Origin of the sequence: Streptomyces sp. NPDC046805, assembly GCF_040645355.1 — a bacterium.
In the GTDB taxonomy this organism is placed as follows: Bacteria; Actinomycetota; Actinomycetes; order Streptomycetales; family Streptomycetaceae; genus Streptomyces.
The window spans coordinates 1-44,848 of record NZ_JBEYYC010000043.1 but is presented as its reverse complement, the minus strand read 5'-3'; the positions used below and the strand labels follow the sequence as shown (position 1 = coordinate 44,848).

Annotated in this window: 39 protein-coding genes and 12 pseudogenes; 33 read left to right on the top strand and 18 right to left on the bottom strand. The window is 68.5% G+C overall.

Translation table 11 applies throughout. The annotated features are described in order from the left end of the window. The 3 genes and pseudogenes from ABZ910_RS32990 to ABZ910_RS32980 all read right to left on the bottom strand — a co-directional run. Window positions 1-263 (bottom strand): annotated as a pseudogene (locus tag ABZ910_RS32990) (hypothetical protein); the annotation flags it as partial. Between the two features lie 265 nt (window positions 264-528). Beyond that, window positions 529-834 carry a hypothetical protein gene (locus tag ABZ910_RS32985; protein WP_361372513.1) on the bottom strand — a complete coding sequence of 102 codons (306 nt, stop codon included), beginning with the start codon at window positions 832-834 and terminating at the stop codon, window positions 529-531. Window positions 835-1,403: 569 nt separating this feature from the next. Then, on the bottom strand, window positions 1,404-1,664 hold the full coding sequence (locus ABZ910_RS32980; protein WP_361372511.1) for a hypothetical protein: 261 nt from the start codon (window positions 1,662-1,664) through the stop codon (window positions 1,404-1,406). Here ABZ910_RS32980 and ABZ910_RS32975 point away from each other — a divergent pair. Next, window positions 1,549-2,433: a hypothetical protein gene (locus ABZ910_RS32975; RefSeq protein ID WP_361372523.1), complete on the top strand. Its 885-nt coding sequence runs from the start codon at window positions 1,549-1,551 to the stop codon at window positions 2,431-2,433. The two genes, ABZ910_RS32980 and ABZ910_RS32975, sit on opposite strands and share 116 nt — an antisense overlap. Before the next feature lie 158 nt (window positions 2,434-2,591). Here the strand turns inward: ABZ910_RS32975 and ABZ910_RS32970 are convergent. Continuing rightward, a pseudogene (locus ABZ910_RS32970) lies at window positions 2,592-2,753 on the bottom strand (helix-turn-helix domain-containing protein); the annotation flags it as partial. Between the two features lie 225 nt (window positions 2,754-2,978). Here ABZ910_RS32970 and ABZ910_RS32965 point away from each other — a divergent pair. After that, window positions 2,979-4,340 carry an MFS transporter gene (locus ABZ910_RS32965; protein ID WP_361372509.1) on the top strand — a complete coding sequence of 454 codons (1,362 nt, stop codon included), beginning with the start codon at window positions 2,979-2,981 and terminating at the stop codon, window positions 4,338-4,340. Window positions 4,341-4,933: 593 nt separating this feature from the next. Here ABZ910_RS32965 and ABZ910_RS32960 read toward each other — a convergent pair. Continuing rightward, entirely contained in the window at window positions 4,934-5,122 is a 189-nt protein-coding gene (locus ABZ910_RS32960; RefSeq protein ID WP_361372507.1) for a hypothetical protein, read from the bottom strand. A gap of 505 nt (window positions 5,123-5,627) precedes the next feature. Between ABZ910_RS32960 and ABZ910_RS32955 the strand changes: the two genes are divergently transcribed. After that, window positions 5,628-5,984, top strand: coding sequence for a nuclear transport factor 2 family protein (locus ABZ910_RS32955; protein WP_361372505.1), 357 nt, complete (start codon window positions 5,628-5,630; stop codon window positions 5,982-5,984). An 81-nt stretch (window positions 5,985-6,065) separates the two neighbouring features. Here ABZ910_RS32955 and ABZ910_RS32950 read toward each other — a convergent pair whose 3' ends face one another. The 3 genes from ABZ910_RS32950 to ABZ910_RS32940 are packed head-to-tail and all read right to left on the bottom strand — an operon-like array spanning window position 6,066 to window position 6,607. Next, a complete protein-coding gene (locus ABZ910_RS32950; protein WP_361372503.1) occupies window positions 6,066-6,203 on the bottom strand; it encodes a hypothetical protein in 138 nt (45 codons plus the stop codon). A gap of 54 nt (window positions 6,204-6,257) precedes the next feature. Further along, on the bottom strand, window positions 6,258-6,410 hold the full coding sequence (locus ABZ910_RS32945; RefSeq protein WP_361372501.1) for a hypothetical protein: 153 nt from the start codon (window positions 6,408-6,410) through the stop codon (window positions 6,258-6,260). Between the two features lie 38 nt (window positions 6,411-6,448). Next, the gene (locus ABZ910_RS32940; protein WP_361372527.1) at window positions 6,449-6,607 is read right to left on the bottom strand and encodes a hypothetical protein; all 159 of its coding nucleotides are present in this window, start codon (window positions 6,605-6,607) and stop codon (window positions 6,449-6,451) included. Between the two features lie 173 nt (window positions 6,608-6,780). On the opposite strand from ABZ910_RS32940, the pseudogene ABZ910_RS32935 reads away from it, so the two are divergent. The 5 genes and pseudogenes from ABZ910_RS32935 to ABZ910_RS32915 form a co-directional block, all read left to right on the top strand. Further along, a pseudogene (locus ABZ910_RS32935) lies at window positions 6,781-7,131 on the top strand (transposase); the annotation flags it as partial. Between the two features lie 256 nt (window positions 7,132-7,387). Then, complete coding sequence (locus ABZ910_RS32930) at window positions 7,388-8,488, top strand: IS110 family transposase (RefSeq protein WP_361372499.1); 1,101 nt, start codon at window positions 7,388-7,390, stop codon at window positions 8,486-8,488. Between the two features lie 231 nt (window positions 8,489-8,719). Then, entirely contained in the window at window positions 8,720-10,045 is a 1,326-nt protein-coding gene (locus ABZ910_RS32925; RefSeq protein WP_361372497.1) for an IS110 family transposase, read from the top strand. Between the two features lie 238 nt (window positions 10,046-10,283). Then, window positions 10,284-10,625, top strand: a complete 342-nt coding sequence (locus ABZ910_RS32920) for an IS3 family transposase (RefSeq protein WP_361372521.1) — start codon at window positions 10,284-10,286, stop codon at window positions 10,623-10,625. Between the two features lie 140 nt (window positions 10,626-10,765). Then, on the top strand, window positions 10,766-11,011 hold the full coding sequence (locus tag ABZ910_RS32915; RefSeq protein WP_361372495.1) for an integrase core domain-containing protein: 246 nt from the start codon (window positions 10,766-10,768) through the stop codon (window positions 11,009-11,011). 156 nt (window positions 11,012-11,167) lie between these two features. Here ABZ910_RS32915 and ABZ910_RS32910 read toward each other — a convergent pair whose 3' ends face one another. Both ABZ910_RS32910 and ABZ910_RS32905 read right to left on the bottom strand, forming a co-directional pair. After that, complete coding sequence (locus tag ABZ910_RS32910; RefSeq protein ID WP_361372493.1) at window positions 11,168-12,097, bottom strand: phosphotransferase; 930 nt, start codon at window positions 12,095-12,097, stop codon at window positions 11,168-11,170. A 5-nt stretch (window positions 12,098-12,102) separates the two neighbouring features. Next, window positions 12,103-14,709: an ATP/GTP-binding protein gene (locus ABZ910_RS32905; protein ID WP_361372492.1), complete on the bottom strand. Its 2,607-nt coding sequence runs from the start codon at window positions 14,707-14,709 to the stop codon at window positions 12,103-12,105. 231 nt (window positions 14,710-14,940) lie between these two features. Between ABZ910_RS32905 and ABZ910_RS32900 the strand changes: the two are divergent. After that, a pseudogene (locus ABZ910_RS32900) lies at window positions 14,941-15,272 on the top strand (transposase); the annotation flags it as partial. A gap of 243 nt (window positions 15,273-15,515) precedes the next feature. Here the strand turns inward: ABZ910_RS32900 and ABZ910_RS32895 are convergent. Continuing rightward, window positions 15,516-16,178, bottom strand: a complete 663-nt coding sequence (locus ABZ910_RS32895) for a response regulator transcription factor (protein ID WP_361372490.1) — start codon at window positions 16,176-16,178, stop codon at window positions 15,516-15,518. After that, complete coding sequence (locus tag ABZ910_RS32890; RefSeq protein WP_361372488.1) at window positions 16,175-17,302, bottom strand: sensor histidine kinase; 1,128 nt, start codon at window positions 17,300-17,302, stop codon at window positions 16,175-16,177. Before ABZ910_RS32890 ends, ABZ910_RS32895 begins: the two co-directional genes overlap by 4 nt. Before the next feature lie 195 nt (window positions 17,303-17,497). On the opposite strand from ABZ910_RS32890, the gene ABZ910_RS32885 reads away from it, so the two are divergent. The 4 genes from ABZ910_RS32885 (at window position 17,498) to ABZ910_RS32870 (ending at window position 20,499) form a co-directional block, all read left to right on the top strand. Then, on the top strand, window positions 17,498-17,923 hold the full coding sequence (locus tag ABZ910_RS32885; RefSeq protein ID WP_361372486.1) for a DUF6223 family protein: 426 nt from the start codon (window positions 17,498-17,500) through the stop codon (window positions 17,921-17,923). Between the two features lie 921 nt (window positions 17,924-18,844). Further along, window positions 18,845-19,072: a hypothetical protein gene (locus ABZ910_RS32880; RefSeq protein ID WP_361372484.1), complete on the top strand. Its 228-nt coding sequence runs from the start codon at window positions 18,845-18,847 to the stop codon at window positions 19,070-19,072. 593 nt (window positions 19,073-19,665) lie between these two features. Next, window positions 19,666-19,869: a cold-shock protein gene (locus ABZ910_RS32875; RefSeq protein ID WP_361372482.1), complete on the top strand. Its 204-nt coding sequence runs from the start codon at window positions 19,666-19,668 to the stop codon at window positions 19,867-19,869. A 300-nt stretch (window positions 19,870-20,169) separates the two neighbouring features. Further along, window positions 20,170-20,499 (top strand): hypothetical protein, encoded by a 330-nt coding sequence (locus tag ABZ910_RS32870; RefSeq protein ID WP_361372480.1) that lies wholly within the window; start codon window positions 20,170-20,172, stop codon window positions 20,497-20,499. A gap of 76 nt (window positions 20,500-20,575) precedes the next feature. On the opposite strand, the pseudogene ABZ910_RS32865 reads toward ABZ910_RS32870, so the two are convergent. Next, window positions 20,576-20,889, bottom strand: a pseudogene (locus ABZ910_RS32865) (repressor LexA); the annotation flags it as partial. Window positions 20,890-20,893: 4 nt separating this feature from the next. Here ABZ910_RS32865 and ABZ910_RS32860 point away from each other — a divergent pair. After that, window positions 20,894-21,082 (top strand): annotated as a pseudogene (locus tag ABZ910_RS32860) (transcriptional regulator NrdR); the annotation flags it as partial. Here the strand turns inward: ABZ910_RS32860 and ABZ910_RS32855 are convergent. Then, entirely contained in the window at window positions 21,047-21,355 is a 309-nt protein-coding gene (locus ABZ910_RS32855) for a hypothetical protein (RefSeq protein WP_361372525.1), read from the bottom strand. The pseudogene ABZ910_RS32860 and the gene ABZ910_RS32855 overlap by 36 nt on opposite strands. Window positions 21,356-21,707: 352 nt before the next feature. Here ABZ910_RS32855 and ABZ910_RS32850 point away from each other — a divergent pair, with 352 nt between their 5' ends. From ABZ910_RS32850 to ABZ910_RS32840, 3 genes and pseudogenes are all read left to right on the top strand, one after another. Next, window positions 21,708-22,316, top strand: a complete 609-nt coding sequence (locus tag ABZ910_RS32850) for a hypothetical protein (protein ID WP_361372478.1) — start codon at window positions 21,708-21,710, stop codon at window positions 22,314-22,316. Between the two features lie 118 nt (window positions 22,317-22,434). After that, a pseudogene (locus ABZ910_RS32845) lies at window positions 22,435-22,821 on the top strand (SsgA family sporulation/cell division regulator); the annotation flags it as partial. Between the two features lie 103 nt (window positions 22,822-22,924). Next, window positions 22,925-23,098 (top strand): annotated as a pseudogene (locus tag ABZ910_RS32840) (IS481 family transposase); the annotation flags it as partial. Window positions 23,099-23,274: 176 nt separating this feature from the next. Here the strand turns inward: ABZ910_RS32840 and ABZ910_RS32835 are convergent. Further along, window positions 23,275-23,811: a hypothetical protein gene (locus ABZ910_RS32835; RefSeq protein WP_361372476.1), complete on the bottom strand. Its 537-nt coding sequence runs from the start codon at window positions 23,809-23,811 to the stop codon at window positions 23,275-23,277. 606 nt (window positions 23,812-24,417) lie between these two features. Here ABZ910_RS32835 and ABZ910_RS32830 point away from each other — a divergent pair. Continuing rightward, the gene (locus tag ABZ910_RS32830) at window positions 24,418-25,335 is read left to right on the top strand and encodes a DMT family transporter (protein WP_361372474.1); all 918 of its coding nucleotides are present in this window, start codon (window positions 24,418-24,420) and stop codon (window positions 25,333-25,335) included. A gap of 467 nt (window positions 25,336-25,802) precedes the next feature. Further along, window positions 25,803-25,970 (top strand): annotated as a pseudogene (locus tag ABZ910_RS32825) (transposase); the annotation flags it as partial. Here the strand turns inward: ABZ910_RS32825 and ABZ910_RS32820 are convergent. Then, window positions 25,939-26,448 carry a hypothetical protein gene (locus ABZ910_RS32820; protein WP_361372472.1) on the bottom strand — a complete coding sequence of 170 codons (510 nt, stop codon included), beginning with the start codon at window positions 26,446-26,448 and terminating at the stop codon, window positions 25,939-25,941. The pseudogene ABZ910_RS32825 and the gene ABZ910_RS32820 overlap by 32 nt on opposite strands. A gap of 1,144 nt (window positions 26,449-27,592) precedes the next feature. Between ABZ910_RS32820 and ABZ910_RS32815 the strand changes: the two genes are divergently transcribed. Further along, a complete protein-coding gene (locus tag ABZ910_RS32815; protein ID WP_361372470.1) occupies window positions 27,593-29,398 on the top strand; it encodes a DUF2637 domain-containing protein in 1,806 nt (601 codons plus the stop codon). Between the two features lie 555 nt (window positions 29,399-29,953). On the opposite strand, the gene ABZ910_RS32810 is transcribed toward ABZ910_RS32815, so the two are convergent. After that, window positions 29,954-30,928: a histone-like nucleoid-structuring protein Lsr2 gene (locus tag ABZ910_RS32810; protein WP_361372519.1), complete on the bottom strand. Its 975-nt coding sequence runs from the start codon at window positions 30,926-30,928 to the stop codon at window positions 29,954-29,956. A 163-nt stretch (window positions 30,929-31,091) separates the two neighbouring features. On the opposite strand from ABZ910_RS32810, the gene ABZ910_RS32805 reads away from it, so the two are divergent. The 6 genes and pseudogenes from ABZ910_RS32805 (at window position 31,092) to ABZ910_RS32780 (ending at window position 35,833) form a co-directional block, all read left to right on the top strand. Then, a complete protein-coding gene (locus ABZ910_RS32805) occupies window positions 31,092-31,532 on the top strand; it encodes a hypothetical protein (RefSeq protein WP_361372468.1) in 441 nt (146 codons plus the stop codon). After that, window positions 31,529-32,203, top strand: coding sequence for a nucleotidyl transferase AbiEii/AbiGii toxin family protein (locus ABZ910_RS32800; protein ID WP_361372466.1), 675 nt, complete (start codon window positions 31,529-31,531; stop codon window positions 32,201-32,203). Before ABZ910_RS32805 ends, ABZ910_RS32800 begins: the two co-directional genes overlap by 4 nt. A 91-nt stretch (window positions 32,204-32,294) precedes the next feature. Further along, window positions 32,295-33,146: a helix-turn-helix domain-containing protein gene (locus ABZ910_RS32795; protein ID WP_361372464.1), complete on the top strand. Its 852-nt coding sequence runs from the start codon at window positions 32,295-32,297 to the stop codon at window positions 33,144-33,146. Window positions 33,147-33,213: 67 nt separating this feature from the next. After that, a complete protein-coding gene (gene istA / locus ABZ910_RS32790) occupies window positions 33,214-34,626 on the top strand; it encodes an IS21 family transposase (RefSeq protein WP_361372462.1) in 1,413 nt (470 codons plus the stop codon). Beyond that, a pseudogene (gene istB / locus ABZ910_RS32785) lies at window positions 34,623-35,391 on the top strand (IS21-like element helper ATPase IstB). Before istA ends, istB begins: the two are co-directional and overlap by 4 nt. Further along, entirely contained in the window at window positions 35,288-35,833 is a 546-nt protein-coding gene (locus tag ABZ910_RS32780) for an IS30 family transposase (protein WP_361372517.1), read from the top strand. Before istB ends, ABZ910_RS32780 begins: the two are co-directional and overlap by 104 nt. A 138-nt stretch (window positions 35,834-35,971) precedes the next feature. Here the strand turns inward: ABZ910_RS32780 and ABZ910_RS32775 are convergent. Beyond that, window positions 35,972-37,145: pseudogene (locus tag ABZ910_RS32775) on the bottom strand (IS256 family transposase); the annotation flags it as partial. Window positions 37,146-37,798: 653 nt separating this feature from the next. On the opposite strand from ABZ910_RS32775, the gene ABZ910_RS32770 reads away from it, so the two are divergent. The 7 genes and pseudogenes from ABZ910_RS32770 to ABZ910_RS32740 form a co-directional block, all read left to right on the top strand. Next, entirely contained in the window at window positions 37,799-38,887 is a 1,089-nt protein-coding gene (locus ABZ910_RS32770) for a LacI family DNA-binding transcriptional regulator (protein WP_361372460.1), read from the top strand. Continuing rightward, complete coding sequence (locus tag ABZ910_RS32765) at window positions 38,884-40,410, top strand: sugar ABC transporter ATP-binding protein (protein WP_361372458.1); 1,527 nt, start codon at window positions 38,884-38,886, stop codon at window positions 40,408-40,410. The genes ABZ910_RS32770 and ABZ910_RS32765 overlap by 4 nt, the downstream gene beginning before the upstream one ends. Next, on the top strand, window positions 40,400-42,346 hold the full coding sequence (locus ABZ910_RS32760) for a substrate-binding domain-containing protein (protein WP_361372456.1): 1,947 nt from the start codon (window positions 40,400-40,402) through the stop codon (window positions 42,344-42,346). The genes ABZ910_RS32765 and ABZ910_RS32760 overlap by 11 nt, the downstream gene beginning before the upstream one ends. A gap of 114 nt (window positions 42,347-42,460) precedes the next feature. Then, window positions 42,461-43,360: a ribokinase gene (locus tag ABZ910_RS32755; RefSeq protein ID WP_361372454.1), complete on the top strand. Its 900-nt coding sequence runs from the start codon at window positions 42,461-42,463 to the stop codon at window positions 43,358-43,360. After that, window positions 43,357-43,746, top strand: coding sequence for a D-ribose pyranase (rbsD, locus tag ABZ910_RS32750; protein WP_361372452.1), 390 nt, complete (start codon window positions 43,357-43,359; stop codon window positions 43,744-43,746). The genes ABZ910_RS32755 and rbsD overlap by 4 nt, the downstream gene beginning before the upstream one ends. 203 nt (window positions 43,747-43,949) lie before the next feature. Beyond that, window positions 43,950-44,525, top strand: a complete 576-nt coding sequence (locus ABZ910_RS32745; protein ID WP_361372515.1) for an FAD-dependent oxidoreductase — start codon at window positions 43,950-43,952, stop codon at window positions 44,523-44,525. Beyond that, window positions 44,441-44,848: pseudogene (locus tag ABZ910_RS32740) on the top strand (hypothetical protein); the annotation flags it as partial. The gene ABZ910_RS32745 and the pseudogene ABZ910_RS32740, both read left to right, overlap by 85 nt.

Here is a 44,848-nt window from a genome sequence, read left to right as displayed (position 1 = left end):
TTGTTGACATAACCGAGGGCATGCGCCTCGACCGCGCGCCGCAGCGGGCCCGGCTTGTTCGCGGTGGCGAGCACCAGCAGCCGGCAGGGTCTGGGACCGGGCAGGTGCCGGCCGCCCTTCTCGGTCCGGGTCCCGTTCTCGTGTCCGTTCCTGTCGGCGCTCCTGTGTCCGCGGCCGCGGGGCCGTATCGGAAGCTCCCCCAGAGGAGTCATGTCGTACGGGTCGGAGCAGTTCAGATCAGCCACGCAGACGTCCGGACACACGCTTCGCGCACGGCCCGGCGCCGTGCCCCACGGGGTGTGAAAGACATCCAGATCCTCTTCTCGCGCCAACCGCTCCGCAAGGGCCGAGCGCAGCAGACGCTCGTCGTGCACCAGAAGTACCCAGATCACGTCCCACCTCTTCAGTAATTCCCGCTCCGCGTAGGTCACTTCGTCCAGTGGGGGGGGCCGATCTCGTGGACAGTTACCCACGACGTGGGGAGTAAATGTCGATATCTGTGAATCTGTTGCGTTGGCCGTGCCGTGATCAACCGAGTCGGAGCAGTTGCGTTGCGGCCCGGGCCGGAGCCTCGCCGCTGGTGCAGAGCGTCCACGCCGCGGCCATGCGGGTGCCGGGGCCGTCGAGCCAAGGGGCGGGGAAGCCGTGCCCGCCGGTGATCCGGGAGCGGCCCTTGCCGGCCATGCAGCGTCGCCGTAGGACGGCCAGTGACATCTCGCGTCGGGTGGAGGACAGGATGCAGGCCACCTCACGGCAGCGACCCAGTGCGGCGCGAACCGCGGCCAGGTACTGGTGGCCGGTGTAACGGGTGGGGCCTGCGTCCAGCGCGATCACGGCGTCAGGGTGGCCGGCGACGGCACCTGCCACGGCGTGCGCTCGGGCCGGTTCCCACTCGGCCCCGCCAGCGAGGCGGCCCCGGCGGCGATGCGCTCGTGGAGCTTGACAACATGTGCGTGCCGAATACCGCATCCACTCCGGTCACAGGTGTGATGCACAGTCACCGGAGGTGAGCGGCTACCTTGTCCGTGCGCTTGCGGGGATCGTCCGCACACCACCCCGGCCCGGCCGTCGCCCCCCCTGGTCGTCCCCGCACCCGCGGGGATCGTCCGGCCTGGAACTGATGGGGGACCGCGAGTGCATCGTCGCCCCCGCACCCGCGGGGATCGTCCGCGGCGCACGCTCGCGGTCGTCTCGGCGTTCACGTCGTCCCAGCGCCCGCGGGGATCGCCCCAACCTGCTGTGGACGTGCAGCAGTTACGAGTCACGACAGTCATCGGTGTCGCAGACGACAGCTACCCCTTGTAGGCGTCGGTCCCCTTCCTGAGCACGGCATACACCGGCACGCACGGCCAGGCCCGCTGGACCAGCGGTTGGAAGACCGCGTTGAACGCCTTCGGTATCACCTACGACGGCTGCCTCTCGCCCAGCGCACCTTCTTCACCTTTATCGCCGACTCGCGCGGCGGGTGTGGACTGGATCGACTGGCGTACCGAGGACCGGGGCCTGAGCTGCTTCCCCGGCCTGCACACCGCCGGCTTCGGCTGGTTCATGCACTCCTTCAACACCGGCGCCACCACCGTCATCATGCGCAGGTTCATCGCGGACGAGGCCACCCGGCTCATCGAGCGGCACGCGGTCACCCTCCTGTGGGCGGCCCCCGCCATGCTGCGGATGATGCTGGCCGAGCAGGGCACGACCCGGCAGAGCCGTCCGCGGCCACGCGGCGATCATCGACCAGATGGTTTACACGCACACCATCTACGACCCGCTGGGATACGTCTTCCGTTCCACCCACAACGCCGACGGGCACCACAACGTGGTCCGTTTCAAATGGGTGATGGTGGCGCAGGCCACCGGCGAGATGGAGATGAGCGGGCAGGACCTCCTCGTGCTCGGCACGGACGGGCGGATCCGGAGCGACTACCAGGTCCACGACCGTCTGCCCACGTCCTTCGTCTACAACGACGGGTACGAGGAGCACGGCGTGGCGGTCCGGCCGGCGCGCCCGCATCGGGTGGGCGGACAGCAGGTTTCCGACCGGCCGGAACCCTAAGGCCCGGGCCCCCAGCGGTCCCGGCAGGTCGTTCGTGCCCCAACGCCCCAACGCCCCAACGCCCCGCGGCGCCGGGGCGCCGCGGGGCGTTGTCGTGCGATCAGGCCGCGGCCGTCTCCACACCGCTCGGGCAGTACTGGCGGACGAGCAGTTCCGCGGTCTTCAGCGCCATCCGCGGCGGACCCCCGGCGCCCAGGACCTCGGCGTTGGAGAGCAGGCCGGCGATGACGAGCATCAGCGCGTCGGCCATGTCCTCGGCCTCGGCCGCCCCCGCGAGGGCGCCCAGGTCGCAAAGCCAGTCACGCAGCTTCCGCAGATGCCGTTCCGACTCTCTGCGGCCCGGGTGCGCGGGGTCCCGGAACTCGGAGGAGGTGTTGTAGTAGATGCAGCCGTGGAAGTCCGGTGACTGCACGCTCTTGTAGAAGAACTCCATCAGAGCCATGATCTGACGGGCGGGGTCGCCCTGGTGGGGCTCGGTGACCTCGCGTGCCGTGCGCCACCACTCCACGTCGCTCTCGCGGATCCAGGCGGCGACCAGCTCGTCCTTCCCGGCGAACTCGCGGTACATCAGGCTCTTGCCGACACCGCTCTCGTCGATCAGCTGCTGCATGCCCACGGCCCGGACACCTTGCTCACCGAAGAGCCTGGACGCGGTACTGAGGATCGTCCGTCTGGTGCCTGGCCTGGGTGTTCGCGCCATCTCTGGTTCTCCTTCCCGCTGCCCCCGCAGTCCGCCGCCCCAAGCATACGTTTGACAGGGGCCTTCCTGGGCGCTAGAAATGGACCGATCAGTCCGGGACTGATCGGTCCATAATTCGGCCACCGCTCCTGACGTTGAGTCCGATCGGAGTTTTTGATCATGACCGAGGCCTCTTCCACCTCCCCGCCCTCCGCGCGGGTTGTACCGGCAGCCACGGCCCCACCCGTGGTCAAGAGCCTTCCGCTGCTGCTGATCGTGGTGTGCGCGGTTCAGTTCCTCGACGCGATGGACATCGCGAGCATGGGTCCGGCGCTGCCCCTGGTCCAGAAGGACCTGGGGATGTCCGCCTCCGCGCTCCAGTGGGTGGTCTCCGCCTACGCGCTCGGCTTCGGCGGCTTCCTGCTGCTCGGCGGGCGCCTGGCCGACCTCTTCAACCGCAAGAAGCTGCTGATCGGCTGGCTGCTGGTGTTCGTGGTCGCCAGCTGCCTGGGCGGCTTAGCCGACAGCGGAGTGGTGCTGGTCGTCGCCCGTCTTCTGAAGGGGGTCAGCGCGGGCATCACCGCGCCGGCCGCCATGGCGATCCTGCTGAACGCCTTCCGGGACGAGCAGGCACGCAACCGTGCACTCGGCACCTTCCTCGCCGTCGCCTCCGCCGGATACTCCCTCGGCCTGCTGCTCGGCGGCGTGATGGCCGGCGTGTCCTGGCGGCTGATCCTGTTCCTGCCCGCCGTGGTCGGCCTGCTGGTCGCGCTCGTCGCCGCCTCCGTCGTGCCCGGGCAGCAGCAGGAGACCCGGCGGGGCAGCGTCGACGTGCTGGGCGCCCTCACGGTGACCGGCGGCGCGGTGTCGCTCGTCTACGGTCTGAGCCGCGCGGCCAGCCACGGCTGGGGCGACTCCGTCACCCTCGGTGCGCTCGTGGTCGCCGCCGTGCTCTTCCCGGTGTTCGCCATGGTGGAGCGCAGGCACTCCGCGCCGCTGGTGCCGCTGGCCATCTTCACCCGGCCGCAGCTGACCCGCGCCAACCTCTGCATGCTGTTCTTCGGCGCCTACGTCTCCTTCCAGTTCGTGCTGACCCTCTACTACCAGGACAGGCTCGACTGGTCGCCGCTCCAGGCCGGCCTCGCCTTCCTGCTCGGCGGTGTCCTCACCGCCGCTACCGCCCGCTACGGCGCGGCGCTGGTGACCAAGTACGGGGCTTGGCCGGCGGCCACGGTCGGCCTGGTCATGCTGAGCGTCGGCTACCTCGGCTGGGTGCTGCTGCTGGGGCACGTCGACCCGCTGGTCACCCTCTTCGCCCAGCAGCTGCTCGGCGGCCTCGGGTTCGCCGCCGTCTACCCTGCGCTGAACATCGCCGCGGTCGGCAGCGCCGGCGCCGATGAACAGGGCCTGGCCTCCGGCCTGTTCAACGCCGGTGCGCAGATCGGCAACGGCATCGTCATCGCGATCACCGCGACCGTCTTCTCCCTGACCTCCGGAGGCGGCCTGGTTCCCTACCGGGCCGGCCTGTGGACCGTCACGGCGATCACCGTGGCCGTGACCCTCGTCGCGCTGGCGGGTGCGGTGCGCCACCGGCAGCAAACGGCGTAATTCCGGCCGCGACCACGGTCGCGGCCCCCGGTACGGCCGTGTAACGCAGTGAGTGAGATTTTCGGTTCCCCCGCATCCGCCATTGCGTTACACGACCTTTCGCGCGAATGAACATTGCACCTGGTATTCGCATGCGGAAACGCCGGATTGCACGCCTTGATATGTGGAGGTTTTGTGGACCAGTGTCGTTGACGCGTGAAAATCGAACCCCTTAGGATGACGGACTGATCGGTCCGATGAGTTTCATGTACGAATCCGATCGACTTGTCTAACGGAAAACCAGCACGGCGGCAGGTAACTTTCCAACTTGGTGGGTAGTAAAGGGGTTCGCGGTGTTGCTGTTCTCGGTCCTGGGCTGCATCGAAATAAGAAAGAACCGCTCTGCGGTACGGCTCGGCGGCGCCATGCAGCAGACGCTGCTGGCCACACTCCTCGCGTCCGGCGGCGACCTCGTGACCACACGATGGTCGGCCCGCTCAGCGGCGCGAGGGCCCGCTCCAGCTCGGCCGGGATCTTGCGGCCCTTGTCGTCCACCGGCACGTTGTGGATCCGGCCGGAGCCGAACCCGAGATAGCGGGCGGCCAGATCAATGGTCATGTGATGCTGGGCGCCGGCCACGATGTGCACCTCGGGGCGCCGGTCAGCCCGTCGCGCTCGACATCCGAGCCGGCCTTCGCGAGCAGCTTGTGCCGCGCCGCGGCCAGCGACGTCAGATGCGCCACGGTGCAACCTGTGGGGAAGCCCACCGAGGCGCGCTCCGGCAGCCCCAGCAATTCCAGCATCCACTGCGCGGCGACGTGCTCCGCGACAGCGATGGCGGGGGAGAGGTTGTAGAGGCTGGCGGTCTGGTCCCAGGCGGAGACCAGCCGTCCGCGGCGATGGCCGCGGGCAGCGTGCCGCCGGTGACATAGCCGAAGTAACGCGGCCCGTTGGCGGTGGGTATACCGCCCTCGGTGGCGGCCCGCCCGAGCAGCTCGATGGTGTCCGAGGGGGAAACCGGCCCGGCGGGCAACGGGCCTCCGAACATTTTCAGCAAATGTTCCGTGCCCGCGGTCGCCCCCACCGGGCGTTCCGCGAGACCCGTCAGATATTCGATGGCCTGTTCGTAGGCCAATCCGAGTGGCGCGTTGTCCGCGTTGGTCATACATCGACCGTGGGTCGCGGCCACTGACTTTCCGCTGACTTCCTCGCCGGCCAGCTTGGACTACCACGCCGTCCAGCCGATGTGACTTTCCAAGGTGTCCCGTTCGGAACGGGACCGGAACGCAGAAATGAGGGTGCCCCGCCATGTCCGACGAGCAGACCCGCAAGGTTATCGAGCAGTTCAACCAGGCCTTCCAGACCCACGACCCCAGCCTGCTGAAAGACGTGATTGCCCCGGACTGTCGACTGGAGAACTCCGGCCCCGCTCCGGACGGCTCGCGCCACGCCGGTTACGACGAATGTCTGGCCTTCTGGACGGCGATCGCCGCCAACGAGGGGGCCGACTTCATCGTCGAGGAGATGTGGGTGGCCGGTGACCGCTCCGTCGTGCGCTGGACGCTGCGCTGGGGCGGCGCCCCGGGGGACTTCGTCCGCGGTGTCAACGTTCACCGGCTCTCCGGCGGGCAGATCGTGGAGAGCTTCGGCTACGTCAAGGGCTGAACGCCGGCTTCAGAACACGCGAGGGCGCGGGCCGAACGGCCTGCCCCCCAGGGCATCGACGTCCGCGCGCTCGCGGCTCGGTCAGTCCAGCTGCGAGACGATCATGACGCAGTCCTCCAGGGCCTTGGCGGCGTGCCCCTTGCCCTCGGTGTCCTCCACCAGCTGGGTGTTGCCGGGGGAGAACCGCCGCCAGGTGCCGTCGCTGACACCGCACTCCAACGAGCCGCTGACGAGCCATGATCTGGCGGCGCGGCGCCGGAGGCGTCCGGCAGCTCACGCGGAGGCGTTCAGCAGCTCGTCCAGCCGTGCCAGCCCGGCATCGGCCCGCTCCGCGGCCGCCAGATCGTCCGGTGCGGCCGCGCACGCCGTGAACAGCTCCACGACGCGCTGCCCCTGCGCCTCGATCTCCTGCGACAGCTCGTCCATCCTCCTCACCCCCTCCCGGTCGCCTCCACCCGCCCCGCTCAGACCGCGTTGCACGCCCGGAAGAAGTGCACCAGCGCCGGCAGGCTCGCACCGTGCTGGAAGGCGATGTATTCGGGGAGCACCGTGTCGGGCGCCCACTTCTGCTTGTAGTCCAGCTGCGTACGGGCCGGGTAGATGTGCGCCCCCTGCTCCCACATGCGTGTGCACATCGATACGACCCGCGTTCGGCACAGGTATCTCCCTCTCCGCCCCCGTTTGAAAGAAGCTTGTGGAACGTAGCCCGCCGCCGCCATGCCCGCTATTCGAGTGCCTCGGGATGACCTGAGCGGCCAACGGCCGCATTGGACATCGCTGTGAGTTCTTGGGTTCTATGGGCTTGATCCGCTTTGACGGACATCTGAGATCAGGGGCTCTGCCCCGAGAGGATGTCCATCATGGAGAGCATGGGGAAGAAGAGCCTCGGCCTCGCCGTTCGTTCACGCCGGAGTTCAAAGCCGAGGTCGTCGAGCTGTGCCGGCGCGGTGACCGCTCGGCGGGTCAAGTCGCCAGGAACTTCGACCTGACCGAGGCCGCGGTGAGGCTGTGGGTCAGCCAGGCCGAGGTCGACGCGGGCGAGCGCGACGGGCTGACCAGCAGCGAACGTGAGGAGCTGGCTGCGTTGCGGCGGGAGAACCGGCGGCTGCGGGAGGACGTGGAGATCCTCAAGCGGGCCACGGCTTTCTTCGCGTCAATGTCGGGCTGTTGGCGATCGGCGGGTGGACGCGGGCCGAAGTCGTCTTTGGTGGCTTGCCCTTGATGTGCCGTCTTCCGGTGGCAGGATCCTGCCGATCGGTGGGCTGGCTCGTTTCTTCGCTGCCCCCGCGAGGCGGTGGCTTGTCGGCGATGTGCCGCCCGCCGGTCGCAGGCCGTCCGGTGCGGTGTGGCTTGATAGGAGCGTGCCACTGGCCCGATTGAGGCGTGCCCCCGACGCCGGATGATTGCCCGAACGCCCGGCATCGTCGCAGGGAGGAACGTTGATCGTCGTCGGAGTAGACGGACACAAGAACAGCCACACGCTGGTGGCGGTCGATCCGCTCGGGAAGCGGCTGGCCGAGCTGACCGTGACCGCCCGGCCAGCCGGCCATCTCAAGGCGCTGGCCTGGCTGCGCGACTTCGGGCCGGTGCTGGTGGCGGTCGAAGACTGCCGACATCTGACCCGCCGGTTCGAGGCGGATCTGCTGAACAGCGGCCATGCGGTGGTGCGGGTCCACACCCGGCTGATGGCCGGGGCCCGTCGCTCGGCCCGCGAGCGTGGCAAGTCCGACCCGATCGACGCCGAGGCAGTTGCCCGCGTCGCGCTGCGTGAACCCGACCTGCCCAAGGCGTCGTTGGACGGTCCGAGCCGGGGCATCAAACTGCTGGTCGACCACCGGCGGACCCTGGTCGCTCAGCGCACCGCCATCGGCAATAAGCTGCGCTGGTTCCTGCACGAGCTCGACCCGGAACTCGCCGTCGCCTCGCGCGGCCTGCGTCGAGTGTGCCTCTTGGACCAGCTCGCTCAGGCCCTGACCGAGCACCGCGGCACGATAGCTGCCATCGCCGCTGAGCTGGTCGCGGACTGCCGCAGACTGTCCGAGCGCGTCGATGCACTGGAGGGCCAGATCCGTCGCCTGGTCGCTGTCCAGGTACCGCACCTGCTGGCCATCCCAGGCTGTGGAATCCTCGGCGCTGCAGTACTCATCGGAGAGACCGCCGATGCCACCCGGTTCACTTCCAAGGCCGCCTTCGCTCGGTTCAACGGCACCGCGCCGATCCCCGTCTGGTCAGGCAACAAGGTCCGCGTACGACTCAACCGGGGCGGCAACCGCACCGTGAACCACGCACTCCACATGATCGCGGTGACCCAGGTTCGAGGTGACGGCGAAGGAGCAGCTTACTTCGCCAAGCAACTCACCGTCGGCAAGACCAAGACAGAGGCCTTGCGTCTACTACGGCGCCGCATCTCAGACCGTGTCTACCGAGCCCTCCTGGCCGACCAAGCAGACCCCGTTCAGTCCCTTGACCCGGCACCAACGACACCCATGAAGCTGGCGGCTTGACATAGGAGTCGACCGTTCACCTGCGGTGACGCCCCGCGGGCGTGAAAATCGGTACAGGGGCTGTCCGCCGACGCGCTTGATGTTTGGGCTGTGAGCCCGCATAGGAGTCTGGTGAGGGAGCCGTCCGAGGGGGCCGCACACTGTCGCCTTGAGCACGCCGATCAGCTTCTCCGTTACCCCTCTGGCTTCCCGGGCAGCCCCTGCCTGCACCATCGCACCAGGGGGTACGTCATGGAGGAGTTGGGAGAAGACCACGACGACGGGACGGTCGCCAGGGTCGCGGCGATCGACATCGCGAAGGCGTCCGGGATGGTCTGCCTGCGCGTCCCGCACGACACCATCGAAAGCCGACGTGTTCAGAAGGTCTGGACGGTCGCCTCGACCACGAACACGATCCTCGAACTCGGTGACCGGCTCGTATGCCAGGGCATCGAGCGGGTGGTCATGGAAGCGACAGGCTCGTACTGGCGCCCGTTCTTCTATTTGCTGGAGGCCCGCGGCCTGGACTGCTGGCTCGTCAACGCCCGTGACGTGAAGAACGTCCCCGGGCGCCCGAAGACGGACGAGCTGGACGCGGTCTGGCTGGCCAAGCTCGCCGAACGCGGCATGGTCCGCGCCTCGTTCGTCCCGCCGAAGCCGGTGCGACAGCTGCGGGACTACACCCGCACCCGCATCGTGTTCGTCCAGGAACGCACCCGGCACAAGCACCGCGTCGACAAGGCCCTGCAGGACGCGCAGATCAAACTGTCCGGCGTCGTCTCGGACCTGTTCGGCATGTCCGGGCGGGCCATGCTCGACGCGCTGGTCGCCGGAGAACGTAACCCGCGCACCCTGGCCGACCTCGCCAAGGGCAACCTGGTCAAGGAGAAGCCGGCCCTCATCGAGGCCCTGACCGGGCAGTTCGAAGACCACCACGCCCGGCTGCTGCGGGTGCTGCTGTCCACCGTCGACCACCTCACCGCACAGATCGACGAACTCGACCGGCTGATCGCCCTGACGCTGGAGGAGATCACCACCCCACCAGGCAGCACATGCACCGGGGACGAGGCCGCCGCGGTCAGTGCGCGGACTCTGGCCGGGAAGCTGGACGCCGTCCCCGGGATCGGGCCGACGACCGCGCAGATCATCCTCGCCGAGATCGGCGCGGACATGAGCCGCTTCCCCACCCCTGAACACCTGGTGTCCTGGGCCAAGTTGTGCCCCCGCACCATCCAGTCCGGAGCGAAGAACACCTCGGGGCCGACCGGGCAGGGAAACCCCTGGCTCAAGGGCGCTCTCGGTGAGGCCGCCAACGCCGCCGCCCGCACCGACACCTTCCTCGGCGCCCGCTACCGGCGCATCGTCAAACGCCGCGGCCATGCCAAAGCCCTGGTCGCCGTCGCCCGCTCGATACTCGTCATCGCCTGGCACCTGATCAACGACCCGGACGCCTCCTACCAGGAGCTCGGTGCCGACTGGCACCGCCGTCACCTCGACCCCGCCCGCAAAACCCGCGACCTCGTCCGCCAGCTCCAGGCCCTCGGCCACCAAGTCGCGCTCAGCCCGGCATCAGCCTGACCGTCCCGTCTCACCGACATCCGGTCCGCAAGCGGCCCGGATGCTTCCGCCTGCCCTTCCGCACATCGATTTTCCGATCAGCATCAAGAGACCCGGTGACGGTGCACCCGTTCATCGAAGCGGAGAAGCGAGACGGTCACAACGTCAAGCGCGCGTGTGAACTGCTGCAGGTCTCCCGAGCCGCCTTCTATCCCGCCGCAGCGGCAGGCCCGGTCCGCGGGCGGTCCGCGACGCCGAGCTGACCGAGAAGATCACCGAAGTCCACGAGAACTCCCGCGGAACCTACGGGGTCCCACGCATCCACGCCGTCCTGCAACGACAGGGCGAGGACTGCGGACGGCGCCGCATCGCCAGACTGATGCGCAACGCCAGGCTGCAGGGGCGGCACCGCAGACGACGACAGCTGCCGACGATCCCCGACCCGCGGGCCGCCGCCCGGCCCGACCTCGTCGTCCGGGACTTCGCTCCCGACCCGGGCGGCCTCGACGCCCGCTTGTGCGGCGACATCACCTACGTTCCCACCGAAGAAGGCCGGCTCTATCTGGCCACCGTCATCGCCTCCCGCCGCGTGGTCGGCTGATCCACCGCCGACCACCTGCGGACCGAACTGGTCGCGGACGCTCTCCGGTCAGCCTGCCACCAGCGTCGCCCCACCCGGCCGGTGATCTTTCACTCGGATCGCGGTTGCCCAGGCAGTACACCAGTCAGCAATTCGCCGCCATGGCAACGGAGTTCGGGTTTCGTCTGCCCGTCGGTCACACCGGGCAGTGCTGGGACAACGCGCTCGCTGAGTCCTTCTTCGCCACCATCAAAAGGGAGTTGCTCGACACCGCCACCTGGCCAAGCCGGGCCGCCGCCCGCACCGCGATCTTCGACTTCATCGAGGGCTGGTACAACTTGCACCGGCTGCACATCAGCCTCGGCTACCGCAGTCCGGTCGAATACCAGACCGCACCCGCAGCCTGACCACCACACCGACGGTGTCCGTCAAAGCGGAACAAGTTCAATCCGAAGGACGGGGCTCCCTGAGATCGAGCCACAGCACCGAGACGTGCATGCCATCGCCAGCATCGCTCGGACCCCTCCCGGTGTAGCGGCAGATCCTCGGCGCGCCCTGCCGGTTCAGAGCAGGGCGGGGCCGTCGATCGAGTCCACGAAGTCGATCAAGGCGCGGTGGATGGTCCGCTTCTCCTGGTTGGGGAAGCGGACGTTGTGCCGGAAGTAGCGGTGGAAAGCGATGATCAAGGCGGCGTGCTCGATCTCCAGCGGCAGCGTGGCGACGTCCTCGCCGGCCAGGGGGACGACGGAGCGGTAGCCGTCGACCAGCGCTCGCACCCGCGAGGGAATGAGTGTGTTGTTCTCCTGGGCGAGGCCGACGGCGGACATGCCCAGGTCGAGAAGGGGGTCGTCGAGGGACACCGTCTCCCAATCCAGGATCGTGAGCCGAGATTTCTCGCCGACCACGAGGTTGTCGGCGAACAGGTCGCCGTGAACGATCCTGCGCTGCCGCTGGGTCCCGGCCTCGGCGGTACGGACGCGGTCCAGTCCAGTGGTCAGCCAGTCGGCGAAGGCGCGATCCTCGAACTGCGGGATGTGTTCGAGGTGGGCCGGGGAGAGGCGCCGGGTGCCGACTGGGACGTCTTCGAGGCCGGGCGAGGCGGGGTCAATGGCGTGGAGCTGCGCGAGGGCGCGGCCAGCGTCCGGAAGCAGTGCCAACGGCAGCGGTTCGATGACCTCACCGGCCACCCACCTCTTCAGGATTACCGTGGAGTCGCCCAGCGGGACGGTCAGCGAACCGTCGCGGGCGGGCACGACCTCGATGGTGGGGATGCCCAAACGGAACAGGGCCTGGGCGTGCACGGCCAGTCGCTGAGCGCTGTGGGCGTCGTGGTTGTCCAGGATCGTGAGGACGAACTCCCCGCTCGGGCTGGCGACGCGGAAGCTCGAGTTGGCGGCGCCGCCGGCCAGGGCTGTCAGCTTCGGCTGCTCGATGCCGTAGCGGCCGGCCAGCACGGGCACGTCGATCTGGTCGAGCGTGGTGTAGTTCGCCACCGGGGTCATTCTCCTCTGTTCGCTGAGACTTCCCGCCGACGGTCGGCGACGAGCGCCGCCCATCGTGCTTGAGTCTGCTGCACGCCGTCCAGCCACTGCGCGGCGGGCAGTTCCGTAGGCGGCTGGTCTCCTGCCATGAGGTAGGTGAGCTCCATCAGGTAGGCGAACTCCTCGCCCCTCACCGAGGTGCGCAGCCGATCCCGCGCCTCCTCCAACAGGGAGGGTGAGTCGAGGACGGTGGCGTGGAAGCAGCCAGCGAGGCGCGCGTAAGCGACGGACGAGGTCAGTCCGGCTTCCTGCGCCAAGGTGGCTACCCGCTCCGCGCGTTCCGGCAGATCCGATGCCAGGCCCGCATCCCGCACCAGGACGGCAATCTGCACCTGTATCTCTGCCCAGCGGATGGATGCCTGTCCCAACAACTCCTTTGCCCGAGCGATCTGTTCTGCGGCTCGGGGCCGGTCCTGAAAGGCAGAGGCAAAGGCCAGGCACGCCTGCGACAGCGCCGCCTCGCCCGGCTGTCCCGTACTCAGGGCCTCGTCGCGGCTGGCGGCGTAGGAGGAGCAGGCGAGGGCGATGGTGCCCTGGCTCCACCACAGGTCGCCCAGGACACGGTCGCGCCGGCCCTCGGTTCCCAGCGCCTCGGCGGCGGCGCGAACCTGCGGGAATCGCCCCACCCGGCGTGCGAGGTGGGCCTGCCCACGGGCGGCCGTCGCGGCCAATCGGCCTCCGACGTCGATGACCTGCTGCATGCCCGCCAGGGAGGCTTGGAAATTGCCCAGGTCCCGGTCACACTCGGCGAGGAAGTACTGCGGCAATTCGCGCAATGTCTCCGGCAGTTGCCCGGAGGCGAGGACCGCGCGCAGCGTCTCGGCGGTCAGGCTGCGGTGTCGGCTCTGCCGGTCCGCGATCGCGGCCAGCGTCACCGACAGCGCGTGAGCCGGGGTGGTGATCGAGGCCAGGTCGCTCACATCGGTTTCCGCCGTACCGAGGGGTTCCCAGAGGAAGTCCTCGACGTAGCGGAAGGCGGCCTCTTCCAGCCAGCCGAGGTCAAGGCGGTAGTCGTTCGCCAGCCGCAGCCCCTGGCGGAGGGAGGCCACCAGCCGGGTGCGGTCTCGGTCCGTCTCGCCGCCCAGAGCTTGGAAGGCGCGCAGGGCTGTCCGCTGCCAGTCAGCGTCGCTCCAGCGGTCCTCACTGGTGGAGTCTGCCTCCCGGACCGTCTCGCGGATCAGGTCATGAAGCTGGTAAGGCCAGGGCGCAGCCGGGTCGGCATCGACGAAGGGGCGCTCGACCAGGTCCATCGCAGGGGCGTCGTGATCCAGACTGGAGGCAGCTGTGGCCAGGCTGATCGAGAAAGCGTCGAGCAGACTCACCGAGCGCAGTACCCGTCGTGTCTCCGGCGGCAGGTCGCGGAAGGTCCGGGCGACCAAGGCGGGGAAATCGAGATTGAATTCGTGCACCTCGGGGGTGCGTCCGTTGCGGCGGTACAGGTCCAGGAACCGCATGACGGCGAGGTCGAGGTAGAGCGGAAGTCCGTAGGAGTTCCGGGTGATCAAGTAGCGCGTGCGGTCGTCCAGCAGCGGCTCCCCGCCGATGGTCAGCCGCTCGCAAAGGTAGATATCGCAGTCCTCGGCCGACAGATACCCGACCGTGTGCTGTCGAGGTTCCTCGCGGACACCACCGACGAGCTGCGGCCAGCACTCCGGACCCGCCCAGTCCAGCTGCCCCTCCAGAGTCGCGTCAGCCCACTGCAACCGGTTCCGGCCGGTGATAACGAACAGCGCATTCGGCATCAGCCACACGACGCGTTGGATCAGCTTCTCCAGGTCCCGATGTCCTCGGCGGCCGGCGTCCTCGAAGGTGTCCAACAGCACGACCGGCGTGACCCGGTGCCGCTCCGGGAGCTGCTCCAGATCCCAGGCGAGCAGGTGGGCGAAGTAGCTGAGCGTGTCCTGGCTGGGCTCGGCCTCCAGCAGGTCGGCCAACCGCCGACAACCGGCCAGCGTCCGCACCCAGTGACGTCGATCGCGCAGCGCACCCACCAGCGACCGCAGGCCGAGACCGACCAGGGCACCGGTGGTGCCAGGTAAGGCCAGAACCTGGGCGGCGTCGGAGAGCACCGACTGCATCTGTTGGGACAACACGTTGGAGCCAGGCAGCCGGCTGAACCACGTCCGGCGCCGCAGATATTCCTCAAGCGGCTCGCCCGGGTGTGTGCTCTGCCAGTAGCGCTGGAAGGCGATATCGAAGGCAGGCATCGCATGGCCCAGGTCCGCCACCGCCAGCCGTAGGGCTAGCATCAGAGACTCTACGTCCGCCCCCGTCTCGCGCGAGAGGTCAATGCGGACGGGCAGTACGCGACCCACGCTCGGATTCAGCGGCGGCCAGTCCTCCCGGCCAGTTGCCGCGTCTGCGAGACGGTCGGCCACACCACGGGATAGCGTCGACTTGCCTATGCCGCCAACACCGTAAAAAACCAGGACATTGCGGCGCGGGGCTTCCAGGTCCTCGACGTCGAACCCGGGAGCACGAACCCGTTCAGTATGACGAACCAGGCTCTCCGTGACGGACGCCCACTCGCCCTGCCGGTCGGCGAAGAAGTCGACGGCCTTCAACTCGCGGTCGTTGGACCGGAACAACGCACGTAGATCAGACCCGGACACCCAGCACCCCCGTCCCATGAAACTGACCCGTGCAGCGCAACAGTCGGCCTGATGCGACGTCAAGGAAAAATCTACACACGGTGCGAACCTGAGCCGCAAGAGCCAACCGTGGAGTCCGGGCCTTGACCCTTGATCCTGGACACACGAGACACTGGATCCTGAGGATCTGAGAACGGACATCTCGTGGTCATGAAGAACTATCCGCCGCAGTTCAAGGCGGACGCGGTCGCGTTGTACCAGTCGCGGCCCGAGGCGACGATCCGGCAGGTCGCCGCCGATCTGGGAATCAATCCCGAGACCTTGCGGAACCGGGTCCGGGCAGCCGGCGCGAGCCGGCCGCGGGGACGCCGGGCGGAGGTGCCGACCGAGCCACCGACGCCGTTGGAGGCGGAGAACGCGGCCCTGCGCAAGAAGGTCCGCGAGCTGGAGGAGGAACGCGAGATCCTGCGCAAGGCGGCGAAGTATTTCGCCGGGGAGACGCGCTGGTGAACCGCTTCCAGTTCGTTGCCGACCACCACCGCCGCGAGCGGTAGACACAGGAGGAGTTCGCGTAGGCAGTGCGCTGGAGTGCCTCACGGGCGGTGATGCTCGGCCCGTCGTGAAGGATGAGGACATCAAGTGCCGTGTAGCGGCGGGCAGTCGGTCGTGGTGAGAGCGGTTCACACGGAAACTGGGCGCCTTCTCGGTCGCGCTGGCCGGCGAGCGGCCCGCCAGATAGATACGGTCGAATGTGCAGGCCTGCACTCGGACCGTGGATGTCAGGAGTTGCGGGGGGCTACCAGGCCGGATTCGTAGGCGAGGACGACGAGTTGAGCGCGGTCGCGGGCGTGGACCTTGGCCATGGCCCGGTTGATGTGGGTTTTCGCGGTCAGTGGGCTGATCACCAAGCGGTCGGCGATCTCGTTGTTGGACAGGCCCTGCGCGACAAGTGTGACAGCCTCGCGTTCGCGGTTGGTCAGCTCTTCCAGTCCGGTTCCGGTATGAGTGTGGAGCGGCTGGGTGACGTACCGGTGGATCAGCTTTCGGGTGATGGACGGTGCGAGCAGGGCGTCGCCGCGGGCGGCGACGCGTACGGCGTGCAGGAGGTCTTCGGGGACGATGTCCTTGACGAGGAATCCGGCGGCGCCGGCGCGCAATGCGTTGAAGACGTATTCGTCCATGCCGTAGTTGGTCAAAATGACGACGTGCACCCGGGCCAGGGCCGGGTCGGCGGCGATGCGCCGGGTGGCCTCGATGCCGTCGATGATCGGCATCTGGATGTCGATGAGCACGATGTCGGGCAGGTGCTCCCTGGCCAGCACCAGGCCCTCCTGCCCGTCGGCGGCCTCGGCCACCACCTCGATGTCGTCTTCTAGGTCGAGGAGCGCGCGGAATCCGCTGCGAATGAGCGGCTGGTCGTCGACCAGCAGGACGCGGATCATGACATCTGCTCCACGGGGAGTTCGGCCTGGACGGTGAAGCCGCGCTCGCTGCGCGGTTCGGCGCGCAGCCGGCCGCCGAGGGCGGTGACACGTTCGCGCATGCCGAGCAGCCCGAAGCCGGGCGTCGGCGCGGTGTGCGGCGTGGCCTTGCCGTCGTCGTCGATGCGTATCGCGAGGGCGTCGGGCCGGCAGTCGATCCGGACCGACGCCGTGGCGGCGTCGGCGTGGCGGGCGATGTTGGTCAACGACTCCTGAACGATCCGGTAGGCGGTCCGGCCCACCGCGGCCGGCACATCGTGCCGCTGTCCTTCGATGGTCAGCGTCGCCTTCAGGCCGGTGTTGCCGGCCCGCTCCACCAGCTCCGGGATGTGGTCGAGCCCACGGGGCGGGGTGGCGTCGTCGTTGCGCAGAGCTTGCAGGGTCGCGCGCAGTTCGCGAGTCGCCTCACGTCCGGCCTCCTGGATCGCCAGCAGGGTCTCCGGCACCTGCTCGCCGCGCCGTCGGGCCAGGTGGACGGCGACTTCGGACTGCACCTTGATGATCGAGATCTGGTGGGTGAGCGAATCGTGCAGTTCCCGCGCTATGTGCAGCCGTTCCTCATCGGCGCGGCGCAGCGCGGTCTCCTCCCGGGTGCGCTCGGCTTCGTCCGCCCGTCGCTCGGCCTGCCGCACAGCCTCCCCCGCGGCAAAGGCCGCGATCAGCCAAGCCAGCTCCAGGGTGCCGCGGGCCTGCGCGAACGTCTCGCCCACGGGCCCGTCGTGGAAGACCAGGGCCGTGAGGTGCAGAGCGACCAGCATGGTCACGGACGTCGCCACCGTGATGGCACGGTGCCCGGCCCGCACTGCGGCGTACACCGCGACCAGGTACGAGACGGCGAGCACGTCGAAACCGGCCGCCAGATACCCCACCGCGCACAGCCCGGTGGCGGCCAGGACAACAAGCGGAGCCCGGCGGCGCGCGGCCAGCGCCAGGCCACCGGCCGCCAGCAGTATGTAGCCGAGCAGATCGGGCCCCGTGCCGGGGTGCTCCCTGGACCACCCGGTGCCCAGCAGCAGCGCCGCCACCCCGGCAGCGACCGCCCAGTCAGTGACACAAGCCGGGACACGGATCCGTCCTTTGTCCATGCGCGCAACCTAGCCGGATGTCGCTGAGGGCGAATCCCGCTCGCGGACGAGCGGCCGCCTACCGCACACGCAGTACCTGCGCGGCGCCTGCGACATCGGCGGCAGCCAAAGTGTCTGCGTCTGCCGGACGACCGGCGATGGGTCTGTCGGACATGCTCAGGCCGTAACCAGGCGCAGGAGGACAAGGAGGACCTCATGTCCGTCGGATTTATGCTTGCCGCACCGGCGGCCACGCACGCCTTGGCCCAGTCGGGCAACGTCGGTGCATACACCCTGACCGCCGCGCGATTCTGGGCCACCTCGGCCGCGCTGCTGGCGCTGGTCGGCGTGGTCATCGGTGGGCTGGCGCTGGCCCGCTCCAGGCGCCGTATCGGCAACGGCGGGAAAAAAGGGGCCATCGTGGCCGTGGTATCGGGACTGATCGCCGTGGTCGGCGGCGCGGTGAATCTGGCCGTCGCCGACGGTGGTCCCGGCACCGGCAACGGAGTAGTCGGTGGCGCCATAGCCCTGGTGCTGGGGCTGATCGCCATGGTCCTCGGCGGGCTAGCTCGGGCCCGCTCGCGCCGCACTGCCGCACCGGCTGACCGCAGCGAACACGAGCGCACGTTCGGGTCTGCCTGAAAATCCCCCCTCATCGTCAGCTCCTGGGCGAGTTCTACGACGCGCGAGAGCAGCCCGACGGCCTAGCGCGGTGGGGTCTGCTGCGCAGCGCCGGACGGCAGCCGGTCGACCTTGCACAGGAGCGGAAGCGCTACGACGCAAGCGACGAGATACAACCCGGCTGCCGTGCCGAGGCCAGCGCCCAGCCCTTCGGCCTACGCAGGCGCGGGCTTTGTCACGATCGACAACCATGCCTGAGGGACGACGAAGGCCGGTGCCGACCGCTGGACGGCACCGGCCTGACATCACGCTGCCGTCCATTCCAGCGCGAGTGCGGCCAGCGCAGCCAGTTTGTCGGCGGTCGGGGCGAACACATACTGCGCGGCGCACTACTGAACGATCGTGGGGCTTCCCGATCGCCGACGGGTGGGGGCCGGGGCCGGGCAGCCAGAGCCCGTGCGGGCCGCCGCCCAGCCTGAGGCGAACGAGCAGGAGCCGAGCGCGTGTGGTTGCCGACCGTGGGGCGGAGCGACAGCGCCGGGCAGCTGACCGTCGTCCTGCTGCTGCGCGCCAACCAGCGCAAGAGTTACGCGCTGGGCGACCGCTTCGAGCCTCGGCCTCGCGTGTGGGCAGGTGCCGTGCCGGGGCGTGTTCCCAGCGTCGCCGTGCAGCGCCGCCCCGGGCAACTCGCGTTCGTAATTACCGCCCATGCCCCACGGCAGCGAATCTGGTTCTTGAATCGCGACCGAACGAAAACGGGCGCCTCGCCCGGTAAAATGGCAGCTCAGCAAGTGTGCCCTCGCGCCCGCGGGGATGCTCCGTGCTGCACCGCCCCCGCGACGGAGCCGCCGGCGTCGCCCTCGCACCCGCGGGGATCGTCCGGTCCCTCGCCTTGCCATGGTCGTCTCGCGGTGCTGTCCGGACGGCGGCAGGCTGGGAGACGTGAGCCATGCTGCGCCGGTCGTCGTGCATCGGCCGTCCGCTGCGGGCGGCCGGAGGGTCACTGCGCACGCTCACGGCCGGGATGAGGATCTCGGCACTGCCTACAGCGACCACGACCTGGTCGTGTTCCTTGAAGCCGCGGGCGTCACCGACCCCGGGGACGTCCTGGACGATCCGCAGATGATCGACTGGCGGGGTGCCCCCGCTCACCACTGGGCCGCCCCCTGAATGAGGCCGACGGCCCTGCCGCCGGTCGGCGCATCCGCACCACCGTGACGACCGTGTGCCGAGCAGTGCCCGCCTCCACCACGACCCCGTCGGCACCAGGCGCGTAGGAGTGGCTGGCCTACGTGAACGCGCGGCGGCCCGGGGGATCAGGCGCTGGCTGATGAGGGGCGCGTGCGCGGACCACATGCCCACCCACGTGGGCTTGAAGGTGGTCCAGGGACCACCCCCGCGTGCGGGGACGATGGTCCCCACGTCCAGGTTGCGGTGCCGATCGTGGGCAGGTGCTCCCCGCCCGCGCGGGGTTGGTCCCTTCCTTGCGTCGTCATCGGCCACGACACCGTCGTGCTTCCCTCTTGTGTGGGGGGAGGGGGGAGCCCGACGCGCTATCGGTGTGGTGTCGGTGTGCTGTTGTGGGATTGCGGTTGTTGCTCTCTGGTGGCGGCCGGTTTCGCCGTGTAGCGTTGTTGTCGGATGTCGTGATCTTGCAGTGCCCGCCCGCGCTCCGGCGTGGGCGTTTTGCTGTGCGGTGTGGGATCGGGGCATCACGTTCGGGTTCGCGCGGTGCGGATCCGATATCGACCGGAAGGCTCAGCATGACCAGCGGAACCGTCAAGTGGTTCAATGCCGAAAAGGGCTTCGGCTTCATCTCCCAGGACGGCGGCGGCCCGGACGTCTTCGCGCACTACTCCAACATCAACTCTTCCGGCTTCCGCGAGCTCCAGGAGGGCCAGAAGGTGACTTTCGACGTCACCCAGGGGCAGAAGGGCCCGCAGGCGGAGAACATCAACGTCGCCTGACCTCGTACGGCCGCAGGTCCCGGAGCAGCCGCCGGGACCTGCGGCCGTATCGGCGACGACAGCGGCCGGCCGTGCAGGAACGGCCCGAACGTCTTCACCGAGTCGCGCGCGAGGGGCCGGTGCGCATGCGGGCACTGGACGCCGCCCAGCCACCATGACCACGGCAGCCGGCTCGCAGTCCGGTCCTTCGCAGCAGGTACCCCTCGCCTCCCACGGCAGGCGCCGGCCCCCTGCCGACGCCGCGGCTCCGGTGCGGCAGCAGACCCATCACGCTCCCCGAACCAGTCGCCGGACTCGTCCGTGACCTGGCCACCACCCGCCACCGCGGCCGCGTCAAAGACGGCACCACCGGCGCCGACACGCCCTGGCTGTTCCCCGGCATCCGCCCCCGGCACCCCCCTCGACTTCGCCGGCCTCGACGAACGCCTGAAGAAGATCGGCCTGCGCCCCCGCAGCGACCGCTCCACAGCCCTGTTCGCCCTCGCCGGAGAACTGCCCGCCGCCGTCCTCGCCAGACTCCTCGGCATCAGCACAGACACCGCCGCCACCTGGCAGCAGATCGCCGCCGGCGACTGGGCCGCCTACGCCGCAGCCGTAGCCGACCGCCCACAACCACCTCAGCCCGACTGACTCCTATGGTGCAGTCGGATGTTGCAAGCCTCCGAATACCCCCGCGCGCGTCACCGTGCCGCGCCCCATGCTCGTGGACGCTGATCCAGTCGCCATCGCAGGTCGCGGCCTCGATCACGAAGTCGCCGACGACCTTCAGCACGAACAGCTCACCGTCGTCCACGAGCTGCCGGGGAGTGGGGGGAAGGTGCCCTCGACGGGCCTCTTCGCGAGGATCGGGCCACCGGCGGCGAGGCATGCAGCGGATCAACGGGACGTACGTACCGCGGCCTTCCCTGCGGTGGCCGTGGGCTGCACGGTCACGGCCTGGTCGGAGGCGTGGACCTCGTAGGCGCGCGGGCGGTGCGGGCCAAGGCACAGGAAGCCCTTGCGCTCCAGCGCCATCAGCTTGGTGGGGCGGCCTGTCACCGAGGACGCTCGCCTGGCTGGGTCAGCGGGTCCGTGCCGAGCTGACTACCCATGACGTGGGTCTGGCCATACTCGGCCCGTTCCAGGAGCTCGGCCCGTCGCCTTTTTGCCATTCGCCTCCGTCTACCGGGCGTTCGACTCAATCGAGGACTTCGCGGCTGCCATCACGGAGCTGATGGCAGCGCCCTGCAGGGGTCGTTTCCCCGAGACGCATGGGCTGAAGAACGTCCCCGCTCTGCTGTCCACCCGCTCGCGGACCTGCCGCGTGCCCGACCCCAAGAGGGGACTCGTGCCCATCACCGTCGTACTCGTTCCGCTCGTCGCACTGCTCTTGGTCATAGCCGGTCTTTTCCTTGTCAGCAGCCTCGGCTACGTCGTCTACCGCCGTCCGGCGCTCGCCCAGCCCGTCGGGCATCGCGGGCGTCCTCGCCGCGATCGTGATCGGCATGGTCCAGACCGTGACGCCTTGACGGCAGCACCCCGATCGGATCCCCGACCTCCTCAGTCCCTCCACCAGAGGCCGACCCCTGCAGAAAACGGCCTGCAGCGCTCGTGCCCGCTCCGGCCCACCGTGACAGCGGGTGCCGAGCAGGTTTTGCGACGCCTTGAGACCACGGTGGGCTCGACACCGGCGCCCTGCGTGGCCTTCTGATTTCCCTGCCGGTGCCGCGCTGGGTCGGAAACCCTCACCACCGCCCTGGCCAACGCCGTTGAACCGGTTCTTGTCGGTGCTGCTGATCGGTACCGTGCGTTCGGCACACGGAGCAGCCGGTCGAGGGGGACCACTCATGAACTGGGCCATGACCGATGACTATGCCGCGATCACCACGTCCATCATGGCCGCCGTCCAAGTGATCGCCACCGTTCAGTTCGAGCGTCTCCTCAAAGAATGGACGGCCCCGGTACTTACGTCGACAGAGCGTAAGTGGGCCGCTCAGGACAGGGTCATAGCGCGGCTGAAGGCAGACCAGGAACCGACGCAACAGGAACTGGCCGAGCTGGGCGAGACCACTGTGCTGCGCCAGCAGGCGGAGAGGGACGGAAGGAACGGATTGATCAAGTTCGGTGTCACCGGGGTGCTTTGGGCGACTCTTTCCCTGCTCATCGTGTGGACCATCGTCAAGGTCCTCCGATGGTCAGCGACTCCTCATCATGGACCGGCGCCTGAACTGGCATCCTTCGTTTTCCTCACCACGGTGAGTGCTGTGGGAGCCCTTGTCCTCGCCGCCATGGTCAGCGTGATGGCACGGGTCATCGGCAGCGCCTTCGTGGATGAAAGGCGCCAGAAGGCGCTGAGAGAACACCTTGACGAAGTGGACCGCCGTCTGCGCGCATATGAAGAGTCCCTGAGTACCACCTCTGACGAGGGCGGTGGCATCCCGACGACGGGAGCACCGGCGGACGGATAACGCTTCACCGACGTAAGGGCCAGGGGCCGCCCGGCGCAGAAAGGCCGACCCCGCCCACAGCCGGGCGTGTACACGTTGTGGGCCTTGTTTCCCTCCTGCCGTGACATGGCCGGAGTTGATGTGGACCGAGCAAGCCGACGACGGCGCGATCGAACACGCCGTGATGCCGATGACCGTGCACCCGAAGAAGGGCGGAAAGCAGGCGGAGGTGCCGGTCCGGGTGACCTACCGGTCCAGTGATCCCTACGCGGTTGAGGCCGTCTTCTACCGCGAAGGTCCGGGAGATGAGGTGGTGTGGAGCTTCGCACGTGATCTGCTCGTCGAAGGGCTAAAGCACAGCGGAGGAGAAGGCGACGTCACCGTGTGGACTCCGCCCGATCCGCCGACGCGGCACGCGGAACGCCGCACCTTCATCCAGCTGAGCTCACCGGAAGGAACGGCGCTGCTGTCCGCTCCGCATGCCCAGCTGAAGCGGTTCGTGGACAAGACACTCCTCCTGGTTGCCGCAGGTACCGAGCACCAGCGGTTCGGCAACACACTCGACCGAACCATGCGCAGTTCCAGTCGCCGAATCTCGGGCAGGTCAGCTTCCCAGTTCGCTCTCGAGCCGCTACGAACGCGACCGCCCCGGCGAGCTGGTCCACGTCGACGTCAAGAAACTCGGCCGGATCCCGGACGGCGGCGGTCACAAGGTCCTGGGCCGCCAGGCCGGCCGCGCCCGGCGCAACAGCATGGGCTTCGACTACGTCCACTCCGCCGTCGACGACCACAGCCGCCTCGCCTTGGCCATCGGCAGGACCATCAGGAAGGGCGGCGGCAAGGTGTGGCTCCGGCATGCCAAGTCGGGCGAGCCGTGCGAACGGTCCCGCTGCCGCTGCCGCTGCCGCTGCCGCTGCCGCTGCCGCTGCCGCTGCCGCTGCCGCTGCCGCTGCCGCCGCCGTCGAGGCGCTCGATGCCATCAGTGATCCACTCCATGTCCGTCACGGACGGGCCCCTGCCGTTTGTCGTCGAAGCCGAAGCCGAGCAGCAGATAGCGGCCCTGGACCCGCGGCGAGGGGAACACCGCGGCTTCCACGACCGCGCCGGGCCCCTTGCCCGTGCTGACCTTCCAGCGGATGAAGAACCCCTTCCGTCCCGCGACCGTCACGGCCCCCGCGGCGGTCCCGCGATGTCCGGTGATGCCGCCGTAGTCCTTCCGGCCGCTCGTGTTGGTCCCGTACACGCTCTGCGCGACCTCGCCGATCTCGGCCTGTGCCAGCTCCTTGAGGGGCAGGTCGCCAGGATGGTCGATGACCCGCGTGTACGCCCCGCCGGGCAGGCAGGAGTCGGCGGGCACCGCCGGGCAGTGGTACACGGTGCCGTACCCGAGGCCCGCGCCGGTCTTGGTGGAAGTGCCCCGCCAGCCGCGCAGCACGGGGAGGCGAAGGCCGTTGACCGTGTCGTCGACGCGTCCGGTGATGGCCGGGCGCCGCCCGGGGGGGCCGGCTCCCGCCACTGTGGCGGTCCTCGCCCGCGGATCCGGAAGGGCTCGGCTGAGCGTGCGGCTCCGACGGGCTCGGCGCGTGCCGGTCAGGGGAAGCGGACCCGTGGGCCGACAATCCCTTGCGCCCGCCGTCGCCGGCGGTCAGCACCACCGCCGCCGTGACACCCCCGGCGACCAGAACGAGGGCGCCGGCTATGAGGCCCACGACCAGGCCGCGGCGCCGCCTGCCCCCGCCGGGCGGCTGCGGCGCCCGCACATGATCGGTCCAGGTCGTGCCGTTCCATCACCGATGCCCGGCCGGGCCGCCGTCCTCATGCCACGGGTCCGGGTACCACCCAAGGGTCGCCATGTCCACGACGGCAACCCTCAGCTTCAGACGGCGGGGCCTCCGAGATTGACCGTCCCGCGCGCCTCACAGCGGTGTCACGTGCGCGCGTTCAGTCATTCCATGCTCCCTTTCTGTGACCAATCCATATAGGGGCTATCGCGCGAGGTGGCCTGGCCGACGGGTACGGCCCGCCTCGACGAGGACGCTGTGCGGTGGCGATAAGGCGTAGCCTGGGCGATGGGCCACAGAGCGGGCCGTGACGGACAAACACGAGCCCAGGAGTGGTGCGCATGGTGACGATCCTGTTGTCCATCGTGTTCGCTCTGCTCGCGGCCGGCAGCAACGCGCTCGGGACGGTGTTGCAGCGGCGCGCCGTGGTCACTGTTTCTGCATCACCGTCCCTGCGTATCGGGCTGGTCCGCGATTTACTGCGCACCCCGGTCTGGTTCGGCGGGATCCTCGGCGTCATCTTCGCCGCTGTCTTTCAGGCTCTCGCTTTGGCTACCGGTTCGCTTGCCGCGGTGCAACCCATCTTCATTCTTGAACTGCCTCTGGCGCTTGTGATCGGAGGGGCCGTCTTTCACGTCACTGTGACGCGGAAGGCCTGGTTGTGTGTGGCCTGCATCGTCGGTGGACTGGCGCTGGCACTCTTTTCTCTGGCTCCTACGGGAGGCCGCGCACAGGTGCCCGGGATTTGGTGGCTGCCGGCACTCGCGGTCACTGGAGGGACCGGCGCTGTCCTTGTTCTCGCCGGTCTGCGACGTCCCGTCGGTCTGATACGAGCGGCTGCCCTCGGAGCGGCCGCGGCCATCGGAAACGCCGTCACCGCGGCGCTGGTCAAGTCGGCCATGAACATTCTCTCCACTCAGGGTGCCGTTGCCTTTTTCCTGGCATGGCAGACGTACGTCTTCGCGGCTGTTGGCGCTTTTTCTCTGTTCCTGCTCGGGATGGCCATGCAAGGGGGCCCTCTCATCGGCTCTCAACCTGCTTTGACGCTTGGCGATGCCATGGTGAGTTTCTGCCTGGGCGTGACGATCTACGGAGAGCAACCGCGTGACGGATTCTGGCTCGTCCCGGCCCTGCTGGGACTGGGCGTGCTCCTCTACGGAATTTTTGCGCTGTCCCGGACCAAGTGCCTCGCAGGGTGCCTCGACCTGGGCGAGGACGAGCACGACACCATCGAGCAGCCTGCCGCAGCAGCGGGGTGAAAATAGGCGAGCGGGAAGAAGCGCGGGGCAGGAGCAGGCTGTCGCTGGAGCCCGGTGCCAGCCGCCGGAAGCATGCTGGCTGACGCGGCAACCTTGATGAGGGCGAGCCGCATGCTTTGCCAGGGAGCTACCTCAACAGTGTGCACGACCCCCGCGAGCCGTTTCGCCTCGAGAAGTTTGTCTCCCATGGCTGGTCCGGGATCCGCTCGTTGCCAGCCGTACGGGACCAGGTGGAGGCCACGCCTCACCGGTGCGTGCGGCACCGGCCGGCAGGGCCGACAGCCGCGGCTACGACGGAGGCAAGAAGATCAACGGCAGGCGCCGGCACCTGATCTGCGACGGCCCACAGCTTCGTGATCGTGGGAAACCGTGTCCGCAGCGCGGGCAGCATGTCCGCGGCGGCCTGCCGGTCAGTGACATCCGCGGGCAGCACCCGGACGGCCAGGAGCAGGCCGATCGATGACCTGCGCGGATTTCGCGTTCTGCCGCGCCGCTGGGTGGTGGAGAGAAGCTTCGGGTGGCTGTTGCGCTCGCGGCGCCTGGTCCGCGACTACGAGCGCCGGTGCGACTCCAGCGAGATGATCCTTTGGTCGATGACGATGCTCATGACCCGCCGCCTCGCACGCCGGCCCTGAGCGCGAACCGGCCCGAGGGCTCCTTGACCAACCACCCCTGCCGCACCAGCCGGTTCGCCTTCGACCGCACCCCCTCCACCTTCGCCGCCACCGGCTCCACCCCGAGCTCGGAGGCAAGTTCCTTGCATGACAGCGCACCTTCCGCTGCGATCAGGACCTTCATGATCCGCTGATACTCCGGTGAGAGCACCGCCACCACGAGCCCTTCACACCAAGCGGGCACCACCGGCCCCGGCACCGCACCCGACGGCGACGGCGACGGTTCAGGATCCCCGGACGCCGGCGTGGCAGCCTCCTCCACACCATCCGGGCTGGCGAGAACCTCCACCACGGTCTCCCGGGACACGACGAACCGCTCCCAGTCGAGCTCCGCTTCCCGCAACGCGGCCAGAACCCGGTCCGCCTCGGTCCGCAGCACTTCCACTCGCTGAGCGGCAGCTCGTTCCCGCTCTTCCAACAGCCCGATCACCGACGGCATCCCGCACCTCCACCGCTACGCAGACACGACGTGCTCTGCCTGCCACGGAAACCCCGGCACTATGCCTGACCAGCGACAACACCGCGATCAAGTACGGAAAGACAACAGCTTCTCGAGTGGCTGAGGTCTTTTGCTCCCCCCTCACAAGCCCCCAGCCAGGCCCGGGTTGGAGCCGTGGGGTGTGGAGCTGGGTTTGTTCGCGCGCGGCGTGGGCTGTGGCCATGGGTTGTCGGGAATGTTGTGTCGGGCGTATTCTCGGCTCTGACTGGGAAGGAATAGGGGAATTGGGCGGGGGGTCGGTTCAGGGTGCAGGGTGGGGATTCGAGGAATTTGGTATCCGTAAATTGGTGCCTGCTGTCTGAGGGGCTGTCAGTTTCTCTGCGGGTCCTTTCGAGTCGCCCCCGCCCCACCTAGCCGCGCTTTTCAAGAATTCGCGGAGCGAATTCCTGGCCGGAATTGCGGAGCAATTCCATACCCCGGAACGGAGTAACATGGATCAACTCCCCTGTGAAGCAGGGGAGTTGTCCCCCCGCCGAGCGGCGGCGCGTTGCGTCTGCGGAGCAGACCGGCTCAGCCTCGCAGGGGACGGGGTGATAGCGCAGTTATCACCCCGGAAGCGTCGGCTCCAGAGACGGTGAGGAACTCCGCTGAGGATCCTGACCGCGGCAACCGCCTTCCCAGCCGCCGACGCCGGGACTTCCCTGGGGCAATCCCGCGGCACTCGACCGCATCCTGTGCCAGCACATGACGCACGAAGGCCAGCTCACGTTGGCCAAGCTCCTCGCCGAATAACAGCGTGCACGCCGGTACCCGCGGCCGCCGCCTGGCCGGGATGGGTTCTGTCTGCGGTTGCTTCGCGATCGACCGCATTCTCCGCTTCCGGAGGGTGCAGCGACCGGAGGCAGAACGAACGAGCAGGCCGACGCACGTGGTCCAGCAAGACCACATCGCGGAGGGCAGACGGATCCGGTCCGGCCTCCACAGGATTCCAGCGAGGAACGCGCCCAAGTCCTCCCACGTCCACTGCGTACATGACAGGGTGAAACCTGTTCATCACTGATCCAGAAGGGGAGTACCGGTGGCCGCGCCACTACAGCTGACCCGGATACACCGCGTTCTCATCGGCACGGTCGTCACCGGCGCCGTGATCATCGCAGGGATCGGGTTCGCCGGTTCCTACGCGGCCGTCCGCGAGCTGGCGCTCAACAAGGGTTTCGGGAGCTTCTCCTACGTCTTCCCGATCGGCATCGACGCGGGCATCTGTGTGCTGCTTGCCCTGGACCTGCTCCTCACCTGGATCCGCATCCCCTTCCCGCTGCTGCGGCAGACCGCATGGCTTCTGACCGCCGCCACCATCGCATTCAATGGGGCAGCGGCCTGGCCGGACCCGTTGGGCGTCGGCATGCACGCGGTCATCCCCATACTCTTCGTGGTCGCCGTCGAAGCCGCCCGCCACGCCATTGGCCGCATAGCCGACATCACCGCCGACAAGCACATGGAGGGCGTACGCCTCACCCGCTGGCTGCTCTCCCCAATCCCCACGTTTCTACTCTGGCGCCGCATGAAGCTGTGGGAGCTTCGCTCCTACGACCAGGTCATCAAGCTCGAACAGGAACGCCTCGTCTACCAGGCCCGCCTCCGCTCCCGCTTCGGCCGCGCCTGGCGCCGCAAGGCCCCGGTGGAGTCGCTGATGCCTCTCCGCCTGGCCCGCTATGGCGTACCCCTGGCCGAGACGGCCCCGGCCGGCCTGGCCGCCGCCGGTATCGACGAGCCGCCCATCCAGTTCACCGTCGACCGAACCCCGGTACCGGCGCAGCGGCGCAGCCCCGAACTCGAGACGGTCGAGCAAGAGGACGGGCCTGCGCAACTGAGTGCCTCGGAGCCTCAGCCGACGAACCGGGCGCAGCCCGCGGAACACACCCGGTCGCACGGACCAGACGCGGAAGACGACAGGGAAGCCCGACACCTCGCCGATGCCTACCAGGCCTGGCTCGCCACCTTCGGATCCGAGCCCACAAGCGCGCAGCTCGCTATCTGGCTCCAGGACCAGTACGGCATCGCCACCGCGGCCGGCGGACCACTGTCGGACGAGCAACTCGAGCCTCTGCTGCAGGTCCTCAAGCGGCGCAATGCGCCGTCGGCCGACGCTGGGACCGAGCCCGAAGACACGCAAACCGCGGACGGACTGACGTGGAGCGACTACTTCTACAACGCCTGGCTCACGTACGCCCAGGAGCGCGGTTCCTACCCCGATGCGCCCGCCCTTGCCCAGTACGTCTACCAGCGCGACGGCATTACGGGCGCTAACGGCCAGCCGGTCACCGCAGCCGAACTTCAGGACTACGTCGGCGAATTCCATGACCGTGAGTTCGGCACCGGCGGCCCAGAGAGTGCGCCTGCCGAGGACGAAGCTGACAGGGATCCCAGCGATCGGGCGCACGGTGAGCCCTTGCTGGATCGGGAGACTGGACAGGAGGCTGTGGCCGCCAGCGCCCAGGCCGCCAGGGGGCAGCGGAGCCCGAGGATCGACGCCAAGGTCGACGAGCAGCCCCCGCCGCAGGATCCTGCTGAGGGAGGCGACCTGACCGTCGTCGACCGCTACTACCTCGCGTGGATGGAGTATCAGGCTCAGCACGGCGGCGAACCTGGTGCCGATGAGCTCTCCGCCTTCCTGGCGGAGAAGGGCATGCTCGGCCGGGGAGGGAAGCCCGTCGCCCCTTCCACGCTACGTCGCTACCCGCGTCAGTTCCGCACCTACAACGTTTGGGCGGAGCACCGCGTGCGCACCGAAGCGCCCTCGGCTGATGCCGTTGCGCACGACTGCGCAACCCGCGGGATTACCGCGCAGTACAACAAGCCGATCACACCAGCCCAGATCGCCGAGCAGACCGAAGACTTCGCGCGGCGCTGGCACGCGCTCACCCGGCATCACGCCGAGGCTCAGCAGTAGGCATCGTTCGGGTCGATTGCGCATCGGATTCTCGACAGCCTCCAGCAGGATGCGCAATCAGTAAAACCCCTGATCAAGCACTCAACGCGCAGACACAGTGATTAGTGCGCAGGACCTGCGCACCCCGCGAAGTCCTGCGCACCGCGCCTTTGCGCAGTGTGCAGCACCGCCCCGGAACCGATGAGGAGGACCCATGCGGGCACTGCGCATCGACCCGGACGCCACGGTCACCGATCTCAACCTGCCCGCGAGCGATGCGCACTCGGATCGGGGAGCACGTCGGATCTGCCGGTGCCGTCGACCAACGGGTGTACCACCGTCGGGCCGTTCTGCACACTCACGGTGACGGCCGGACACTCGGTCTTCCCAGAATCTGGCGGCTTGGCCCCTGGCGAGTGCCTGGCGCGGAAACGCGGGAATCCGGGCGTGGTGAGCAGTGACGGTGTTGGTGACTGGTGAGCAATCGGTGGCTCCTCCTCGGTCGAGTCGGTGACAGCGAGTGAGGTATATCCATCGTTTTGATGATCGCCGGTTTCGCCGGCCGGGGTTCACCGGCTATGCAGTGAGGTGGGTGTCCTGCCCGTTCGTAGCGGGGTGGGTGGCGTGCCAGGCATCCCAGATCTCTGCGCGGAGCCTGCCGCGCGGCGGTACGTCCATGCCTTGTTCGCGGGCCCAGGCCCGTACCTCGGCCACGGTCGGGGCCTGAACCGAGGCCATGCGTTGTGGTTGTTGGGTGGCGGGGCCAGGCGCGCGGGGCGGCGTGGGCGGGAGGCTCGATGGCACGGTGGGGGTGAAGCCGCGCCGTTCGAGGATGCGGCGGCGCTTGTGGTGCATGCGCTCCAGGAGGGGGACGTCGGTGTCGAGGTAGTCATGGGTCTCGACGTGGGACTTCCTGACCTCGGTGTTGCGCATGATCCGGCCGACCTGCTGGATGACGCGTCCCTTGAACGAGATGGGGCTGGTCAGGAAGAGCGTGTCGAGGCGCGGTGCGTCGAAGCCTTCGCCGGCGAGTTTGTCGATCGCCAGCAGCGCCAGCGGCTCGTCGTGTTCCTCGGCCAGGGCGGCACGTACTCGGGCGCGCTCGGCTGGCGGCATGCCGCCATGCAGGACGAGCGGGGTGATGCCGTGCGGTTGGAGGGCTTCGGTGAGCTGGTGGAGGTGTTCGACGCGGTTGGTCAGGGCCAGGCTGCACCGGCCGCGCCGGGTGGCGTCGGCGATGTCCGCTGCGATCACCTGGTTGCGGGCGTCGTGGTGGGCGAGTTCGTTGTAGATGGCCTGGATGGACGCGCCGTCGGTGCCCGGTTCGTCGGTGGTGAAGGTGGTGGGGTGCACGATGAGGTGCTTGGCGAAGGTGCTGGCGTCTTCGATCTCGTGGCGGATCGGGCCGCACTGCATGGTGATCACCGGGTCCATCTGGTCCGCCCGGTAGGGGGTGGCGGACAGCCCGACCCAGCGCGGTGCCTTCGCTCGGCGGATCGCCGCTTCGGCGCCGGGTGCCCCCACGGCGTGGCACTCGTCCACGATGACCAGTCCGTACCCGTCGAGCAGGCCGTCGGGGCGTCACGCTGTCGCGGATTTACTGAGAGTGATGCCGGCATAGCCGGTCCCGGTGCCTGGCCGGGAACCCGCTTGTTCCGGACGCCGACTCGCACATCGTGACCGCGCCGCACGTTGGGACCGCCATAATGGAGGCATGCCCTCCAGACCACAGCACGCCGAAGCTGCGCCGACGGACCTCTCGGGCATCGACGCTCAGGACCTAGCGTTGTACCGGGAGAAGTTCCGGCGCCGTCTGCCGGATTCGCTGGCGGAACTTCGGGGTCCCGCCGACGGGGTCGTGGAGCCTCCAGCCACCGTTGTCTGGTCCGGACTGCGCGCCTTCGACCTCGGCAACGAACGTCAGCGCATGAGCCTGTACCGTACCGTCCTCGCCGAAGGCATGCGCGAGGACCTGTGCAGCCTGCTCGACCGCGACACCCTCCTGCAGCTGTGGCCCACACTCCGCCGCCTGGTGTCGACCACGGTCTGCGGCGTGTGGGAAGAGGCGTTCCCGGAGCTGCGGGCTCTGGCCGGCATTTCGGCCGCCCGGCCGCCCGCCCGACGCCGCGCACACCGGGGTGCGTCGGCCGCGTGAGACTCCCCGCGCTGCACGCCCGCCTGCTGGCGGACGTCCTGGTCATCGGCTCCCCCTACCCCTTGGTGATCACCGGTGGCTACGCCGTCCAGGCCCATGAACTCCTCTCACGCCCGAGCCAGGACCTCGATGTCGCCACCGAGAATCCCGCGCCGATGGACGAGCTCGTCCGTACCCTCACCGACGGGCTCACCGCACGCGGCTGGCACATCGAAGTGATCGAGATCGCCCCGCTCTCCGCACGCCTCAACGCCACGGACCTCCGTTCTGAGAGCGGGGACACGTGCGAGGTGGACATTCTCAAGGAAGTCTTCTCCAGGCCGATTGTCGCGAGCGCCTACGGACCGGTGCTTGCGGAGGAGGACGTCGTCGGCACGAAGGTCCGCGCACTCGCTGAGCGAGGCCTGGCCCGCGACGCTCTGGACGTCTTCGCCGCCTCACGCCGCTGGACCACCACCGACCTTGAGGACTTCGGCCGCCGCCACGCCCGCGATCGCTTCGACCTCGAGTCCCTGCAGTCCCGCCTGACCGGCCTCGCCTGGATCGACGACGCTGAATTTGAGGCATACGGTGCGAGCCCCGGACTGATCGACGCCCTGCTGTCCTGGGCTCAGGAGTGGGCGGACGACCTCGGCCGCCGTCTGCTGCGCGACGAGAATCTGGGCGAGTAGGACCGGGACCGGATGGAACCCCCTGGCGTCGCTGGGGCCGCGCTCCCACAGCCCCTACCAGGACGGCAACTACTGATCGTAGCCACTGCTCATGATCACCTTGAAATGCTCAGCCCCTGTTCATGATCACGCGGAAGCGTACTGGCGCCTTCTGGCGGCCGGGGTGGGCAGTGTCGAGGCGTGCAGGCGCCTCGGGATCGGGCGTAAGACGGGCTATCGGTGGCGGATGGAGAACGGTGGCCTGCAACCGGACTATCTGCCCGAAGCCTCGCGTTCGGGCAGGTATTTGTCGCTGTTGGAACGCCGGAGGATCGCCTCGTTGCGTGGCCGCGGCCTGGCAATCCGGGAGATAGCCGGCTTGCTCGGACGGGCACCGTCGACGGTGAGCCGGGAGTTGCTGCGCAACAGTCGTCCGCACGACTACGGCAGATATGACGCCGACCTGGCCCACCACCGCGGCCGCGAACGGGCCGGACGTCCCAGACGTTCCAAGCTGGCCACGGATCCCGAGCTCAAAGCCGAGGTGCAGTCCAAGCTCGACCTGGAATGGAGCCCGGAGCAGGTCGCCGCCCATCTCAGGACCCGCTGGCCTGACCGCCCTGAGCGGCACCTCTGCCACGAGACCATCTACCGAGCCCTCTACCAAGGCGCCAAGGGCGGCTTGAGCAGGACCTTGACCAGGAAACTCCGCACCGGCCGGCCGCTGAGAAAGCCGCGTCGCCGACCTCACCAGCGCATGCCCCCGATTCGTTGCACCCGCCGTCCTCATCGACCGCCGGCCATCGATCGTCGAGCTGCGCGAGCGGCTCGGCGACTGGGAGGGCGATCTCGTTGTAGGCGCCCGCAGTCAGTCCGCCGTCGCCACGCTCGTCGACCGACGAACCCTGTCGGCGTACACGTGAACGTCCCCACCTACGTACGGGCGAATGCGGCCAGTTCCTGATGTGTTGAGGGTGGTTGATCGGCACTCTTCTGCGTAGTCGGTGTGCTGCGGCAGGGGGTGGTCGGCGGTGGTCTTGGATCCGCGCCGGTGGTCCGAACTACGGCGTTTCCGCGGGTTGTTGGAGTCCGGGGCGATGAGCTTGTCGGAGATCGCTCGGGAGACGGGACTGGACCGCAAGACGGTCCGGAAGTATCTGTCGGGCCCGTCGACGCCGCCGCGTCGTTCGGCGGCCGGCAAGCTGGTGCCCCGGATGATCGACGAGTTCGCGCCGCTGGTCGACTCGATGCTGCGGGCCGAGATCCTGATGAAGGCGTCGGTGATCCACGAGCGGCTGGTCGAGCAGTACGGGTTCACCGGGAACTATCAGCGCGTGAAGCTCTATGTTCAGCAGGCCCGGCCCAGGGTCGCGGAGGAACTCGGCATCACGCCGAAGGAGTTGGCGGGTCTGCACCGCCGCTTCGAGGTCATTCCCGGGGCTCAGGCCCAGGTCGACTGGGGCGACGAAGGAAAGATCCTGGCCCACGTGGGCATGGCGAAGGTCTACTCGTTCCACATGGTCCTGTCGTATTCGCGGGACCCGTTCTGCTGCTTCACCACGAGTCAGGATCTGCAGACGTTCTTCGACTGCCACCGCCGCGCGTTTGCCCACTTCGGCGGGGTGCCGATGTCGATCGTCTACGACCGGACGAAGACGGTCGTGCGCCGGCACGTCGCACCTGGTGAGGCGGTCCCGCTGCATCCGGAGGCGGTCGGGTTCGCCGGGCATTACGACTTCGACATCGATGTGCTGGCCGCCTACCGGCCGCAGGGCAAGGGCCGTGTCGAACGGCAAGTCCTCATCGTCCGCGATCACGTGCTGTCTGGGCGGGCGTTCTCCTCGCTCGAGGAGATGGACGCGGCGTTCGCCGCCTGGGTGCCCCGCCGTCGGGACCAGATCCACAAGACGCACCGGGAGGTCATCGGCATCAGGGCCGTCCGCGATCACGCGGCTCTCAAGCCGCTGCCGCCGACTCCTTATCTGGTGGCCGAGCGGCATCTGCGGCCGGTCGGCAAGGACTGCCTGGTCGCGTTCGGCGGGAATCTCTACTCGGTGCCGGCCCGCAGGGTCCGCCCGCGCCAGCTGGTCGAGATCCGGGCGACGAAGTCCCAGGTCATGTTGCACTCGACCACTCCCGACGCCCACGGCGAGACCCTCCTGGCCGCCCATCCGCGGGCGGTCGGCCGCGGCGCCGTCGTCAAGCAGGACGAGCACTGGGACGGCCTGCCGACCGGCAAGAATCGCCGCACCACCACCGGCGACGGACCACCGCCGCAGCGTCGCGAACCGGATTCCAGTGGCCAGGTCGGTTCGCTGCAGGCCCTGTTGAACCGGTCCGCGGCCACCCAGATCGAGGTCGGGCGCCGTCCGTTGTCGGTCTATGACGAGCTGACGGGGACCCGTCCCTTCACCACCAAGTCGTCGACGAAGGAGTCGTCTTGAGCGAGCTGACCGGCAACCGCATCCGCACCACGGCCGGCAAGCTCGGCTTGCCCCACCTGGTGGAGACGATCAACGAGTACATCCGCCGGGCCGACGAGGGCAAGCTCGGTTACCTCGACTTCCTCGACCTGGTCCTCTCGGAGGAACTGGCTCCGTGACGACCGCCGCTTCCGCAACGGCCTGCGGCTTTCCAAGCTGCCGCACCACAAGACACTCGACGAATACGCCTTCTCCTTCCAGCCCGAGCTCGACCCGCGCAAGGTCAAAGACCTCGCCACTCTGTCCTTCGTCGAGGCCAAGGCCAATGCGGCCCTGCTGGGACCGCCCGGGGTCGGCAAGACGCATATCGCCGTCGCGTTGGCGGTCGCGGCCTGTCGGGCAGGCTACTCGATCTACTTCACCAGCCTCGACGACATGGTTCGCCAGCTCAAGGCAGCCGAGGCCGCCGGACGACTGACCAGCAAACTCACCACTTACCTGCGGCCGAGCGTCCTCGTCGTCGACGAGGTGGGATACCAGCCCCTGGAGCGGGCGGAGGCGAACCTGGTCTTCCAGGTGATCTCGAAGCGCTATGAGAAGGGCTCCATCATCCTGACCTCGAACAAGACCTTCAGCGAGTGGGGCCAGGTGTTCGGAGACGAGGTCCTCGCGACTGCGATTCTTGATCGTCTCCTGCACCACTGCGAAGTGGTGTCCATCAACGGCCCGAGCTACCGGCTCAAGAACCGTCTCAAGGCCATCGAGCGAGAGAACGAAGTGGCCTAACAACTGGGGACGTTCGCCCGTACGCACCTGGGGACAAAACCCAGTACGCGGACAAACCCGCTATCTCCGGCTGGTCCCGCTGCCGGAGGGACACTCGGCCGGCCAGTTGCGTGACGCCCTCATCGCCGCCCTCAGCGAGCTGCCGGAACGGGCACGCCGGAGTCTCACCTGGGACCAGGGCTCCGAGATGGCCCGCCATCACGAACTCGCGCCCTACTTCACCGACGGGATCTTCTTCGCACGCCCCGGCAGCCCCTGGGAGCGAGGGACGAACGAAAACACCAACGGCTTGATCCGGCAGTACCTGCCCAAACGCACGAACCTCTCCCTTCACACCGCTGACGATCTCCGCGTCATCGAACACCGGCTCAACAACCGACCCCGCAAGACACTGAGTTGGCAGACCCCCTCTCAAGCATTCGCCACAGCTCTGGCACTCTGAGCCTGCAACGTTGCGACGATCATGCGAATCCGCCCTCGACCCATGGGTCATGCCCCGCGGGGTGGTGTAGTCACGGCAGCTGTTTCGGTTCCGGTTGTGGGGTGATCTGGGTTCGGGTTCGGTTGGCTTGGTGGTGAAGAGCTCGGCCATGGAGGCTTCGGAGAGGTAGCGGCGGTCGAAGACCTGCCACTCGTCGTGGAGGTCGGCCAGCACTGCGGCGGCGAGCCGGTCCAGGGCGGTGGGGTTGGGGAAGACCTGGACGACGTCGGCCCGTCGTTTGATCTCCCGGTTCAGCCGCTCCAGCGGGTTGGTCGACCAGATCTTCTTCCAGTGCGCCGGCGGGAAGTCGGCGAACGCCGTGATGTCCGTTGCCGCATCCAGCAGCATCGTTTTGACCTGCGGGAACTGTCATCCGAGTATGTCGGCGACCACGTTCAGCTGGGTACGCACCTGCTCGCCGGTGGTCTGCGCGAAGATGGTGCGGATGGTCGCGGTGACCATCTCCCCGGAGCCCCTCTCGATCACCGAAAACACGTCCCGGACGAAGTGAACCCGGCACCTTTGCCAGGCCGCGCCGAGGAAAACGGTGCGGATCGCGGCCACCAGACCGCTGTGGCTGTCGGAGATGACCAGCTGGACGTTCACCAGGCCGCGGGCCCGCAGCGAGCGCAGGAACTTCGTCCAGAACGGCTTCGGCTCGCTGTCGCCGACCATCAGTCCGAGGATCTCGCGGTGCCCGGTGGCGGAGATCCCGGTGGCGATGACCACGGCCTGGGAGACGACTCCGGTGGTTGACCCGGGCCTTGCAGTAGGTGGCGTCCAGGAAGACGTAGGGGAAGACGGTGTGGTCCAGCGGCCGCTCCTTGAACGCGGTCAGCTCCTCGTCCAGTTCACCGCAGATGCGGGAGACCTCGGACTTGGAGATCCCGCTGTCCGCACCGAGTGCTTTGACCAGGTCGTCGACCGAGCGGGTCGAGACACCGTGCACGTATGCCTCCATCACCACGCCGAACAAGGCCCGGTCGATCCGTCGACGTTCCAGCAGCGACGGGAATAACGACCCGCTCCGCACCTTCGGGATCTTCAGATCCAGGTCGCCGGCCTGCGTGCTCAGCAGCCTGTCCCGGTGTCCATCGCGCCAGGTCATGCGCGTCTCGGAGTGCTCGCGCGGTGCGGCACCGATCACATCGGTGGCCTCGGCCTCGATCAGCTCCTGCAGGATGCGCTCGCACACCACCCTGATTGCCTCAACTCCATCGGCCCGACGTAGTGACTCAAGCAGCCGCATCAGCTCAGACTGGGACAAGGCCATCGCGTGCTCCTCCGGTTGAACTGCCCGTTCACCAGGGAGACTTACGCGATGGCCTGCCCTTATTCAGGGAGCATGCACCGACAGCGGATGCACGCCCCGGGCAGACACCCGCGCGTTCCGGGACCCTGCCCGGCTACACCACCACAAGGGACATGACCGACCCATGCGAGGCCTTCGTCAACGTCGAAGAGGTATGCGCTCCCCTGTCAAACTTCACCGTGCCTCCCGCAGTAGCGAGTTGAGTTCGCAGAACGATTCTGCGCTCACCACTTCCACCTCCGGCCGCCACACTCGCAACCACCAGACTCACACCCTGCTGCAGAGGGCGGTCCCTCTCGGATGCCGAGCGCCTGCCGGCCGGGCACGAGCCGGGTGTCATCCACCCACCGGCCGTGCCCCGTCGACCTCGCCCGGTCACAGAGCATCGCCTTCGCGGTCACATGCAGTTCGGCTCACTCGACACGGTGGCCAAGCGTCCCGGTACGCCTGACGGGGGAGTTGATCTGAGACATGCCTCACACAAGTCTCAATCCGGTCTCGTCGTCGTTTTAACTCTTGATTAACCCGCATGTAATCGTTTCCAATCCTCTGTGCCAGTCGTGTAAACGATTCCACCGAGTCGCACAACGGACTACAAGGAGGTGGTTCCGGCGATGCCGAGCATCAAGGACGTCGCAGCCGAGGCGGGCGTATCCGTGGCCACGGTGTCGCGCGTCTTGAACGACCACCCGTCGGTCAGCGCCGAGGCGCGCACCCGCGTGCTGGCCGCCGTCGAGGCACTGGGCTACCGGCCGAACGTCGTCGCCCGGTCCCTGCGCACCGACCAGACTCGCACCCTCGGGCTGGTCATCAGCGACGTACTGAACCCCTACTTCACCCACCTGGCCCGCTCCGTGGAGGAGGAGTCCCGCGAGCTCGGCTACAGCGTGATCATCGGCAACGCCGACGAGCGGCGCGAACTCCAGGACCACCATGTGCGGACCCTGCTGGACCGGCGAATCGACGGGCTGCTCGTCTCGCCGACCGACGGTGGGTCTCCGCTCATGCTCGACGTCGTACGGTCCGGGACGCCCATGGTCTTAGTCGACCGGTGGATCGCGGGCGTCGACGTACCCGTGGTGCGGTCCGACGGACGTGCGGCCGTGCACGACCTCGTCGCCCATCTGCACGGGCTCGGCCACCGTCGGCTCGCGATCATCGCGGGGCCGGTGGCGACCACGACCGGGCGCGAGCGTGTCGAGGCCTTCCGCCAAGCCCTGGGCGCGTACGGGCTGGCCCTCCCGGACGCCTACATAGGTCAGGGCGACTTCCAGGCCGAGAGCGGGCGCCGGGTCACCGAGCGCTTCCTCAACCTGGCCGAACCGCCCGAGGTCGTCTTCGCCGCCGACAACCTGATGGCGCTCGGCGCGCTAGACGCCGTCCGCGCGCGGGGGCTGCGGGTCCCGGACGACATCGCGCTCGCCGCGTTCGACGACATCCCGTGGTTCGTGCACACGGATCCGCCGATCACCGCGATCGCCCAGCCCACGGGCGAGCTGGGGCGCGCCGCCGTGCGCGCGCTGGTCGATCGCATCGAGGGGCGGCGCCCCGAGTCCGTCACCCTCCCCGCCCGTCTCGTCGCTCGCCGCTCGTGCGGCGAGCTGGCCCCTCAAGGGCCGCCGACCCTCCGGGAGCTTCCCGCTCTCTCAGAGCCCCCGGCTCCCATCGAGCCGCCCCCCGTAACGAACAGGAGCCACTCGTGAGCAACCCGGATGAGTTGCTGCGCATCGAAGGCATACGCAAGACCTTCCCCGGCGTGATCGCGCTCGACGGCGTCGACTTCGATCTGCGCCGGGGCGAGGTGCACGTGCTGCTCGGTGAGAACGGCGCTGGCAAGAGCACTCTCATCAAGATGCTCTCCGGCGCCTACCGTCCCGATGGCGGGCGGATCCTGGTTGGCGGCGAGGAGGTGCGCATCCACGGTGCGCAGGACTCAGAGCGCCTCGGGATCGCCACCATCTACCAGGAGTTCAACCTCGTTCCCGACCTGACAGTCGCCGAGAACATCTTCCTCGGCCGGCAACCGCGCAGGCTGGGGATGATCGACCGGAAGAAGATGGAGGCCGACGCCGCCCGGTTGCTGGAACGCGTCGGCGTGCACGTCTCGCCCCGCGCGCGGGTCCGTGAACTCGGCATCGCGCGGCTGCAGATGGTCGAGATCGCCAAGGCGCTGAGCCTCGAGGCACGCGTGCTCATCATGGACGAGCCTACGGCCGTGCTCACCTCCGAGGAGGTCGAGAAGCTGTTCGCCATCGTGCGCACGCTGCGCGAGGACGGTGTCGGGATCGTCTTCATCACCCACCATCTCGAGGAGATTGCCGCTCTCGGGGACCGGGTGACCGTGATCCGCGATGGCCGGAGCGTCGGGCAGGTGCCCGCGACCACTCCCGAGGACGAATTGGTGCGCCTCATGGTGGGGCGGTCGATCGAGCAGCAGTACCCGCGCGAACGGCCGGACGTGGGCGCCGCGTTGCTCACCGTCGAAGGGCTTACCCGGGACGGGGTCTTCCATGACGTGTCCTTCGAGGTGCGCGCCGGTGAGGTCGTCGGCATCGCTGGGCTCGTCGGGGCCGGCCGTACGGAGGTCGTGCGGGCGGTGTTCGGCGCCGACCCCTACGACCAGGGCGTCGTGCGCGTCTCCGGCACGGAGGTCCGGCGGCACGACGTGAACGCCGCGATGGAGGCCGGGATCGGGCTCGTGCCCGAGGACCGCAAGGGCCAGGGGCTCGTTCTCGACGCGTCCGTGGAGGAGAACCTGGGGCTGGTGACCATGCGGGCCGCGACCCACGGCGGTCTGGTCGACCGAAACGGGCAACGGGCCGCCGCGGCCAAGGTCGCCGAGCAGCTCGGAGTGCGGATGGCCGGACTCGCCCAGCACGTGCGCACCCTCTCCGGTGGCAACCAGCAGAAGGTCGTCATAGGCAAGTGGCTGCTCGCGAACGCCAAGGTGCTCATCCTCGACGAGCCGACGCGCGGTATCGACGTCGGCGCCAAGGTCGAGATCTACCAGCTGATCAATGAACTCACGGCCGCCGGTGCCGCTGTCCTGATGATCTCCAGTGATCTACCCGAGGTGCTCGGCATGAGCGACCGGGTACTGGTGATGGCTCAGGGACGGATCGCGGGCCGGCTGACCTCCGACGAGGCGACGCAGGACTCCGTCATGGCGCTCGCCGTAAGCACACCCACATCTGTGAACGAAACGGAGGCCCCTCGTGGCCACTGACACGCTCAAGGGCACAGCGGGCGCCGGTGGCGTCGCGGGAGTCCGCCGCCTGCTACTCGACAACGGCGCGCTCACCGCGCTGATCGTCCTGGTGATCGCGATGTCGGCGCTGTCCGGTGACTTCCTGACGGCAGACAACCTGCTCAACATCGGCGTCCAGGCGGCGGTGACCGCCATCCTCGCCTTCGGCGTCACCTTCGTGATCGTTTCGGCGGGCATCGACCTGTCCGTCGGTTCGGTGGCCGCGCTGTCGGCCACGGTGCTGGCGTGGAGCGCCACATCGGCGGGGATACCAGTCGTGATAGCGGTGCTGCTCTCGATCGCCACGGGCCTGGCCTGTGGTCTCGTCAACGGCATCCTGATCTCGTACGGGAAGCTGCCGCCCTTCATCGCGACGCTCGCCATGCTGTCGGTGGGCCGCGGTCTGTCGCTGGTCATCTCGCAGGGCTCCCCGATCCCCTTCCCGTCCTCGGTCTCGCACCTGGGTGACCGGCTCGGAGGGTGGCTGCCCGTGCCGGTGCTGATCATGATCGTTGTGGGTCTGATCACCGCGTTCGTGTTGCGCCGTACGTACATCGGCCGCTCGATGTACGCGATCGGCGGCAACGAGGAGGCGGCGCGCTTGTCGGGTCTGCGGGTGAAGAAGCAGAAGCTCGCGATCTACGCGCTGTCGGGGCTCTTCGCCGCGGCCGCGGGCATCGTGCTCGCCTCGCGTCTTTCGTCGGCGCAGCCGCAGGCCGCCAACGGCTACGAGCTGGACGCGATCGCCGCGGTCGTCATCGGCGGCGCCTCCCTCGCGGGCGGCACCGGCAAGGCCTCAGGCACACTGATCGGCGCGCTGATGCTCGCGGTGCTGCGCAACGGCCTCAACCTCCTTTCGGTGTCGGCCTTCTGGCAGCAGGTCGTGATCGGTATCGTGATCGCTCTTGCGGTTCTGCTGGACACCGTGCGGCGCAAGGCCGGGGCCACCCCGGCGGCTGCCGGTACCTCTCCGGGCGGCAAGGGCAAGCAGGCGCTGACGTACGTGCTGGCCGCCGTGGTCGCGGCGGCCGTGGTGGGCGGGTTCTCCTTCCTGCACAGCGGCTCGTCCTCCACGACGCAGAGGGTCGGCCTGTCGCTGTCCACCCTCAACAACCCGTTCTTCGTGCAGATCAAGTCGGGCGCGCAGCAGGAGGCGAAGAGGCTGGGCGTCGACCTGACCGTCACGGACGCGCAGAACGATGCTTCGCAGCAGGCCAACCAGCTGCAGAACTTCGCCAGCGAGGGCCTGGGCTCGATCATCGTCAACCCCGTGGACTCGGATGCGGCGGGTCCGGCGGTGCGGGGCGCGAACAGGTCCGGCATCCCCGTCGTCGGCGTGGACCGGGCCGTCAACAAGGCGAAGACGGCCGCGCTGGTCGCCTCCGACAACGTCGAGGGCGGCAAGCTCGCCGCCAGGGCGCTCGCCGAGAAGCTCGGCGGGAACGGCAGGATCGTCATCCTGCAGGGCCAGGCGGGCACGTCCGCCAGCCGGGAGCGCGGGGCGGGCTTCGCCGAAGGGCTGAAAGCCTACCCGGGCATCCAGGTCCTGGCCAAGCAGCCGGCCGACTTCGACCGGACCAAGGGCCTGGACGTCATGGCGAACCTGCTCCAGGCACACCCGGACGTTCAGGGCGTCTTCGCCGAGAACGACGAGATGGCGCTCGGCGCGATCAAGGCCCTCGGCTCCAGGGCTGGCAGGTCCGTGCAGGTCATCGGCTTCGACGGCGAGCCCGACGGCCTGGCCGCGGTCAAGGCGGGCACGCTGTACGCCTCGGTGGCGCAGCAGCCGACGCAGCTGGGCCGGATCGCGGTCGACAACGCGCTGCGGGCCGCCGAGGGCAAGAAGGTCCAGGAGACCGTGAAGGTTCCGGTGAAGGTGGTCACGAAGGAGAACGCTGCCGGGTTCAGCGGCTGACCCCCGCACCCCTCCAGCCGCCACGACCGCCGGCCGCGCATCCGGCGCGGTCCGCGGCCGTGGCGCCGGCTTCACCGTTGCAGGGATCCACACGGATCCGTTGGGAGACACTTCATGTACGACTACGACCTTCTGGTTGTGGGATCGGCCAACGCCGACATGGTGATCCAGGTCGAACGGCGGCCCGCGGCCGGGGAGACCGTGCTCGGTTCCGACCTGGTCGTCCACCCGGGAGGCAAGGGCGCGAACCAGGCGGTGGCCGCCGCCCGGCTCGGCGCGCGTACCGCGCTCCTGGCCCGCGTCGGCGACGACGCGCACGGCCGGCTGCTGCTGGACGCACAGCGCGACGCCGGCGTCGACACTGTGGGGGTGCTGGTCGGCGGGGCTTCCACCGGGGTCGCGCTGATCACGGTGGATCCGTCGGGGGACAACAGCATCGTGGTCTCGCCGGGGGCCAACGCTCGGCTCGCCGCCGCGGACATACGGGCCGCGAGCAGTCTGCTGCAGGCCTCCCGGGTGGTCTCGGCGCAGCTGGAGATCCCGTTGGAGACGGTCGTGGAGGTCGCGCGGAACCTGCCGTCGGGCACCCGCTTCGTGCTGAACCCGTCGCCGCCGCGGACGCTGCCCGCCGAGGTGCTCGCGGCGTGCGATCCGCTGATCGTCAACGAGCACGAGGCGCGGGTCATCGCGGGTGGTGAACGGGACGGCTCGCCCGAGGACCGAGCGGCCGCGCTGCTGGCTCTCGGTCCCCGCTCGGTCGTGGTGACGCTCGGCGCGGAGGGCGCGCTGGTGGCGACCGGCGAGGCCATGGCCCGGGTCGCGTCCGTGAAGGTGGACGCGGTGGACACGACGGGCGCGGGCGACGCGTTCACGGCGGCGCTGGCGTGGCGGCTGGGCACGGGCTCGTCGCTACTCGAGGCTGCGGCGTACGCGGTGCGGGTGGGCGCGGCCGCGGTGACCCACCCCGGAGCGCAGGAGTCCTTCCCGACCGCCGAGGAGGTAGCGGCACTGTGAAGAAGGCCGGAATTCTGAACCGTCACCTCGCGGGCGCCCTAGCCGAGTTGGGGCACGGGGACACGGTCCTGGTGTGCGATGCGGGCATGCCCATCCCCTCGCGGCCACGGGTGGTGGATCTGGCGTTCCGCGCGGGGGTGCCGTCCTTCGCCGAGGTTCTGGACGGTCTGCTGGACGAGCTGGTGGTGGAGGGCGCAACGGCGGCGTACGAGGTGCGCGGCGCGAACCCCGAAGCGTCGTCCCTGCTGGACGCCCGCTTCCCGGACCTCACGCTGATATCCCACGAGAAGCTGAAGGAACTGACGGCGAGCGCGCGCCTGGTCGTCCGCACCGGTGAAGCTCACCCGTACGCGAACGTGCTGCTGCGGTGCGGGGTGTTCTTCTAGTGTGATGCGTCGACCGGCTGGGCAACGATTGGATCCAGTTCGCCATTCCGGAGGCCACTCGAACCACCTTCCCACGTATGACGAGTTCCACGGTCCACCGGTGCTTCCGCACGGCCAAGTACCGCTCGTGACGGACCCGGGCCAGCACCTAGCTGGTCACGAGCACCGATCTGATCGAGACCACGACGCTGCCGAAGAGGTTGGTGATCATCGGCGGCGGCTACCTCGGCCTGGAATTTGCCTCCGTCTACAGCCGTTTCGGTTCCGAGGTCACGCTGTTGGAAGCCGCACCGCACATCCTCGGTCGGGAGGATGACGACGTCGCCGCCGCCGTCCGCACCAACCTCACTAACGACGGCATTGCGATCGTGACCGGCGCACGCGTGCTCGTAGTGAGCGACGGCATGGCCCGGGTCACCGTCACCTGCGAGCGGAACGGGGCCAAGTACAGCATCGATGTCGATGCCGTGCTCGCGGCTGCGGGGCGCCGCCCGGCCATCGCGGGTCTGGGACTTGAGGCCGTGGGAGTGCGCACGAGCGATCGCGGTACCTGCGTACAGGCCAGCCGCACGTCTATGCACTCGGCGACGTCGACGGCGGACCCCGGTTCACCTATGTCCGCCTTGACGACAGCTGTATCGTTCTCGACCGGCTCGTCGGCGAGGGCCGGCGGCGCACCGCTGACCGGGTCGCGGTGCCGCACGCGTTGTTCATCACCCCGCTGCTGGCCACCGTCGGGCTCATCGAGAAGCAGGCCCGTAGGGCCGGACGCCGGGTGAGGATAGCCAGTCAGCCGGTAGCGGAGATCATCGTGATGCCCCGTGCCTACGTCGTCGAGGAGACGCGCGGGGTGATAAAGTACGTGCTCGACGCGGACACCGACGAGGTCCTGGCCGCCGCTCTGCTCGGCGTGGATGCCGAAGAACTCATCAACACGGTCGTTCTGGGCATGCGGCACGGCGTCACGGTGACTGAACTGCGCGAATCGATCTACACCCACCCTAGGTCCAATGCCGTTGCGTTATGGGCCTGTGGGTTGGGGTCTTGTGATGAGGATGGCTTGTGCGCCGGTGCGGGTGGGTTGTGGCCAGTCTCGGTGTTC

Bases quoted from the DNA above. Each gene is read 5' to 3' on its own strand.
- ABZ910_RS32755 (WP_361372454.1), top strand. From the start codon at position 42,461: ATGTACGACTACGACCTTCTGGTTGTGGGATCGGCCAACGCCGACATG.
- ABZ910_RS32795 (WP_361372464.1), top strand. From the start codon at position 32,295: ATGATCACCTTGAAATGCTCAGCCCCTGTTCATGATCACGCGGAAGCG.
- ABZ910_RS32940 (WP_361372527.1), bottom strand. From the start codon at position 6,607: ATGTGGGAGCAGGGGGCGCACATCTACCCGGCCCGTACGCAGCTGGAC.
- ABZ910_RS32770 (WP_361372460.1), top strand. From the start codon at position 37,799: ATGCCGAGCATCAAGGACGTCGCAGCCGAGGCGGGCGTATCCGTGGCC.
- ABZ910_RS32925 (WP_361372497.1), top strand. From the start codon at position 8,720: ATGGAGGAGTTGGGAGAAGACCACGACGACGGGACGGTCGCCAGGGTC.
- ABZ910_RS32915 (WP_361372495.1), top strand. From the start codon at position 10,766: ATGGCAACGGAGTTCGGGTTTCGTCTGCCCGTCGGTCACACCGGGCAG.
- ABZ910_RS32820 (WP_361372472.1), bottom strand. From the start codon at position 26,448: ATGCCGTCGGTGATCGGGCTGTTGGAAGAGCGGGAACGAGCTGCCGCT.
- ABZ910_RS32980 (WP_361372511.1), bottom strand. From the start codon at position 1,664: ATGGCGGGGGCCGCCCACAGGAGGGTGACCGCGTGCCGCTCGATGAGC.
- ABZ910_RS32855 (WP_361372525.1), bottom strand. From the start codon at position 21,355: ATGCCGATCACGATCGCGGCGAGGACGCCCGCGATGCCCGACGGGCTG.
- ABZ910_RS32890 (WP_361372488.1), bottom strand. From the start codon at position 17,302: ATGGACAAAGGACGGATCCGTGTCCCGGCTTGTGTCACTGACTGGGCG.
- ABZ910_RS32885 (WP_361372486.1), top strand. From the start codon at position 17,498: ATGTCCGTCGGATTTATGCTTGCCGCACCGGCGGCCACGCACGCCTTG.
- ABZ910_RS32875 (WP_361372482.1), top strand. From the start codon at position 19,666: ATGACCAGCGGAACCGTCAAGTGGTTCAATGCCGAAAAGGGCTTCGGC.
- ABZ910_RS32805 (WP_361372468.1), top strand. From the start codon at position 31,092: ATGCCCTCCAGACCACAGCACGCCGAAGCTGCGCCGACGGACCTCTCG.
- ABZ910_RS32975 (WP_361372523.1), top strand. From the start codon at position 1,549: ATGCACTCCTTCAACACCGGCGCCACCACCGTCATCATGCGCAGGTTC.
- ABZ910_RS32850 (WP_361372478.1), top strand. From the start codon at position 21,708: ATGACCGATGACTATGCCGCGATCACCACGTCCATCATGGCCGCCGTC.
- ABZ910_RS32895 (WP_361372490.1), bottom strand. From the start codon at position 16,178: ATGATCCGCGTCCTGCTGGTCGACGACCAGCCGCTCATTCGCAGCGGA.
- ABZ910_RS32830 (WP_361372474.1), top strand. From the start codon at position 24,418: ATGGTGACGATCCTGTTGTCCATCGTGTTCGCTCTGCTCGCGGCCGGC.
- ABZ910_RS32945 (WP_361372501.1), bottom strand. From the start codon at position 6,410: ATGGACGAGCTGTCGCAGGAGATCGAGGCGCAGGGGCAGCGCGTCGTG.
- ABZ910_RS32955 (WP_361372505.1), top strand. From the start codon at position 5,628: ATGTCCGACGAGCAGACCCGCAAGGTTATCGAGCAGTTCAACCAGGCC.
- ABZ910_RS32960 (WP_361372507.1), bottom strand. From the start codon at position 5,122: ATGCTGGAATTGCTGGGGCTGCCGGAGCGCGCCTCGGTGGGCTTCCCC.